Origin of the sequence: Pseudomonas turukhanskensis (assembly GCF_027922365.1) — a bacterium.
GTDB classification, from domain to species: domain Bacteria; phylum Pseudomonadota; class Gammaproteobacteria; order Pseudomonadales; family Pseudomonadaceae; genus Aquipseudomonas; species Aquipseudomonas turukhanskensis.
This window is the reverse complement of record NZ_BSFN01000001.1, coordinates 1-57,671: the sequence shown is the minus strand read 5'-3', so window position 1 is coordinate 57,671 and position 57,671 is coordinate 1. Positions and strand designations below refer to the sequence as shown.

Genomic DNA, 57,671 nt, shown 5'->3' with positions numbered 1-57,671 from the left:
CGGCGCCGGGCGCCGGGTCCCAGGCCACCACGTCCAGGCCGTGGGCCAGCGCCCGTGCTACCCAGCCGCTGCCGATAACGCCGCTGCCCAGGGCGGCGAATGTGTTGATGTCGGTAATAAAACGCATGGCAACTCCTGGCTCAGGCGGGACGTTTGAGGTTCATTTTTGCCCGGCCTTCTGCCGGAGTAAGGATGCGCGCGCCCAGTCGGGTGAGAATTTCACTGACCCGCTCCACCAGTGCGCCGTTGCTGGCCAGCACGCCTTTGTCCAGCCACAGGTTGTCTTCCAGGCCGACCCGCACGTTGCCGCCCAGCAGCACCGCTTGCGCCGCCATTGGCATCTGCATGCGGCCGATGCCAAAACCGGCCCAAGTGCAGCCTGCAGGCAGGTTGTCGACCATGGCTTTCATGGTGGTGGTGTCGGCCGGCGCGCCCCAGGGAATGCCCAAGCACAGTTGAAACAGCGGGTCGTCGAGCAGGCCTTCCTTGATCATCTGCTTGGCGAACCACAGGTGGCCGGTATCGAAGATTTCCAGCTCGGCTTTCACCCCGAGTTCGGTGATGCGCTTGGCGCCGGCGCGCAGTTGGGCCGGGGTGGAGACGTAGATGGTGTCGCCGTCACCGAAGTTGAGGGTGCCGCAGTCCAGGGTGCAGATTTCCGGCAGCAGGGCTTCGACGTGGGCGAGCCGCGCCAGCGGGCCAATCAGGTCGGTGTTGGGGCCGAATTCCATCGGGTGTTCGCCGGCGCCGATCTCCAGGTCGCCGCCCATGCCGGCGGTGAGGTTGACGATGATGTCCACGTCCGCCTCACGGATGCGTTCCATCACTTCGCGGTACAGCGCCACGTCGCGGCTGAACTTGCCGGTGGCCGGGTCGCGAACATGGCAGTGCACCACGGTAGCGCCAGCCTTGGCCGCTTCCACGGCAGCCGCCGCAATCTGTTTCGGGGTGATGGGTACCAGGTGGCTTTTGCCGGTGGTGTCGCCAGCGCCGGTGAGGGCGCAGGTAATGATGACGTCGTGGTTCATACGGCACTTCCTTACAGTCGGGCAGGGCTCACCGCCGCGCAGCCGCAATCAGGGCTGCGCATGGTGCCAGTCGGTGTTTTAAGGGTTGGAGGTCAGTTGCAGGTGTTCATTGGCGGGACGGCCGTCGAGGGTGGTCACGCCTTCAAGCCAGCGCTGCTGGTCTTGCGGGTGGTCCTTGAGCCACTTTTTCGCCGATTCCAGCGGGTCCTGGTGGTCGAGCAGGGGCTGCATCATGCGGCTCTCGTCGGCGGCACTGAAGCTCAGGTTGCTTAGCAGCTTGTCGACGTTCGGGCAGCGGCTGGCGTAGTCCGGCGCGGTGACGGTCCACACCGTGGCGCGGCCTTCGTCCGGGCCGAGGGCGTCCTGGCTGCCGGAGAGGTAGGTCATGTCCTGGTTGACGTTCATCGGGTGCGGCGCCCAGCCGAAGAACACCACCGCTTCCTTGCGTTTCACTGCCCGGCTGACGGCGGCCAGCATGCCGGCCTCACTGGATTCCACCAGTTGGAACTTGCCCAGGCCAAACTGGTTTTTCGCGATCATGTCCTTGATGCCGGTGTTGGCGCCCGAGCCCGGTTCAATGCCGTAGATTTTGCCGCCCAGTTCTTTCTCGAACTTGGCGATATCGGCAAAGGTTTTCAGGCCCTTGTCGGCCAGGTACGTGGGTACCGCCAGGGTGGCGCGGGCGTCTTCCAGGCTCGGTTTTTCCAGCACCCTTACCTGCTTGGCGTCGATAAAGGGGGTGATGGTGCGGGTCATGATCGGGTTCCAGTAACCCAGAAACATATCCAGGCGCTTGTCACGGATACCGGCAAAAATGATTTGCTGCGACGCACTGGTCTGCTTGGTTTCATAGCCCAGGCCGTCGAGCAGCACCTGGGTCATGGCGCTGGTGGCAATCACATCGGTCCAGTTCACCACGCCCAGGCGCACGGTTTTGCACGCGGCCGGGTCGGCGGCGAGGGCGGTCTGGCTGGCGAGCACTAACAAACAGCAACTGAGTAAGGTCTTCATCGGTGTTCCTCATGTGGCTGATTCCTCGGCGGGCCAAGTGCGCGCTCGGGAATGCTTGTTGTCGAGTGTGGCCAGCGGTGCCTTGCCAGCTGTTGGCCAAATTACGCAGCGCAGCGGCGGCAAAATCCCACGGTAGCGACCAGCTTTTGTACGCAAGCGACCTGTTGCATTGCCAAAGCCTGCGCCGTGGCGTAAGCCTCGAACATTACCCTGGCCGAGCCTTGCCATGCCCCGTGAAGACTTCTGGTTTTTGCTGTTGCCCGGTTTTTCCATGCTGGGCTTTCTGTCCGCCGTGGAGCCCTTGCGCGTGGCCAACCGGTTCAGGGGTGAGCTGTATCACTGGCAGGTGATGAGCCTGGATGGCGGGCCGGTGCTGGCCAGCAACGGCATGTCGATCAACGCCGACGGCGCCCTGCAACCGCTGCCGCGCGGCACACGCCTATTGGTGGTGGCCGGTTTCGAACCCTTGCAGGCTTATACCGCCACGCTGGCGCACTGGCTTAAACGGCTGGACAGCGAGGGCGTGACCCTGGGCGGCATCGATACCGGGGCAGTGGTGTTGGCCGAAGCCGGTCTGCTCGACGGCCACACTGTGACCCTGCACTGGGAGGCGCTGGATGCCTTCAAGGAAAGCTACCCGCGCCTGCATGTAACCCAGGAGTTGTTCGAAGTCGACCGTTCGCGCATTACCTGCGCCGGCGGCACTGCTTCGATTGACCTGATGCTTGACCTCATCGCCCAGGCCCACGGTGCCGAGCTGGCGGTGCAGGTGTCGGAGCAGTTTGTGCTCAGCCGTATCCGCCCGCGCCAAGACCACCAGCGCATGGAAATCGCCAGCCGCTATGGCATCAGCAACCGCAAGCTGGTGCAGGTGATCGACGCCATGGAGCGCCATACCGAGCCGCCGCTCAGCACCTTGGTGCTGGCCGAGCGCATTCAGGTCACGCGCCGGCAATTGGAGCGGCTGTTTCGTTTACACCTGAACGACACGCCATCGAACTTCTACCTGGCCCTGCGCCTGGACAAGGCCCGCCAGCTGTTGCGGCAAACCGACATGAGCGTGCTTGAGGTAAGCCTGGCCTGCGGTTTTGAATCGCAGTCGTATTTCTCGCGCTGCTACCGCACCCGGTTTGCCTGCTGCCCGAGGGAGGACCGCCACCCGGCGCGCAAGGCGGCGATAAGCCTGCTTTGACGCTTTCGACAATTCCCCTGTCGTTTTTGCGCGATAGCGGCAAACCCCCAAGGAATATGCTGACCCAAAGCGCCGGCAAACGATTCGGCGTGACTTCTACGAAAAGGGGACAGCCTGATGAGCCCAGCCGAATTGCACGCCGACAGCATCGTTATCGACGGTCTGATCATCGCCAAGTGGAACCGTGAGCTGTTCGAAGACATGCGCAAAGGCGGCCTGACCATGGCCAACTGCACCGTGTCGGTATGGGAAGGCTTCCAGGCCACCGTTAATAGCATCGCTTCCAGCCAGAAACTGATGCGCGAAAACGCCGACCTGGTAATGCCGGTGCGCACCACCGCCGACATCCGCAAAGCCAAGGAGCAGGGCAAGACCGGCATCCTGTTCGGTTTCCAGAATGCCCATGCCTATGAAGACCAGATCGGCTACGTCGAGGTCTTCAAGCAGCTGGGCGTGGGCATTGTGCAGATGTGCTACAACACCCAGAACTTGGTGGGCACCGGTTGCTACGAGCGTGACGGCGGCCTGTCGGGTTTCGGCCGCGAGATCGTCGCGGAAATGAACCGTGTCGGGGTGATGTGCGACCTCTCTCACGTGGGTTCCAAGACGTCCGAAGAAGTCATCCTCGAATCGAAAAAGCCGGTGTGCTACTCGCACTGCCTGCCGTCCGGGCTCAAAGAGCACCCGCGCAACAAGTCCGATGAAGAGCTGAAGTTTATTGCCGACCATGGCGGTTTTGTTGGCGTGACCATGTTCGCGCCGTTCCTGGCCAAGGGCATCGACTCCACCATCGACGACTACGCCGAAGCCATCGAATACGTGATGAATATCGTCGGCGAAGACGCCATCGGTATCGGCACCGACTTCACCCAGGGCCACGGCCAGGAATTCTTCGAATACCTGACCCACGACAAGGGCTACGCCCGTCGCCTCACCAGCTTCGGCAAGATCATCAACCCGCTGGGCATTCGCACCGTGGGCGAGTTCCCGAACCTCACCGAAACCCTGCTCAAGCGCGGCCATAGCGAACGCGTGGTGCGCAAGATCATGGGTGAGAACTGGGTGAATGTACTTGCGGATGTTTGGGGCGAATAACGCCGTTTCCTCTCCCTCACCCCCAGCCCCTCTCCCGCACGCAGGAGAGGGGAGCCAAACCGCGATCAGCTCCCTCTCCCGTCGGCAGAGGGTTGGGGTGAGGGTAAACACTTTTATCGAATTTTCTGGAGCTCCACCCATGGCCAAAATCGCCCCGCAACTGCCTATCGAAGTCGACAGCGAAACCGGTGTCTGGACCAGCGATGCGCTGCCGATGCTGTATGTGCCGCGCCACTTCTTTGTGAACAACCACATGGGCATCGAGGAGGTGCTGGGCGCCGATGCCTACGCCGAAATCCTCTACAAGGCCGGCTACAAATCGGCCTGGCACTGGTGCGAGAAAGAAGCCGAATGCCACGGCATTGAAGGCGTGGCAGTGTTCGAGCACTACATGAAGCGTCTTTCCCAACGCGGCTGGGGCCTGTTCAAGATCCAGGACATCGACCTGGAAAAAGGCACCGCCAGCGTCAAGCTCGAGCACTCCTGCTTTGTGTACGTGTACGGCAAGGTCGGGCGCAAGGTGGATTACATGTTCACCGGCTGGTTTGCCGGCGCCATGGACCAGATTCTGGCCGCCAGCGGCAGCAGCATCCGCACCGTCGCCGAGCAAGTGTATGGCGGTTCGGAAGAAGGGCATGACGATGGGTTGTTCGTGGTCAAGCCGCTCTGATTCATCAATTTCAACGCAGATTGAAAACGTAGCGAGCGAAGGGTAGGCGAGGCGCAGGGCAACGCGAAAAGCGGAGTTTACTTCCAGTAAATGAGCATTTTCGCGTTGCCCTGCAACGACGCATAACCGAGCGCAGTAGTTTTCGGAGGTTGCCGTAATGGCTTTTGAATCGATGTTCCAGCCAATTCAAATTGGCAAACTGACCATCCGCAACCGCGTGCTCAGCACCGCGCACGCCGAGGTGTATGCCACCGACGGCGGCATGACCACCGAGCGCTATATCAAGTACTACGAAGAGAAGGCCAAGGGCGGTATCGGCCTGGCGATCTGTGGTGGTTCTTCGGTGGTGGCGATCGACAGCCCGCAGGAGTGGTGGAGTTCGGTAAACCTCTCCACCGACCGCATCATTCCGCACTTCCAGAATCTGGCCGACGCCATGCACAAGCATGGCGCCAAGATAATGATTCAAATTACCCACATGGGCCGCCGCTCGCGCTGGGACGGTTTCAACTGGCCGACCCTGATGTCGCCGTCGGGCATCCGCGAACCGGTGCACCGCGCCACCTGCAAAACCATTGAAGTGGAAGAAATCTGGCGGGTGATCGGTAACTACGCCCAGGCTGCGCGCCGGGCGATGGAGGGTGGCCTGGACGGTATCGAGCTGTCGGCCGTGCACCAGCATATGGTCGACCAGTTCTGGAGCCCGCGGGTCAACAAACGCACCGATGAATGGGGCGGCGATTTCGAAGGGCGGATGAAATTCGGCCTGGAAGTGCTCAAGGCCATTCGCAAGGAAGTGGGCCCGGACTTCTGCGTGGGCATGCGTATCTGCGGTGACGAGTTTCACCCCGATGGCTTGAGCCACGAAGACATGAAGCAGATCGCCAAGTACTACGACGACACCGGCATGATCGACTTTATCGGTGTGGTGGGCTCGGGGTGCGACACCCACAACACCCTGGCCAACGTGATTCCGAACATGAGCTACCCGCCGGAGCCGTTCCTGCACCTGGCCGCCGGCATCAAGGAAGTGGTGAAGGTACCGGTGCTGCACGCGCAGAACATCAAAGACCCGAACCAGGCCACCCGTATTCTCGATGGCGGCTATGTGGACATGGTCGGCATGACCCGCGCCCATATTGCCGACCCGCACTTTATCGCCAAGATCAAGATGGGCCAGGTCGACCAGATCAAACAGTGCGTGGGTGCCAACTACTGCATCGACCGCCAGTACCAGGGCCTGGACGTGCTGTGCATCCAGAACGCCGCCACCTCCCGTGAATACATGGGCGTGCCGCATATCATCGAAAAAACCACCGGCGTCAAACGCAAGGTGGTGGTCGTCGGTGGTGGCCCGGCCGGCATGGAGGCCGCGCGCGTGGCCGCCGAGCGTGGCCACGACGTGACCTTGTTCGAGAAGAAAGACGCCCTCGGTGGGCAGATCACCACGGCGTCCAAAGCGCCGCAGCGTGACCAGATTGCCGGTATCACCCGCTGGTATCAGCTGGAGCTGGCCCGGCTGAAAATCGATCTGCGCCTGGGCACCGGTGCCGATGTGGCGACCATTCAGGACCTGCGTCCGGACGTGATCGTGCTGGCCAACGGCGGTCACCCGTACCTGGAGCAGAACGAACACTGGGGCTCGGCTGAAGGCCTGGTGGTCAGCAGCTGGGACGTGCTGGACGGCAAAGTGGCGCCGGCCAAAAACGTGTTGGTGTACGACACCATTTGCGAATTCACCGGTATGTCGGTGGCCGACTTTATGGCCGACAAAGGCTCGCAGGTGGAGATCGTCACCGACGACACCAAGCCGGGCGTGGCCATGGGCGGTACGTCGTTCCCCACCTACTACCGCAGCATGTACCCCAAAGAAGTGATCATGACCGGCGACATGATGCTGGAGAAGGTCTACCGCGAGGGCGACAAACTGGTGGCCGTGCTGGAGAACGAATACACCGGCGCCAAGGAAGAACGGGTGGTCGATCAGGTGGTGGTGGAAAACGGCGTACGGCCGGACGAAACCCTGTACTACGCGCTCAAAGAAGGCTCGCGCAACAAAGGCCAGATTGACGTCGAGGCCCTGTTTGCGATCAAGCCGCAGCCGTGCTTGAGCGAAGCGGGTGAGGGTTACCTGTTGTTCCGTATCGGCGACTGCGTGGCCCAGCGCAACACCCACGCGGCGATTTATGACGCGTTGCGGTTGTGTAAGGACTTCTAGTCAGTCTCCCCTCTCCCTCTGGGAGAGGGGCGGGGGTGAGGGGCTCTTTTGGCGGAGATCTACGTCGCCTGCCGCCCTCACCCTAGCCCTCTCCCAGAGGGAGAGGGGATTGAATCGCACTGTTTTCCGGTCCCGCGAAGGAGACCAACGATGTTGAACACCCTTCTGCCCATCCTGCTATTCGCTGCCCTGCTGCTGGCCGTGATCGGTGCGGGCAAGCGCTTTTTCATGTGGCGCCGTGGCCGTGCCGCCCAGGTCGATTGGCTCGGTGGCCTGCTGGCCATGCCCAAGCGCTATATGGTCGATTTGCACCACGTGGTGGCCCGCGACAAATACATCGCCAACACCCACGTCGCCACCGCCGGCGGCTTTGTGCTGGCCGCCGTGCTGGCGATTGTGGTGCATGGCTTTGGCATGCATAACCGCATTCTCGGCGTCGCGCTGCTGGGCGCCTGTGCGCTGATGTTTGTGGGTGCCTTGTTTGTGGCCAAGCGCCGGCTAAAGCCGCCGTCGCGCTTGTCCAAAGGCCCGTGGATGCGCCTGCCCAAAAGCCTGCTGATGTTTTCGGCCAGCTTCTTTATCGCCACCTTGCCGGTGGCCGGCATTCTGCCCGCTGATTTTGGTGGCTGGATATTGGCGCTGGTGCTGGCCATTGGCGTGGCCTGGGGTGTGTCCGAACTGTTCTTCGGCATGACCTGGGGCGGGCCGATGAAACACGCCTTTGCTGGCGCCCTGCACCTGGCCTGGCACCGCCGCGCCGAGCGTTTTGGCGGTGGCCGTTCCACCGGTTTGAAAGCCCTGGACCTGAGCAACCCGAACGCGCCGCTGGGCGTGGAAAAACCCACCGATTTCACCTGGAACCAACTGCTCGGTTTCGACGCCTGTGTGCAGTGCGGCAAATGCGAAGCGGCGTGCCCGGCCTTTGCCGCCGGCCAGCCGTTGAACCCGAAGAAGCTGATTCAGGACATGGTCGTGGGCCTTGCCGGCGGCACCGATGCCAAGTTCGCCGGCAGTCCTTACCCTGGCAAACCCGTAGGCGAACACAGCGGTGGCCCGCACCAACCCATCGTCAACGGCCTGGTCGATGCCGACACCCTGTGGTCGTGCACCACCTGCCGCGCGTGCGTGGAGGAGTGCCCGATGATGATCGAGCACGTCGACGCCATCGTCGATATGCGCCGCCACCTGACCTTGGAAAAAGGCGCCACCCCCAACAAGGGCGCCGAGGTGCTGGATAACCTGATCGCCACCGACAACCCCGGCGGCTTTAACCCCGGTGGCCGGCTGAACTGGGCGGCAGACCTGAACCTCACCCTGCTCAGCGACAAGAAAAACTGCGACGTGCTGTTCTGGGTGGGCGACGGTGCTTTTGATATGCGCAACCAGCGCACCCTGCGCGCCTTCGTCAACGTGCTGAAAGCGGCCAATGTCGACTTCGCCGTACTGGGGCTGGAAGAGCGCGACAGCGGCGACGTGGCTCGTCGTCTAGGCGATGAAGCCACCTTCCAGAGCCTGGCCAAACGCAATATCGCCACGCTCGGAAAATACAGCTTCAAGCGCATCGTCAGCTGCGACCCGCACAGCTTCCATGTGCTGAAAAACGAATACGGCGCCCTTGGTGGCAACTACGAGGTGCTGCACCACAGCACCTTTATTGCCGAGCTGATTGCCGCGGGAAAACTCAACCTGGGCCAGCACAAAGGCGGCTCGGTGACCTACCACGACCCGTGCTACCTGGGCCGCTACAACGGCGAGTACGAAGCGCCGCGCGATGTACTGCGCGCCCTCGGTATCGAGGTTAAAGAGATGCAGCGTTCAGGCTTTCGCTCGCGCTGCTGCGGTGGCGGCGGTGGCGCGCCGATCACCGATATCCCTGGCAAGCAACGGATTCCGGATATGCGCATGGTGGACATCAAGGAAACCGGCGCCGAACTGGTGGCGGTGGGTTGTCCGCAGTGCACGGCAATGCTTGAAGGCGTGGTGGAGCCGCGGCCGCAGATCAAGGACATTGCCGAGTTGGTGGCCGATGTATTGCTGGAGGCGCCGGCTGCGGTGGCTGTGAAGCGTGTGGTGGAGGAGGTGCAATGATGGGCTTGAATGCCACGGCGTCCCGTGTAGGAGCGAGCTTGCTCGCGAAGCGCTTACTTTCTCCTTGCCGACGTTTCGCCAGCAAGCTGGCTCCTACAGTGGTCCGCGCAGGAGCTACTCATGTCTGACATCATCCGCCGCGACCCCCGCGCCGAACGCATTGCCCGCAACCGCCTGCACCCGTTGCACGCCACGGTGCAGCGCAGCGAAACCAGCTGGATGGGCCCCAACGGCATCATTCGCAAGAACCCTCATGCCGTCGGCTTTATCGGCCCCAACGGCACAAAACGCATCGACCGCAGCGGTGCCCAGCAGGGCGGCACGGCCAAGCGCTCCACCCAGGCGGCCGCCGTGCAACTGCCGCTGCATACCGTCGCCGCGCCCAGCTTCTACATCGTGGTGGTGCCCGACCTGGTGGGCGGCCGCCTGACCACCCACGACCGCGACCTGCTCGGCCTGGCTCATAAGCTGGCCGGCCATCAGGGCGCGGTGCTGGCAGTGGTGTTCGGTGAGCATAAAGAAAGCAGCTTCGACACCGCCGGCGTCGACCGCCTGCTGCACCTGGACGGCGCCCTGTACAGCGGTTACGCGCCAGAGCAACAGGTGCAGGCGCTGACCGCCATCGAGCGGCAGTTCCGGCCGCGTCATTGGTTGCTGCCGGATAGCCGCACCGGGGGTGGCGAACTGGGCCGCCGCCTGGCCGCGCAGTTGGGCGAGCGCCCGGCTACCCGCGTCTGGCAAGTGACCGACGAGCACTGCATCGGCCGTGCTGGTGCCGGCCAGCAGGACCTGCAACGGCCATTGGCGCGGGTAATTCTGGCGGCCAGCGAATGCGCCGAGCCGGTCAGCGAAAGCCGCCATGAGGCTCTCGCCGTCAGCCTGGACACCGAAGTCGCCCGCTGCCTGCCGCGTATCGAAGACCTCGGCGCAGTCGCGGTCGACCCGGCCGCCACACCCATGGCCGAAGCGGAATTTATTCTCTCCGGCGGCAACGGCGTCAGAGACTGGGACCTGTTCCACCGCACCGCCGTGGCCCTTGGCGCCACCGAAGGCGCCTCGCGGGTGGCGGTGGACGACGGCCATATGGCGCGTAACCGCCAGGTCGGGGCCACCGGCACCTGGGTGACCGCGCGGGTGTACCTGGCCGTGGGGATTTCCGGCGCCATCCAGCACCTGCAAGGCATCGGTGCCTGCGACAAGGTGGTGGCGGTGAACCTGGATGCCGGCTGCGACATGATCAAACGCGCCGACCTCTCGGTAATTGGCGACTCGGCAGCCATTCTGGCCGCCCTTATCGAACGCATGGCCGCGCACCGCGCCGGAGGCAATCGCGATGCAGCCTAAGCCATTGAACGTGTTGTGCCTGGTGTCCATCGGCGCCCACCCCACCTCCGGCCGCGCCCGCCGCGCCGAGCAGGACGCCCGCGCCGTCGAGCTTGGCCTGCGCCTGGCCGGCGAGCAGGTGCAGGTGCTGCATGCCGGCAACGCCGAAGAAGAAGCCCTGCGCGCTTACCTCGGCATGGGCCTGAGCGAACTTAGCGTATTACAGCAACCCGACGGCGCCGATGCGCTGCCGGTGCTGTTCGACTACCTCAAGGACAGTGGCGCGCAACTGGTGCTCACCGGCAGCCAGGCGGAAACCGGCGAAGGCTCGGGCATGCTCCCTTACCTGCTGGCTGAGCAACTGGGCTGGCCGCTGGTGGTGGGGCTGGCCGAAGTGGAAAAGGTCGAAAACGGCGTGGCGCAGGTGCTGCAGGCGCTGCCTCGTGGCCAGCGTCGCCGCCTGCAAGTGCGTTTGCCGTTTCTGGCCAGCGTCGACAACGCTGCGCCTGTCGCCCGGCAGAGCGCATTCGGCCCGGCGCGGCGCGGAACGCTGTGGACGGATGAAGTGCACGTGCTGGATGACGATCTGCTGAGCAACGCCAGCTTCCAACCGGCGCGGCCACGGCCCAAACGATTGAAAGTGATCAAGGCCAAGACTGGCGCCGAGCGCATGAAAGCGGCCACGGCAAAAGCGGCTGGCGGCGGTGGTCAGGTGCTCAAGGATGTGAGTGCCCAGGAAGGCGCCGAGGCCATCTTCAAGCTGCTGCTTGAAGAAGGGGTGATCCGCTAGGCCCGGCGGGGTTCGAGGCTTACACCTGTCCGCTGGCGCCTGTTGGCGCTGTCAAAGCAGATAATCACGACTATGTTTTCCTTACGGCCGCCGCGCGTGCCGTACGTGAACCCATGGCCTCCCACCTCCCTGCTTCGGGTGTAAAGCCCTCGGCAACCCTGGCTCGCCATCGGTCCTGTGCCGGGCTGGCAGCTGCCGTCCGGCTTACTTGCCTGGAAGACTGTCATGTTGCGAAAGCTCGATATTGCCCCCCGCGCCAGCCTTGGATTTGGCTTGTTAGCCTTAATGGTGCTGTTTCTCGGCGCCTTCGCCCTGCTGAAAATGTCCGCGATGCGTGACGATGCCCTGGAGGTCAGCGACAACTGGTTGCCCAGTATCCTGGCCCTGGATGCTCTGGCGCAGAACACCTTGCGCATGCGCTCCATCAGCCTGCGTCTGGTGGTCAACCGTAGCGACGCAGAGCAAAGCGCCAATATCGAGCGGATAAACAAGCTCAAGCCGGTGTTGGTCGAGGACCAGCGCCGTTATGAGGCGTTGATCTCCAGTCCTGATGAGCGCGCGGCCTACGAGCGCTTTACCGTTGCCATGCAGGGCTATGAGGCCGAGCAGCTCAAGCTGATGCAATTTGCCCAAAACAAGCAATTCGATGAAGCGACGGAGCTGGCCAATACCACGCTTGTGCAGTTCGGCGACGCCATGGCAAAGGAACTGGACACCATGACTGCCATCAACACCCAGGGTGCGCAGGAGGCCAAAGCCCGCTCCAGCGAGGTGTTCTCCAGTGCCCGGGCGAGCATGGTGGTCACCATGCTCCTGGCTGGGGTGGTGACAGTGGTGCTGGCGCTGCTGCTGACCCGCAGCATCGTGGGGCCGCTGCTGCGCGCCCTGGGGATCGCCCAGGTGGTGGCTTCCGGCGATCTGACCGAGCGCATCGAGGTCGATGGTACCGACGAGCCGGCGCGCCTGCTGCAGGCGCTGAAAACCATGCAGCAGAACCTGCGCGGCACTATCCAGAGCATTGCCGATTCGTCCAATCAACTGGCTTCAGCCGCTGAAGAACTGCATGCGGTCACCGAAGACTCCACACGTGGGCTGCATCAACAGAACAGTGAAATCGAGCAGGCGGCGACCGCCGTCAACGAGATGACCACGGCGGTGGAGGAGGTGGCGCGCAACGCGGTGATTACCTCCGAAGCCTCGCGCGACTCCGATCGCACCACCCAACACGGCCGCGAGCAGGTGCGCCAGACCGTCACATCGATCTCCAGCCTGGCCGACGATGTCACCACGTCCTCTAATCAGGTCGAGCAACTGGCGGACAAGGTGCGTGACATCAGCAAGGTACTTGACGTGATTCGCTCCATTGCCGAGCAAACCAATTTGCTGGCGCTCAACGCTGCCATCGAGGCGGCCCGTGCCGGTGAGGCCGGGCGGGGTTTTGCGGTGGTTGCCGATGAGGTGCGGGCGCTGGCGCATCGCACCCAGCAGTCGACCCAGGAGATCGAACAGATGGTCGGCGGTATTCGCCAGGGCACAGACCAGGCGGTGAGCGCCATGCACACCAGCAACCAGCGCGCCCGCGCCACCCTGGATGTGGCCAAGGCCGCCGGCAATGCGTTGGACGAGATCGCCGTGGCCATCTCAGCCATCAACGAACGCAACCTGGTGATCGCCAGCGCCTCGGAAGAACAGGCGCAGGTAGCGCGGGAAGTGGATCGTAACCTGACCAATATCCGCGACCTGTCGCTGCAATCCTCGGCTGGAGCCAATCAGACGGCAGCGGCCAGTCAGGAGCTGTCACGGCTGGCAGTTGGCCTCAACGGCATGGTCGCGCGCTTTAAAGTGTGATTGGGGCATGCTCTTGGTCCGCTACATACCCTGTTACGATTGTATTTACGCCATAAAGCCCTTTTCTCTCAAAGACTTGGGCTTTTTTTGTGGGCACTCACTTCAAGTACAGGCAGTTTGCTGCCGATAGGTGGTTACGCTCCGGTTAGGCCACTGTTCGGCCTTCTGAACGTTTCTCTGTTTTTTACAGGATGGAATCTCGATGAACCTTCGCAGCCTCAACATCGCGCCCCGTGCAGGTCTAGGTTTTGGCTTGGTGGCCTTGCTGGTGTTTTTCCTTGGCGGTTTTGCCCTTGTACAAATGGCCAGCATGCGCGAGGAGTCAGCGGAAATAGACCAATCCTGGATGCCCAGTGTGTTGGCGTTGGGTAGCCTGAGTGAAAGCGCATTGCGCCTTCGCACCATCACCCTGCGGCTGTTGCTAATCCGCGACCCGCAGGCGCAACGGGACAATGAGGCGCGCGCCGAGCAGTTGAAAAGCGATATGCAGACCGCAGAGGCCCGCTACGAAAAAATAGTTGATGAGGGCGAAGAAACCCGCCTGTACCAGGCGTTCAAAACAGCGCAAAACGGCTACTTGCAACAGCAAAGTCGGGTTGTCGAGCTGTCCCGCCAGAACAAGATCGATGAAGCACTGGTTGTGGTCAGCGGCGAAATGAACACCCAGGCCGATGCCATGGCCAAAGCCCTGCGCGCGCTCAGCGAGTACAACAGCAAGGGCGCCACCAACGCGGCCGCGTCTGCCAGTGCGACGTTCTACAACGCCCGCACCTGGGTGATCATCACCATGGTATTGGCCGCCATCGGCACCGTGCTGCTGGCGTGGCTGCTGACCCGTAGCATCGTTACGCCGCTCAACCGCGCCTTGCGCTCCGCCGAAATCGTGGCCTCGGGCGATCTGACCGAACGCATTCAGGTGGATGGTTCGGACGAGCCCGCGCGCTTGCTCGGCGCCTTGCACACCATGCAGCAAAGCCTGCGCACCACCATCCAGAGTATTGCCGACTCCTCCAATCAGCTTGCTTCTGCTTCGGAAGAACTGACTGCGGTCACCGAAGACTCCACCCGTGGCCTGCACCAGCAGAACGACGAGATCGAACAGGCCGCCACCGCAGTCAACGAGATGACCACGGCCGTGGAAGAAGTGGCGCGCAATGCGGTGATCACCTCCGAAGCCTCGCGAGAATCTGACCGCACCACCCAGCGCGGCCGCGAGCAGGTGCAGCAAACGGTGAACTCCATTTCCAGCCTGGCCGATGACGTCACCACCTCAGCCGATCAGGTGCTGCAGCTGGCGGACAAGGTGCGCGATATCAGCCAGGTGCTCGATGTCATCCGCTCCATTGCTGAACAGACCAACCTGCTGGCCTTGAACGCCGCCATCGAAGCGGCCCGTGCCGGCGAAGCCGGGCGTGGGTTTGCGGTTGTGGCTGACGAAGTGCGGGCGCTGGCGCACCGTACCCAGCAGTCGACGCAAGAGATTGAACAGATGGTGGGCGGCATTCGCCAAGGCACCGATCAGGCGGTAAGCGCCATGCAGAACAGCAACCAGCGCGCGCGTTCCACGCTCGATGTGGCCAAGGCAGCGGGTGGTGCGCTGGATGAAATTGCCATCGCCATTTCGGCCATCAACGAACGCAACCTGGTGATCGCCAGCGCCTCCGAAGAGCAGGCGCAGGTGGCTCGCGAAGTGGACCGTAACCTGACCAATATCCGCGACCTGTCGCTGCAATCATCGGCCGGGGCCAATCAGACGGCGGCGGCGAGCCAGGATCTGTCGCGGTTGGCGGTGGAGTTGAATGCGATGGTGGCGCGGTTCAGGGTGTGAATCGGCGGTGAGGCTTGCCCTCACCCCTAGCCCCTCTCCCGCAAGCAGGAGAGGGGAATCCATCGCCTAACTCGCGAATAACTCGGTTAGGCCCCCTCGCCCGCTTGCGGGAGAGGGCGGGGGGTGAGGGCAGAGGCCATTACTGGGTCTTGATCCCATACAAATAAGGCGCCGGTGCCGCCCCCAGATTGCTCAGCAACCGCTCGCTATACCAATCGATAAAATTCACCACGCCAAACTCATAGGTCTTGGAGTACGGCCCCGGCTGGTACGCGGTGGAGTTGATGCCGCGCTGGTTCTCTTCGGCCAGGCGACGATCCTGGTCGTTGGTGGCGTCCCACACTTCACGCATCCGCGCCGGGTCATAGTCCACGCCTTCTACAGCGTCCTTGTGCACGATCCACTTGGTGGTGACCATGGTTTCCTGGGCGCTGATTGGCCACACGGTGAACACAATGATGTGGTCGCCCATGCAGTGGTTCCACGAGTGCGGCAGGTGCAGGATGCGCATGGAGCCCAGGTCCGGGTTTTTGATCCGGCCCATCAATTTCTGGCAGCCCTGTTTACCGTCCAGGGTCATGGACACGGTGCCTTTGAGCAGCGGCATGCGCACGATGCGGTTACGCAGGCCGAAGCTGGCGTGGGCGTATGGAATCTTTTCCGCGTCCCAGGCGGCAGCAGAGGCGGCTACGTGGTCTTTGAAGGCCTGGTCGGCGCGCGGGTCGGTGACGTCGTCCCATTCCAGCAGGGTTTTCAGCAGCTCCGGGTGCGAGCCGTTGCAGTGGTAGCACTCGCGGTTGTTCTCGATCACCAGCTTCCAGTTGGCTTTTTCCATCAAGGTGGTTTGCACCGCCACCTTGGTGTTCTCCATGTCGTAGGGCTCCATGTAATGGGCCAGGGTGGAGAGGAATTCATCGATGGCCGGCGGGTTTTCGGCCAGGGACACGAAGATATAGCCGCCCGCCACTTTCACATGCACAGGCTTTAGGCCGAACTTCTTCATGTCGAAGTCTTCGCCCATTTCGGTGCCGGCATACAGCAGGCGACCATCGAGCTCGTACGTCCACTGGTGGTAAGGGCACACCAGCTTGGCGACCTTGCCTTTCTCGCCAGTGCACAAACGCGAACCGCGGTGGCGGCAGACGTTGTGGAAGGCGTTGATCACGCCGTCGGCACCACGGATCACCACGATGGGATTCTTGCCCAGCTGGAAGGTGAGGTAGTTGCCCTTGGCCGGGATCTCGCAGGTCATGCCGGCGATCAGCCATTCCTTGTGGAAGATCTCCTGCATATCGATATCGAACAGGCGGTCGTCGCAATAAAACGGCTGCGGCAGCGAATAGGTGCGCTCGCGGTTCTGCAGCATATCGGCGGTGGCCTTGCGTGCCGGCTCCAGCGGGTCGCCCAAACTCAGGGTAGTGGTATCCATCTATCTGTCCTCATGGCTGATCGCGGTGTGCGCGCAGCGAAAATGGCGGTTGGTTTTCACGCAAGGCGCTTGTCTAGCGCTCTCTAGATTGAGGTGGAGTGTGGGGTCGGGCGTACAGATGGCCTTATCCATGGGCGACACGGCCAATTCCGTTTCCGACGCGCCAGCCCCTATGGTTGGGGGCTGGTCGCGGTGAGCATGCCGATGTCGCAGATAGGTAAGTGGCCCACTAGGCGCGTGCCCACAATCGGCGCCATAGTCCTAAGCCATTTAGGCATTTGCGCGGGAGCGAACATGTCCAACACCTTCCTCAATCCGGTCAACACCCAGACCTGGGCCAATGGCCGCCACCTGGTGCGTTGCGTCAAGGTGATCCAGGAAACCTGGGATGTGCGCACCTTCTGCTTTATGGCCGACCAGCCGATCATGTTTTTCTTTAAACCGGGGCAATTCGTCACCCTGGAGCTGGAGATCGACGGCCAGCCCATCATGCGCTCGTACACCATCTCCAGCTCGCCATCGGTGCCGTACAGTTTTTCGCTGACCATCAAGCGCGTGCCGGGCGGCAAGGTGTCGAACTGGCTGCACGACAACATGAAAGAAGGCGATGAGCTTCCCGTGCACGGCCCGGTGGGCCTGTTCAACGCCATCGATTTCCCCAACGACAAAGTGCTGTACCTGAGCGGCGGCGTGGGCATTACGCCGGTGATGTCGATGGCGCGCTGGTATTTCGATACCAACGCCAATGTCGACATGGTGTTCGTGCACAGTGCCCGTTCCCCGCGTGACGTGATCTACCGCCGCGAGCTCGACCATATGGCCTCGCGCATCCGTAACTTTGCCCTGCATATCATCTGCGAGAAACACGGCGAAGGTGAGCCGTGGGCTGGTTACCGCGGCTACCTGAACCAGCCGATGCTGGAACTGATTGCCCCGGATTTTCGTGAGCGCGAGATTTTCTGCTGCGGGCCGACGCCCTATATGAGCGCGGTAAAACGCCTGCTGGAAGCCAATGGCTTTGACATGAGCCGTTACCACGAAGAATCCTTTGGCGCGACGCCGGCCGAGGACAAAGCCGAAGCCATCGAGCACGCCGAGCAAGCTGCCGATGCCCCTGTGCCGGACGCTGCCGACCTCAATCAGGTGGAATTCACCGCCACCGGCAAAAGCATTCGCGTGGCCCCGGGCGAGACCGTGCATGCGGCGGCTGCCAAGCTCGGCCTGCATATTCCCAAGGCCTGCGGCATGGGCATTTGCGGCACGTGCAAGGTGATGAAAACCTCGGGTGAAGTGGAGATGGAACACAACGGCGGGATTACCGACGAGGACGTGGATGAGGGGTACATCCTGTCGTGCTGCAGTGTGCCGAAGGGTGATGTCGTCATCGATTATTGAGGGGATGTGGGGCGAGTATCCCCATGGGGATATCTGCCGATACGCAAATCGGTGAATCGGCGGATACCCGCGCGCGGGTATTCGCCCTACGGTTCTTGTTTGGCCAACAACTCCGCCTCTTTCGCCGCCGCCCGCTTGTACGCCGGGCGGCCGGTGACCCGATCGATATACGCCTTGAACGCCGGCAACAACGGCACCACGCCAAAGTGAGTGGTCCAGTTCAACGCCGTACCCCACAGCACATCCGCCGCGCTAAAGCGTTCGCCCAACAGATACGGGCCCTTGGCCAACTGCGCCGCGACAATCGCCAGCACATCGTCATAGCTGCCATAGGGCGAGCGCTGCTTGGGCGCAGGTTCGCGTTGCAGAGAACGGTCGACCACCGCTGGTTCAAAACACGAGCCGTAAAACACCATCCAGCGCAGGTACGGGCCGCGCAGCGGATCGTCGAGGGCGGGCGCCAGGCCGGCGTTGGCAAAAAAATCGGCCAGGTAGATAAAAATCGCGCCCTGCTCGGTAATCAGTGCGCCGTTGTGGACGATGGCCGGCACCTTGCCCATGGGGTTGATGGCCAGGTAAGCCGGTTCGCGTTGTTCGCCCTTGCTCATGTTCATCACGTGCAGCTCAAAAGGTGCGGCGAGTTCTTCGAGCAGCACCAGGGAACCCAGGGAGCGGCTTTGCGGGCAGTAGTGCAGGTTGAGGGTGGCCATGTTGGCGCTCCGGCTGAGGTTCAGGAGCAACAACATAGTTCAGATGAGGGGGGCGGCAAGGTGGTTGGTCGGGCTTTGCGTCGCCTGACATATTCTGGATCCCTGCCTTCGCAGGGATGACGGTGTTCGTGGTAGAAACATCCGTCATCCCTGCGAAGGCAGGGATCCAGAATCGTGCGGCGAACGAAGCGCTTGCAACCGCCACGCGCCCTCTACAACGCATGCCTGCTGCTGCCGATAAAACAGCCGCCAGTCCCCATGCCGTTGCGTAAAGTCGTAAGCCAATCCGGGCGCCGGCGCGGGCTGTTCGAACTGGCTTTCCCGCTCGGGGTTGCCCTGACCGGGCCCGGTAATGGGCACATACCGGTTACGGCCAAGTAGGCGCAGCAGGTGCAGCTGGCCGTGGATAAACCCTTGCAGATGCACGTCGAGCACATCCTCTTGCAACCAATGCAGACTCTCGCTGCGCGGCTCGGCAATCGCCACACGGTGAAGCACGGCCGGTGCGTCGGCGAAGGCGATCAGGGCGATAAACTGGCCGCAGTCTGAAACCCGATGTTCAAGCACCCAATCGCCCGGCACCTGCCATTGGCCGATGCTGCACTGGTAGGCGCGCAGGTCGCCTTTCTTGCTGTTGCGCAATGGCTGCCAGGTCATGCGTTCGCCATTTTTCAGCGGCGCGCTTTGCAGGAGCAGTGGGGCGTCGTTCAGCGGTAACAGCAAATCCACCTCGGGCATGTCGGCATAACCCAGCTGCGGTTTGCCGCGCCGTGTCTGGCCGACTTCCAGCTCCAGTTGGCTGTAGGTGTAGGAGGTCACCGGGCCGTGGTCGCCGTATTCTAGACACGGCTGCGCCCATTCCATGCGCAGGCGCACGTGCTCGGCTTCCAGGGCGATCAGGGCGGGCGTGGTGTTGTGGGGCTCGCGCTCTTTGGCTTCCCAGGCGCCGTCGAGCAAGCGCCAACCGCTGCTGCGTTGCCACAGCCAATAGCCGCTCTGTTCGCCCCGTGAAGCGGCACAGACCAATCCCGAGCCGTCATGGTTGAACACCATTTCCGGTTCCGGCTGGCGCAGCATCAGCCCGGTGGCTTGCTCATCCAGCCACAGCTCTGCGACCGGATAGCGCAGCGGCGCCAGTGGGTCATCCAGTGGTATCAAGGTGTCTGGTAGCCAGGTGTGCAATTGCAGCTGAGGCGCACCGTGGGGGGCCGGCAGGGTGCGGGATTCGTGGTCGCCTTGCAGGCGCTGCCAGAAATCCTCCGGTAGCCACAGGTCGCGCACGGCCACCATGGTGTGCACCCGGGCGTTGGCCAGCAGATCGCTTAGCGACAGGCGATGCGCGGCGTCCGAGGTCAGCGGGCTGACCCGGCCGACCACCTCGGTATCGGTGACCTCATCCAGTTCCCAGAACTGGTCGATGTTGCAGTGATGCAGCAGGCGTTCCTGGCGGTCGTAAATCAGCAACCCCCAGCGCCCGCGGCTGGGCATCGGCGACACGAAGTAACGGCCGTTGGTGGAGAACTGTGCCGAGGGGTTGGCGTTGAAGACCACACTGCCGTCGGGCAGCAGGTAGTCGCAGATCAGCGGGCCGCCCATGGCGATTTCGCTTACGTCCAGCAGGCGCAAGGGTTCGCCTTCGGGTGTAAGCCGTGGCTCGCCGCCACCCCAGGCACTGGCGCCGCGCCATTGGCTAGTGGTCGGGGTGGCTTCTGGTGCTTCGGGCGCTGGCGAGGTTTGTTCTTCCAGCGTCCAGTTCAGGCGTTTGGGCAGTTTGATCAGTAGTACGAGACCGCCAATCATCACGGCTGCGCCTGCGCAGAAGGCCAGCCAGAACACAGGTATAGCGCGGCCGATGCCGATGCCCAGGCCGATCAACCAGAAGAATTGCAGTTGCTGCAGGCGGTAGGGCACCTGGCCGCGCAAGCGGTTGAAGAGCGCGCAGAGAGGGAACAGCGCTAGCCAGAAGAGCGCGCCGAGGCTCAGGGGCAGGAACACCGGTGACAGCAAGGTGAGAGCGATCCAGCCCAGCTCCAGAGGAAGCAGCATCAGCAGTTGAGGGAGGGATTTGCTTGCCAGTCGGTCGTCCATGAATGGCTCGGTAGGTGTGTTCAGTTCGAGATTCTGGGTCCCAGCCTACGCTGGGACGACAGAGGTTTTTGCCAAGACTCCCGTCGTCCCAGCGCAGGCTGGGACCCAGTGGTCCGGCATTCCGGTGCGAGCCTCTTGCAGGCTTACCCCTGCATCACCGAGCGAATATCTGCGGCCAACTCCCGTACCCGCGCTTCTTCGGTATCCCACGAACACATAAACCGCGCGCCACCGGCGCCAATAAAGGTATAGAACCGCCAATCCCGCGCCCGCAGCGCTTCAATCGCCGGTTCCGACAGCTGCAGAAACACGCCATTGGCTTCCACCGGAAACATCAGGCTCACCCCTGGAATATCGCTGACTAACTCCGCCAGCAGCCGCGCGCAGTGGTTGGCGTGGCGGGCGTATTTCATCCAGGCGTCGTTTTCCAGCAAGCCGACCCAAGGTGCCGACAGAAAGCGCATTTTCGAGGCCAGTTGCCCGGCCTGTTTGCAGCGGTAGTCGAAGTCTTCGGCCAGGTCTTTGTTGAAGAACAGAATGGCCTCGCCGACCGCCATGCCGTTTTTGGTGCCGCCAAAGCACAGCACATCGATGCCGGCTTTCCAGGTCAGCTCGGCGGGCGAGCAGCCGAGAAACGCACAGGCATTGGCAAAGCGTGCGCCGTCCATATGCAGGTTAAGGCCCAGCTCGCGGCAGGTGGCGCTGATGGCTTTGAGCTCTTCAGGGCGGTACACGCTGCCGATTTCTGTGGCCTGGGTAAGGGTGACTACCCGCGGCTTGGGGTAGTGGATGTCTTGGCGCTTGAGGGCGATTTCGCGAATGGTGGCGGGCGTCAGCTTGCCGTTTTCAGTGCGTGCGGTGAGCAGCTTGGAGCCGTTGGAGAAAAACTCCGGGGCGCCGCATTCGTCGGTTTCGACGTGGGCGGTCTCCGAACAGATCACGCTGTGGTAGCTCTGGCACAACTGCGACAAGGCCAGGGAGTTGGCCGCAGTACCGTTGAAGGCGAAGTACACCTCGCAGTCGGTTTCAAACAGGCGGCGGAAATGGTCGGAGGCGCGGGCCGTCCATTGGTCTTCGCCGTAGGCGCGCTCATGGCCCTGGTTGGCCTGCGCCATGGCGGCCCAGGCTTCGGGGCAGATGCCGGAGTAGTTGTCGCTCGCGAATTGCTGGGTGTTGTCGGTCATGGCAATGGGGTCTCTTTACGGCGATGGGCAACACTGTAGCGCGGGTCGGTCGTTGTGTCGTAGGGCCAACACAAATCCCCGTAGGGCGAATATCCCCGAGGGGGATATCCGCCGTTGCGCTCACCTCGGTACCACGGCGGGTTGCGCCCGCCTCCTTGCCTTGGTCGGAATGAGCATTTTGACGTCGCAAACAGGCATATGGGTGTGCCGGCTATTTCGCAGAATCGCTAACAACGCAGAACCGCTCCGCACCACGGGGTGGGCGCTCTAACAATGTTGCGGCAGCCGCTGTCGCTGGAGACCGAGATGTTCAGCAAAAACGACCAGATCAAAGGCTATGACGAAGAACTGCTGGCAGCCATGGATGCCGAGGAAGCCCGTCAGGAGCACCACATCGAGCTGATCGCCTCGGAGAACTACACCAGCAAGCGCGTGATGCAGGCACAAGGCAGCGGCCTGACCAACAAGTACGCTGAAGGCTATCCGGGCAAGCGTTACTACGGCGGCTGCGAGCATGTGGATAAAGTCGAGCAGCTGGCCATCGACCGCGCCAAGGAGCTGTTCGGCGCCGATTACGCCAACGTGCAACCGCACTCCGGCAGCCAGGCCAACGCCGCTGTCTACCTGGCGCTGCTGCAAGCTGGCGACACCGTGTTGGGCATGAGCCTGGCCCACGGCGGCCACCTGACCCACGGCGCCAAAGTGAGCTTTTCCGGCAAGCTGTATAACGCGGTGCAGTACGGCATCGACACCACCACCGGCCTGATCGACTACGACGAAGTCGAGCGCCTGGCTGTGGAACACAAGCCAAAAATGATCATTGCCGGTTTCTCGGCCTACTCCAAAACCCTCGATTTCCCACGCTTTCGCGAAATCGCCGACAAGGTGGGCGCGTACTTCTTCGTCGACATGGCCCACGTGGCGGGCCTGGTGGCGGCCGGTCTGTACCCCAACCCGCTGCCCTACGCGGACGTGGTGACCACCACCACCCACAAAACCCTGCGAGGCCCGCGCGGCGGCCTGATTCTGGCCAAGGCCAACCCGGATCTGGAGAAGAAATTCCAGGCCGCCGTATTCCCAGGCGGCCAGGGCGGCCCGCTGATGCACGTGATTGCCGCCAAGGCGGTGTGCTTCAAGGAAGCGCTGGAGCCTGGTTTCAAGGCTTATCAGCAGCAGGTCATCGACAACGCCCAGGCCATGGCTAAGGTATTTATCGAGCGCGGTTACGACGTGGTGTCCGGCGGTACCGACAACCACCTGTTCCTGGTCAGTCTGATTCGCCAGGGCCTGACCGGCAAAGACGCCGATGCCGCTTTGGGCCGTGCCGGCATCACCGTGAACAAGAACGCCGTACCGAATGACCCGCAGTCGCCGTTTGTGACCTCTGGCCTGCGTATCGGTACCCCGGCCATCACCACCCGTGGTTTCAAAGTGGCGCAAAGCGTGGAGCTGGCGGGCTGGATCTGCGACATCCTCGACCACCTGGGCGATGCCGATGTGGAGGCGCAAGTGGCCAAACAAGCAGCGGCCCTGTGCGCGGATTTCCCCGTTTACAAATGATCTCACCGGTTTGATTTCTTACGCCTCGCGCCAGCAGTCGGCGCGAGGACGCAGCGAGGAGCACCTCTGATGCAACGTTACTCCGGCTTCGGCCTCTTCAAGCACTCGCTCAGCCATAACGAAAACTGGCAGCGCATGTGGCGCAACCCCACGCCCAAACCGGTGTACGACGTGATCATCGTCGGCGGTGGCGGCCATGGTCTGGCCACCGCCTACTACCTGGCCAAAGTGCACGGCATCACCAATGTCGCGGTGGTGGAAAAGGGCTGGCTGGGCGGCGGCAACACCGCGCGCAACACCACCATCGTACGTTCCAACTACCTGTGGGATGAATCGGCGCAGCTTTACGAGCACGCGATGAAGCTCTGGGAAGGCCTGTCGCAAGACATCAACTACAACGTGATGTTCTCGCCGCGCGGTGTTTACAACCTGTGCCACACCCTGCAAGACATGCGTGACTCCGAGCGCCGCGTTAGCGCCAACCGCCTCAACGGTATCGACGGCGAACTGCTGGATGCCAAGCAGACCGCGGCAGAAATTCCGTACCTGGACTGCTCGAAAAACACCCGCTATCCGGTGATGGGTGCCACCGTGCAACGTCGCGGCGGCGTGGCCCGTCACGACGCCGTGGCCTGGGGCTATGCCCGTGCCGCCGACGCCCTGGGCGTGGACCTGATTCAGCAAACCGAAGTGATCGGTTTCCGTAAGGAAAACGGCGTGGTCATCGGCGTGGAAACCAGCAAGGGCTTTATCGGCGGCAAGCGCGTGGGCGTGGTCACGGCCGGTAACTCCGGGCATATGGCCAAGCTCGCCGGTTTTCGTCTGCCGCTGGAATCCCATCCGTTGCAGGCGCTGGTGTCCGAGCCGATCAAGCCGATTATCGACAGCGTGATCATGTCCAACGCCGTGCACGGCTATATCAGCCAGTCCGACAAGGGCGATCTGGTGATTGGTGCCGGTATCGACGGCTACGTCGGTTATGGCCAGCGCGGTTCGTACCCGACCATCGAACACACCCTGCAAGCCATCGTCGAGATGTTCCCGGTATTGAGCCGGGTCCGCATGAACCGCCAGTGGGGCGGCATCGTGGACACCTCGCCGGATGCCTGCCCGATCATCAGCAAAACGCCGGTACCGAACCTGTTCTTCAACTGCGGTTGGGGCACCGGTGGCTTCAAGGCCACACCGGGTTCGGGCCATGTGTTTGCCGCCAGCCTGGCCACTGGCGAGATGCACCCGCTGGCCAAACCGTTTGCGATGGACCGTTTCCACAGTGGTGCGTTGATCGACGAGCACGGCGCGGCTGCGGTGGCGCATTAAACATTCGCCAAAGGCGACAGCTGATGCCCCTCTCCCGCGTGCGGGAGAGGGTGCCCGCAGGGCGGGTGAGGGGCTTTAAGACGGCAAGCGCCCAACCCTCACCCCCGGCCCCTTTCCCGCACGCGGGAGAGGGGAGACAAGCGGGACCGCAGTAGCTGAACAATCCCCTCTCCCGCAAGCGCGGAGAGGGGAGACAAGCAACGAATTCTGGAGGTACGGCCATGCTGCAAATTTTCTGCCCTCACTGTGGCGAGTTACGCGCTGAAGAGGAATTCCATGCGGCCGGCCAGGCCCATATTCCTCGCCCGCTCGACCCCAACGCCTGCACCGACCAGGAGTGGGGCGATTACCTGTTCTTCCGTGACAACCCCCGTGGCCTGCACCACGAACTGTGGATTCACGCCGCCGGTTGCCGCCAGTACTTCAACGCAACCCGCGACACCATCAGCTACGAGATTTTCGAAACCTACAAAATTGGCGAGAAGCCCTCGGTGACCGCCAAACCGAAAGCGGCTGCCCCAGGAGAACAGGCATGAGCCAGATCAACCGCCTGAGTAACGGTGGCCGGATCAACCGTAACCAACCGCTGACCTTCACCTTCAATGGCACCACCTACCAGGGTTTTGCCGGTGACACGCTGGCCGCTGCCTTGCTGGCCAATGGTGTAGACATCATCGGGCGCAGCTTCAAATACTCGCGCCCACGGGGCATCGTCGCCGCCGGTGCCGAAGAGCCTAACGCGGTGCTGCAGATCGGTTCCCGTGAAGCCACACAGATCCCTAACGTACGTGCCACTCAGCAGGCGCTATACAGCGGCCTGGTCGCCACCAGCACCAACGGCTGGCCGAGTGTGAACAACGACATCATGGGCATTCTGGGTAAGGTCGGCGGCGACATGATGGCGCCCGGCTTCTACTACAAGACCTTTATGTACCCACAGTCGATGTGGATGACGTACGAGAAATACATCCGTAAAGCCGCCGGCCTTGGCCGCGCGCCAAAAGAAAATGACCCGGACCGCTACGACCACATGAACCAGCACTGCGACGTGCTGGTGGTCGGTGGTGGTGCTGCCGGTCTGGCCGCCGCATTGGCTGCCGGCCGCGCCGGTGCCCGGGTGATTCTGGCGGACGAGCAGGAAGAGTTCGGTGGCCAGTTGCTGGACAGCCGCGAAAGCCTCGACGGTCGCCCGGCGGCTGATTGGGTGGCCAAAGCCGTGGCCGAACTGAAAGCCATGCCGGAGGTGCTGCTGTTGCCGCGCGCTACCGTCAACGGCTACCACGACCACAACTTCCTCACCATTCACGAGCGCCGTTTCGATCATCTTGGCGAGGTCGCGCCGATGGGCGAGGCGCGCCAACGCATGCACCGTGTACGCGCCAAGCGTGTGGTGCTGGCCACCGGCGCCCACGAACGTCCGCTGGTGTACGGCAACAACGATGTGCCGGGCAACATGCTTGCCGGCGCCGTCTCTACCTACATCCGCCGTTATGGCGTGGCGCCCGGCAAACAGCTGGTGCTGTCGACCACCAACGACTTCGCCTACCGCGTGGCGCTGGACTGGCTGGAAGCCGGCCTGAAAGTCGTGGCCATTGCCGACGCCCGCGGCAACCCCCGTGGCGCCTGGGTGGAAGAAGCCCGCGCCAAGGGCATCCGTCTTCTCACCGGCAGCGCCGTCATCGAAACCCGTGGCAGCAAACGGGTAAGTGCCGCACGCATCGCCGCCATCGATCCGGTCGGCCATAAAGTTACCAGCCCCGGCGAGTGGCTGGAGTGCGACACCGTCGCCACCTCCGGCGGCTACAGCCCCGTCGTGCACCTGGCCTCGCACCTGGGCGGCAAGCCGACCTGGCGTGAAGACCTGTTGGCCTTTGTGCCCGGCGAAGGGTTCCAGCAACGCGTGTGTGCCGGTGCCGTCAACGGCGTGTTCCAACTGGGCGACGTATTGGCCGATGGCTTTGAAGCCGGCGTTAAAGCCGCTGGCGAAGTCGGCTTTGCGCCGGTCAGCGGCGAAGTGCCAAGCGTTGCGGCGCGCAGCGAAGACGCCAGCATTGCGCTGTTCCAGGTACCCCATGAGAAGTCCACCGCCCGTGGTCCGAAGCAATTCGTAGACCTGCAAAACGACGTCACCAGCGCCGGTATCGAGCTGGCCACCCGTGAAGGGTTCGAGTCGGTCGAGCACGTCAAGCGTTACACCGCGCTCGGCTTCGGCACCGACCAGGGCAAGCTCGGCAATATCAATGGCCTGGCAATTGCCGCGCGTTCGCTGGGTATCAGCATTACGCAGATGGGCACCACCATGTTCCGCCCCAACTACACCCCGGTGACGTTCGGGTCGGTAGCCGGGCGCAACTGCGGGGCGCTGTTCGACCCGGTGCGCTACACCGCGCTGCACGCCTGGCACCTGGCGCAAGGCGCCGAGTTTGAAGACGTGGGCCAGTGGAAACGTCCGTGGTACTTCCCGAAAAACGGTGAAGACCTGCACGCCGCTGTAGCCCGCGAATGCAAAGCGGTGCGCGACAGCGTCGGCCTGCTCGATGCCTCCACCCTCGGCAAGATCGACATTCAGGGCCCGGATGCCCGCGAGTTCCTCAACCGGGTGTACACCAACGCCTGGACCAAGCTGGACGTGGGCAAAGCCCGTTACGGCCTGATGTGCAAAGAAGACGGTATGGTCTTCGATGACGGGGTAACGGCGTGCCTGGCCGACAACCACTTCCTGATGACCACCACCACCGGCGGCGCCGCCCGCGTGATGCAGTGGCTGGAGATTTACCACCAGACCGAGTGGCCAGACCTCAAGGTGTACTTCACGTCCGTGACCGACCACTGGGCCACCATGACCCTGTCCGGCCCCAACAGCCGCAAGCTGCTGGCCGAGGTCACCGACATTGATCTGGACCGTGACGGCTTCCCGTTCATGACCTGGAAAGAAGGCCTGGTAGGCGGCGTGCCGGCGCGGGTGTTCCGTATCTCCTTTACCGGTGAGCTGTCCTACGAAATCAACGTGCAGGCCGACTACGCCATGGGCGTGCTGGAAAAAATCGTCGCCGCCGGCAAGGCATACAACCTGACCCCGTACGGCACCGAAACCATGCACGTACTGCGGGCCGAGAAAGGCTTCATCATTGTCGGCCAGGACACCGACGGTTCGGTGACCCCGGACGACCTGAACATGGGCTGGTGTGTCGGCCGTACCAAGCCGTTCTCGTGGATCGGCTGGCGTGGCATGAACCGCGAAGACTGCGTGCGCGAAAACCGCAAGCAGCTGGTTGGCCTCAAACCGGTGGACCCGAACGTCGTGTTGCCCGAAGGCGCGCAGCTGGTGTTCGACACCAAACAGCAGATTCCGATGGCCATGGTGGGCCACGTGACCTCCAGCTACTACAGCGCGAGCCTGGGTTACAGCTTTGCCCTGGCGATGGTCAAGGGCGGTTTGAAACGCATGGGCGAGAAGGTGTTTGCACCGTTGGCCGATGGCCGTTTCGTGGAAGCGGAAATCTGTAGCTCGGTGTTCTTTGATCCGAAAGGGGAGCAGCAGAATGTGTGATCACCCCTCTCTCCACATCTTGCCAGTGAGGTTCGTATGACCGCTATCAACGTTTATCAGCAGCGTCCCGAGGGCGGTAAGGCCGAGTCTCCGCTGTTCCACGCCGGGCTGGCCGATGCCGCTGGCAAGGGAAAAGCCACTGCCGGCATCCAGCTGCGCGAGCGCAAATTGCTGGGCCACCTGACCATCCGTGGCGACGGCCATGACGCCGCTTTCGCCGGCGCCGTTCACAAAGCCACCGGGCTGGAGTTGCCGGGGGCGCTAACCCTGGTCAGTTCAGGCGAAAGCTCGCTGCAATGGATGGGGCCGGATGAGTGGCTGCTGGTAGTGCCCGGCGGCACCGAATTCGAAGCCGAGAAAAAGCTGCGTGAGGCGTTGGACGGTCAGCACATTCAAGTGGTGAACGTCAGCGGCGGCCAGACCATCTTGGAACTTACCGGCAGCAAGGTGCGTGAGCTGCTGATGAAGTCCACCAGCTACGACGTGCACCCGAAAAATTTCCCGGTGGGCAAGGCCGTGGGCACCGTGTTCGCCAAGTCGCAGTTGGTGATTCGCCACACGGCTGAAGACACCTGGGAACTGCTGATTCGTCGCAGCTTCTCCGACTACTTCTGGCTGTGGCTGCAAGATGCCAGTCAGGAATATGGCTTGGCGGTAAAAGCCTGACGCGCGCCTATCTTCTGTAGGAGCCAGCTTGCTGGCGAAGCTCTTTGGATCGCCAAGCGCTTCGCCAGCAAGCTGGCTCCTACGGGAATCTCGATTCTCTCCCGGAGAACAGCATGAGCCGCACCCCCGATACCTGGATTCTCACCGCCTCCTGCCCGAGCATTCTCGGCACCGTGGATGCGGTGACGCGTTATCTGTTCGAACAGGGCTGCTATGTCACCGAGCACCACAGCTTCGATGATCGGCTGTCGGCGCGGTTCTTTATCCGCATAGAATTCCGCCAACCGGAAACCTTCGCCGAGCTGGATTTTCGCGACGGCCTGGCCGCCCGCGTGGCGAGCTTCGGCATGGACTTCGAGCTGACGCCGCCAAACTACCGCAGCAAGGTGGTGATCATGGTCTCCAAGGCCGACCACTGCCTGAACGACCTGCTCTACCGTCAGCGCATCGGCCAGTTGCCGATGGACGTGGTCGCCGTGGTGTCCAACCACCCCGACCTGGAGCCGCTGGCCCGCTGGCACGACATTCCCTATCACCACTTCCCTCTGGACCCGGCCGACAAGCCGGCGCAGGAGCGCAAGGTGATGCAGGTGATCGCCGACACTGGCGCCGAGCTGGTGATTCTCGCCCGCTATATGCAGGTGCTGTCGCCGGAGCTGTGCCGCAAGCTCGATGGCTGGGCGATCAATATTCACCACTCCCTGCTGCCCGGTTTCAAAGGTGCCAAGCCCTATCACCAGGCCTACGAGAAAGGCGTGAAGCTGGTCGGCGCCACCGCCCACTACATCAACAACGACCTCGACGAAGGCCCGATCATTGCCCAGGGCGTGGAGCCGGTGGACCACAGCCACTACCCCGAAGACCTGATTGCCAAAGGTCGCGACATCGAATGCCTGACCCTGGCCAAGGCGGTGGGGTACCACATTGAGCGGCGCGTGTTTCTCAACGCCAGCCGTACCGTCGTTCTTTAACGTTTTCGTAAGGCGAATAAGCGCAGGTTATCCGCCATCGGTGTATCGGCGGATATCGCCGGTGGCGATATTCGCCCTACGGACTGTTTCACCCGAAGAGGGCATTCCGTGCTGCCTTTGCGGCCTCTTCCGTTTCAGACAACAACCTCCAGTGCAGAACCGCGCGGTGCTTTCTGGCCGCGCTTTTGTAATCACAACAACAACGGAGAATCACCTATGTCTGGTAATCGTGGCGTCGTTTATCTCGGCGCGGGCAAAGTCGAAGTGCAGAAGATCGACTATCCGAAAATGCAGGACCCGCGCGGGCGCAAGATCGAGCACGGGGTCATCCTCAAAGTGGTATCCACCAATATCTGCGGCTCCGACCAGCATATGGTCCGTGGCCGTACCACCGCGCAGGTCGGCTTGGTGCTGGGCCATGAAATCACCGGTGAAGTCATCGAGAAAGGCAGTGACGTCGAGCACCTGAAAATCGGTGACCTGGTGTCGGTGCCCTTCAACGTGGCGTGCGGGCGTTGCCGCTCGTGCAAGGAACAGCACACCGGTGTGTGCCTGACCGTAAACCCGGCACGTGCCGGGGGCGCGTATGGCTATGTGGACATGGGTGATTGGGTGGGTGGCCAGGCCGAATACGTGCTGGTGCCCTATGCCGACTTCAACCTGCTGAAGCTGCCGGACCGCGACAAGGCCATGGAGAAGATTCGTGACCTGACGTGCCTGTCCGACATTCTGCCCACCGGTTACCACGGTGCCGTGACGGCCGGCGTGGGCCCGGGCAGCACGGTGTATGTGGCCGGTGCCGGGCCGGTGGGTCTGGCGGCGGCCGCTTCGGCGCGTTTGCTCGGTGCGGCGGTGGTGATCATTGGTGATGTGAACCCGGTGCGCTTGGCCCATGCCAAGGCGCAGGGGTTCGAGGTCGCCGATCTCTCCACCGATACGCCGCTGCATGAGCAGATTGCGGCGCTGCTCGGCGAGCCGGAAGTGGACTGTGCGGTAGATGCGGTGGGCTTTGAAGCCCGTGGCCATGGGCATGCCGGGGCGCAGCATGAGGCGCCGGCTACGGTACTGAACTCATTGATGGGTGTGGTGCGGGTGGCGGGCAAGATCGGCATTCCCGGTTTGTATGTGACCGAGGATCCGGGTGCTGTGGATGCGGCGGCGAAGATGGGCAGCCTGAGTATTCGCTTTGGCTTGGGTTGGGCGAAGTCGCACAGTTTCCATACCGGGCAGACGCCGACCATGAAGTACAACCGCCAGTTGATGCAGGCGATTATGTGGGACCGGATCAATATTGCCGAGGTGGTGGGGGTGCAGGTGATTAGCCTGGATGATGCGCCGCGTGGGTATGGGGAGTTTGATGCGGGGGTGCCGAAGAAGTTTGTGATTGATCCGCATAAGACGTTCAGTGCGGCGTGAATTAGGAGGCAGCCTACGGGCTGCCTTTTTTTTGGGCGGTGTTTCGGGTGGCGCCGCTGGTGTTCGCTTCCCCCCGGATCGGCTCCCTCTGCCCGCTTGCGGGAGAGGGTTGGGGTGAGGGCTTTTTTCCTACGGGACCGCATGCGCTGAGCGTTTGGTTTCGCGCCTTACGCGCGAGTTTCTTTTTCCAGTCGCCGAAAAAGAAACCAAAAAGGCTTGCCCCCACCTTGGGTTTTCACTGCGTGAAAACTTCCCTCCCTCCTTCGTCGCTCCAAGGGCCGGGCTGAAGGGCCATCCATGGCCCTCATCCCTCTTCGCGGCTCCCGGCCGCTACGACCCCTTACGCAACGACTCCACTCGGCCTGCGCTCAAGGGGCGGGTAGATCACAAGCCAGATCAACGTCCACGGCGCGGCGCGGTGCGCCTTGTAGGAGAGGCTTCAGCCTCGAGCTTTTGAGGGCATAATTCGCCCCTCGGGAACATCACCTGTTCCCTCCAGTCCAACCGCTCTCTATTCCCCGCCGAGGTTTTAACGATGTCCGCTTCCCGCCGTCTGGTTTTGCTTGCTGCGTTGTCTGTGCTGAGTTGCCAGGCGTTTGCGTTCAATCTGAATGATGCTGCCAGCCTCTATTCGGCGAGCCAGGGTGGTAACGGGGGCGACAAGTCGGCGGCGTTGTTGAGCAATCCGCAGAATCTGCAGTTGCTGGCTGCGCTCAAGCAGTTGAAGGTCACTCCGCAACAGGCGGTGGGCGGCACCGGCGCTATGTTGGGGCTGGCGAAGAATCAGTTGCCGAACAATGAGTACAGCCAGCTGACGCAAACCGTGCCGGGGCTCTCGAAATTTGAAGGGGCCAACGGCCTGGCGCAGTTGGGTTCGTTGAGTGGTTTGCTGGGCAAGTCGGCGGGCAAACCGGTGAGCCCGGAGGCGACGGCTGCGGTGGCCAATGTGAACAACCCGCAGGATTTGAGCGCGGCCTTCGGCGCCCTGGGGATGGACAGCGGCATGATCGGCCAGTTTGCGCCGCTGCTGTTGCAGTACCTGGGTCAGCAGGGCGTCGGCAATTCGCTGCTCGGTAACCTCGGCAGCCTGTGGACGCCGGCTAGCTAAACCGACGCTTCGTTTTTAAGGGTGCTCAACAGGGCATCCTTTTTTGCCCAGCGCTCGGATATCCAGGTCTGCATATACACGCGAAATTGCGGGTCGTTCTGGTAGTCGCCTTGCCACAGCGCCGGGTCCATCGGCAGCGTCTGGATATCCACCACCACCTTGGGCACGCGCCCGCACAGCAGGTCCCAGAAGCCAGGAATGCGTTCACCGGGGTAGAACACGGTGATGTCCAGAATGGCGTCCAGCTGTTCGCCCAGACTTGCCAGCACAAAGGCCACGCCACCCGCTTTGGGTTTTAGCAGGTGTTTGTACGGCGACTGCTGCTCGGCTTGCTTGGCGGGGGTGCAGCGGGTGCCTTCGAGATAATTCACTACGCTGACGGGCAGGTTGCGGAATTTTTCGCAGGCTTGCTGGGTGATCAGCAGGTCTTTGCCGGCCATTTCCGGGTGTTTGGCCAGGTAGGCCTTGGAGTAGCGCTTCATAAAGGGGTAGTCCAGCGCCCACCAGGCCAGGCCCAGCAGTGGCACCCAGAGCAGTTCTTTTTTCAGAAAGAATTTGAAGAACGGCGCCTTGCGGTTGAAGGCCTGCATCAGCGCGGGAATATCCACCCAGGACTGGTGGTTGCTGATCATGAGGTAGGAGCGGTCCATGCGCAGTTCGGTGTCGCCGCGGATTTCCCAGACGGTGGGCAGGCACAGGGCGAAGATGAATTTGTCGATATCCGACCAGGTTTCGGCAATCCAGACCACGCCAGCCGAGCAGGCGGCTTTGAGCCGGCCAGGCAATACCAGCTTGAGCACAGCCAGGATCATCAACGGACCGATCAACACCAACGTGTTGAGTAAAAGCAGCAAGGCGACGGTCATACCGGTGAGCAAACGGCGCATGTAGGCTCCTAACTAAGCGCAGGGGGCCAATGATAATCAGGCCTGGCACGCCTTCCAAGTCGCTGGCTGGAAGTTGGGCCGCCACACTGTTGTTCGCCATTGGCTACATTTTCTTCACCTGATTTCCTGTATGAAGGGGGCACATTGAGCCCCATAACGTCTGGAGTGAGCTGATCCGTGAAATCTTTTCTTGCCGTGTTGGCGCTTGTCGCGCTACCCGTTCTGGCCGCCGAGCCAACCGTTTATGGCCGCTACGAGTACATCAAGCTGCCGGAGCTGGACCAAACCTTCAAAGCCAAGATGGACACCGGCGCCCTGACCGCCTCGCTGTCGGCCAAGGACATCGAACTGTTCAAAAAAGATGGTGATGACTGGGTGCGTTTCCGCCTGGCCACCAAAGATGCCAGCGACAAGGTGTACGAGCACAAGGTGGCGCGGGTGAGCAAAATCAAGAGCCGTTCCGACGAGGAAGACGGCGAAGAAGGCGCAGCCATCGCCAAACGCCCGGTGGTGGCCATGCGCATGTGCATGGACGGCGTGAGCCGCATCATCGAGGTGAACCTCACCGACCGCAGCAGCTTCAACTACCCGCTGCTGATTGGTGCCAAGGCGTTGCGTGAGTTCGATGCGGCGGTGAACCCGGCGCGGCGGTTTACGGCTGGGCAGCCCAAGTGCTGAAGTAAACTCGCTTTAACCGACATTCTGAATTCCCGCCTGCGCGGGAATGACGGTGGTTTAAGCATTTACTCCGTCATCCCAGCGCAGGCTGGGATCCAGAATATCCGTCGTTACGTCAACCGCCCGGTGGTAAATTGAGCGCCTTGCCCTTCATGCTGCAGGACGCACATGCCAACCATTCTGCTGGTCGAGGATGAAGCCTCGATCGCCGACACCCTGATCTATGCCCTGCAAAGCGAGGGCTACACCACCCACTGGCTGACCCTGGCCGGTGAGGCGCTGGCCTATCAGCAAAGCACCCCGGCCGATCTGCTCATTCTGGACGTCGGCCTGCCGGACATGACCGGCTTCGAGGCCTGCAAACAGCTGCGGCGTTTTTCCGAGGTGCCGGTGATTTTCCTCACCGCGCGCAACGCCGAAATTGACCGCGTGGTGGGTTTGGAAATCGGCGCCGATGATTACGTCACCAAGCCCTTCAGCCCCCGTGAAGTGGCGGCGCGGGTCAAGGCCATTCTCAAGCGCGTGCAACCGCGTGCCGTTTCTGCGCCAGCCCCCGCCGGTGTGTTTGCCGTGGATGCCGAACGGTTTCAAATTCATTACCACGGCCGCCTGCTCGGCCTCACCCGCCACGAATTCCGTTTGTTGCACACCTTGCTGGCGCAGCCGCTACGGGTGTTCAGCCGCGAGCAGTTGCTTGACGGCGCCGGGGTGCCGGCCGAGGCGGGGTATGAGCGCAATATCGACAGCCATATCAAAAGCCTGCGCGCCAAGCTGCGTCAGGTGGCAGCCGATGCCGAGCCGATCCAGACCCATCGCGGCCTGGGCTACAGCATCAAGGTGGACTGATGCCGCTCGGGATCCGGATCTTCCTCGTCTACTTTGTGTTCGTCGGCCTCTCCGGTTGGTTTGTGCTGAGCACGGTGATGGACGAAGTCCGCCCCGGCGTGCGCCAGACCACTGAAGAAACCCTGGTGGACACCGCCAACCTGCTAGCCGAACTGCTGCGCGATGACTTGCGCAGCGGCCGTTTGGACCAGGCCCATTGGCAGGAGCGCTTTCAGGCCTATGGCCAGCGCCAGCCGGCGGCGCAGATCTGGGGCATGACCAAAAGCGAAGTCAGCCACCGCATTTACGTGACCGACGCCCAGGGCAAGGTGTTGGTGGACTCCAGCGGTGAAGCGGTGGGCCAGGATTATTCCCGTTGGAACGATGTGTACCTGACCCTGCGCGGCCAGTACGGCGCACGCTCCACCCGCGAAGTGCCGGACGACCCGGAAACCTCGGTGATGTATGTGGCCGCGCCGATCAAGGACCAGGGCAAGATCATCGGGGTTATTTCGGTGAGCAAACCGAGCCGTACCTTGCAGCCGTATATCGAACGCTCACAGATGCGGCTGGCCTGGTTTGGCGCCGGGCTGATCTTTCTCGGCCTGCTGGCGGGCGGCTTGCTGTCCTGGTGGTTAAGCGCGTCGTTGCGGCGCCTTACCGATTACGCCCAGGCAGTATCGGCGGGCGAGCGCAGCCCGCTGCCGGCCTTGCAGGGCGGCGAGCTCAAGCAACTGGCCGAGGCGCTGGAGCATATGCGCAGCGAGCTGGAAGGCAAGGCCTACGTCGAGCGGTATGTGCACACCCTGACCCATGAATTGAAAAGCCCGCTGGCGGCGATTCGTGGCGCGGCGGAGTTGCTGGAAGGCGACATGGCCCCGGCGCAGCGCCAGCGCTTTGTCGGCAATATCCAGACCGAAAGCGCACGCCTGCAGCAGTTGATCGAGCGGCTGCTCAATCTGGCCTTGGTGGAACAACGCCAGGGCCTGGACGAGCGTGTGCCCTTACCCTTGCGTGCCCTGGTGGACGAGCAGCTTCACGCACAGGCCGCGCGCACCCTGAGCTTGCAGGTGAGCAATCAGGTGCCGGCCGAGGTGCAGGTGCTGGGCGAGCGGTTTCTGTTGCAACAGGCGCTGGCCAATCTGTTGGACAACGCCCTGGACTTCACCCCGGCGGGCGGCCAGGTGCGCTTTAGTGTTGAGCCGCAAGAAGGCGTGGTAACCCTGGTGGTGTTCAACCAGTGCGCGCCGATTCCGGACTACGCGCTGTCGCGCCTTACCGAACGTTTCTATTCCCTGCCGCGCCCCGTCAGTGGTCGCAAGAGCACTGGCCTTGGCCTCAACTTTGTGCAGGAAGTGGCCAGCCTGCATGGCGGTGCTATAACAATTGGCAACGTTGCGGGTGGTGTCGAGGTGCGGTTGAGCCTGCCGCTGGTGCGATGAAAGCTGCTGCGCTCGGTGAGGCGGCGTTAAAAACAGGTTCAAATGCTCATTGGCTACAGCCAACTTTTTGCCTTGCCTGACCGTAGCTCGCTACGCTTTCAAACAGTCAGGGGCCGTTTTTAGCGCTGTAACCGCTGCGCAAAGCCTGTTCAATAGTGTTGCAACCGGCGCGCGGGCCGACGGGCCCGCGAAGTTGGCACTAAACGTGATAGCTAACTCGGGCAGCAACAACAAAAAAAGCCACAGGAGTCAGGGTATGAAAACCGTTGCGGAAATCCTCAAAGCGAAAACCCGGAACAGCATTTTCACTGTCAGCCCGGAAACCTCGGTGCTCGAGGCGGTCAAGCTGATGGGTGAGCTGGGCATCGGTGCCTTGCTGGTGACCGACGGCGGCGAGCTGGTGGGCATCGTCAGTGAGCGTGACTACGTGCGCAAAATCGCCATGCTCGAACGCGCCTCGTCGGCCAAGGTCAGTGAAATCATGACGGCCAAGGTGATTACCGTGAGCCCCAAGGAGGGCAACCGTCACTGCATGCAACTGATGACCGACGGCCACCTGCGGCACTTGCCGGTGATGGAAGACGGCAAGCTGATTGGCCTGTTGTCCATTGGCGACCTGGTGAAAGACATCATCTCCGAGCAGGAGAGTTTGATTAATCATCTGGAGCAATACATACGCGGCGAATAAGCGCCGCGTATGTGCGTAGGAGCTAGCTTGCTAGCGAAGCTTTTGATCTAGATCTTGGTCTTGCGCCAAGCGCTTCGCCAGCAAGCTGGCTCCTACAAGTTGGATGCACTCTTCATCGAATCTCCACCGTCTCTCCATATTCGCCCCCTAAAACCCCCACGCCACCTCCCCACACTCTCTCCATCCCAACCACATGGAGAGCACCGCGATGAATCGCAGCCTGGGCATCAAACTCGGGGCCATCGGCCTTCTGATTATCTTGTTGTTAATTCCCCTGTTCATGATCGACGGCCTGATCAGCGAGCGAAAAGCGACGCGCAATGGCGTGCTCACCAACATCGCCCAGAGTTCCAGTTACCGCCAGCAGATCACCGGACCGATTCTGGTGGTGCCGTACCGGCAGAAAACCCGCGAATGGAAAGTCGCCGAAAAAACCGGCGTGCGCTATCAGGAGGAGCACATCGTTACCAGCCGCCTGTACGTGCTGCCGGAGAGCTTCAACCTCAACGGCGAAATCAACACCGAGCTGCGTGCCCGTGGCATCTACCAGGCGCGTTTGTTCAAGAGCGATAACCAGATCAGCGGCCACTTCGAAGTGCCGGCCAACTACGGCATTACCGAAGACTTGGCGGACTACCAGTTCGACGAGCCTTTCCTGGCCGTTGGCATCAGCGATATCCGTGGCATCAGCAACGCCCTCAAGCTTGAGCTCAACGGCCAGAAACTGGATTTCGAGCCGGGCTTTGGCGATGACATGCTGGCCAACGGCGTGCATGCGCCGCTGGGCAAGGTGGACAGCAGCAGAACCCAACAGCTCACGTTCGCTTTCAACCTGAAACTGCAGGGCACCTCCAGCTACAGCGTGGTGCCGATCGGGCGCGACACACAGGTGCAACTGCACTCCGACTGGCCGCACCCGAGCTTTTTCGGGCAGTTGCTGCCCAGCGAGCGCGAGATAACCGCCCAGGGGTTCAACGCCAACTGGCAGACCAGTTTCTTCGCCACCAACATGGAGCAGGTACTGCGCGAATGTGTGAATGACACCGGCTGCAAACGATTCGATGCCCGCTCCTTTGGCGTGAGCTTTGTCGACCCGGTGGACCAGTACCTCAAGACCGACCGCGCAATCAAATACGCCTTGCTGTTTATCGGCCTGACCTTCGCCGGTTTCTTCCTGATGGAAGTGCTCAAACGCCTGGCGGTGCACCCGGTGCAATACGGGTTGGTGGGCTTGGCGCTGGCGTTGTTCTACCTGTTGCTGCTGTCGCTGTCCGAGCACCTGGAGTTCGACCTGGCGTATGGCATTTCAGCCGGTGCCTGTGTGGCGCTGGTGGGCTTTTATGTGTGCCATGTGCTGCACAGCTGGCTACGCGGCGCCGGCTTCACCCTGGGCCTGGGCGGCTTGTACGGCGTGCTCTACGTGTTGCTCAGCGCCGAGGACTACGCGCTGTTGATGGGCTCGCTGCTGGTGTTCGGCCTGCTGGCCTGCGTCATGTTGCTAACCCGCAAACTGGACTGGTATGGCGTGGGCAAGACGCCCGCTGTTGAGCCGCACCTGACCCTTGAACCCGGTTTGCTGGGGGAGTGATGGCCATGCGTATGGTTCTGCAATTGGGCGCCTGCCTGGCGCTGGGGATGTTCGTGGCCTTGCTGATTCTGGTGGGCCTGATGTTTGCCCAGCAGTTCGACGTGATCAAACTGATAACCGTGACCGGCAAACCGGTCGCCCACCTTGCGCTGGTGGTGTTGCCGGAAAGCTTCTGGGTCAGCCTCACCGGCGCCCCGGACGCGGTGGATAACCCCTCGGTGCACTCGTTCCTGCAACTGTGCACCGCCCTTGGCCAGGTGGCGCTACTGGTGGGCGCCGGGCTGTTTCGCGTGAGCCTGGCCAAATGAGCGGGCATGTGGGGTTGCGCGAAGATGCGCGTATCGGCCATCAGTTGGCGCAGCAGATTGCCTTGCTCTTCGTAGGGCGAATATCCCCTCGGGGGATATCCGCCGATACGCGCAATCGACGCCGGATCACGCCGGCGGCTGCGTCGCCAACATGGATGGGCGCTGGCTGACATCGGCATACCAGGCCGCCAGTTTCGGCGCGGATTTGCGCCAGCTCAGCTCGGGCTGGCGAAAATCCAGATAACCCAGGGCACAGGCAATACCAATCGAGGCCACGTCAAAGCGGCTGGGCAATTCGGCGCCAGCCGCTTCTTCGAACTCCGCCAACGCGCGAACAATCTTCGCCTGCTGGCCGGCCAGCCACTCATCCCAGTGTTTTTCCTGCGGGCGGGTGGCGGTTTCGTAGCGAATCAGCACAGCGGCATCCATCACCGCATCGGCCAGGGAGGCCAGGGTCAGCCGCCGCCAGCGGCTGGCACCGTCACGCGGAATCAGCGGTTCGCCGACGTGCTGGTGGTCGAGGTAGTCGACGATCACCCGGCTGTCGTGCAAGAGCGTGCCATCGTCCAGACGCAACGCGGGAATCTTGCCCGCCGGGTTATGGGCGTTGACCGCCGCGCTCGGGCTGGTGGGGCTGAGCAGGACGGTTTCCAGCTCCACGCGCTCACGCTGCCCGGTCTCAAGGAGAACCAGCAGTACCTTGCGCACAAAGGGCGAGGCGGGGTTGTAGAAAAGCTTCATGGTGGCGGTGGACATAGGCGGCTCCTGGGTGGAGTGGGCGATGGGTGTAACCGTACAGGGCTCTGCGGCGGTTGTCTTTTTCCCCCGCTCAAAAGCATCGAGGCTTCAGCTCGATGCTCTAAACAACAAAGCCGCCTCAAGGGCGGCTTTGTTGTGAAGCGGGCGGCTTAGAACTTGTAGTCCACGCTGGCCACTACGCTGCGGCGTTCGCCGTAGTAGCAGTAGGTGCCATCGCAGGTCGACATGTATTCCTTGTCGAACAGGTTCTTCGCGTTCAGGGCCACGCTGGCGCCGTTCAACGAGCTGGCGATGGTGCCCAGGTCGTAATGAATGGCAGCGTCATACACGGTGTAGGAACGGGTGTCGCCGTCCGACTTGCTGCCTACGTACGGCAGGTTGCCGACCGGAATGTTGTGGGTTTCGCCGACATAGCGCACGCCAAAACCGGTTCCAAAGCCTTCCAGGAAACCGTTGTGCCAGGTGTAGTCCGCCCAGGCCGAGGCCTGGTTTTCCGGGGTCAGCGGCAGCGGACGGTTCTTGTCGTCCGGGTCGCCGACTTTGGTCATCTTGCTGTTGGCGTAGGTGTAGGCGGCGGTCAGCTTGAGGTTCTCGTTGACGTTGCCGGTGGCTTCCAGCTCGAAGCCCTTCACGTTCACTTCACCCACCGGGCGGGTTACGCCGAGCGAGTCAGACATCACGATGTTTTTCCGGGTCAGGTCATACACGGCCGCGGTGAACAGCATGTCGCTGCCCGGAGGCTGGTACTTGAGGCCCAGTTCGTATTGCTTGCCGGTGCTTGGCTCGAAGGCCACGCTGCCGTTACCGCCGGCTTCAGCCTGGAACGATTCGGCGTAGGACACGTACGGGGTGAAGCCCGAGTCGAATACGTAGCTCAGCGCCGCGTTGCCGCTGAAGGCGTTGTCGCTACGGTTGTCACTGTTGCCGGTGGTGTAGAAGGTGCTGTCGGTGTTCAGCCAGTCTTGACGGCCGCCCAGGGTCAGGCGCCAGTTATCCAGGGCCATCTGGTCCTGCACGTACAGCCCTTCGCTCTGGCGCTTCTGGTTGTAGTCCTGATAGGCGAAGTAGGCGACCGAGCTGAAGTCCTGGCCGTAAATCGGGTGGATGATGTTGCTGGTCGGCGCTTCACCGTACAGCCACTGGTAGTTGGTGTTGACGCGCTGGTAGTCCAGGCCGATCAGCACAGTGTGGTTGACCACGCCGGTGGCGAAGTCAGCCTGGAAGTTGTTGTCCAGGGCGAACTGGCTGATGTCTTCGTTCACTACGTTGGCGCCACGGCGCACGGTGCCGTCAGGAGAAACAGCCAGGTCCGGAGTGTTCGGCCAGTAGAAACCACCGGCGGTGATGCCTTGGAATTCCAGGTCACTCTTGGTGTAGCGCGCGTTCTGCCGGAACTGCCAGACATCGTTCAAGCGGTGTTCAAACGCGTAACCCAGTGCGTAGTAGGTCTTGTCGTAGAACTCCCACTCGGGGTCGCCCAGGTTCTTGTGGTACTTGATCTCGCCGGCCGGGCTGGTGAGCTTGGTGCCTTGCAGCGGCAGGAACTGGCTGGTGATGCCGGTATCGTCGCGGTTGAACTGGGACAGGAAGGTCAGCTTGGTGTCTTCGTCCATCTTCCAGGTCAGGCTGGGGGCGATGTTGTAGCGCTTGTCGTCGACGTGTTCGATGGTGGTGCCGCTGTCGCGCACCACGCCGCTGACGCGGTACAGCAGGTTGCCCTGCTCATCGAGCGGGCCGGTGCTGTCAAAGCTGATCTGCTTGTGCTGGTAGCTGCCGACTTGCAACTGCACTTCGTTGCTCTGGGTTTCTTCGGGGCGGCGGCTGACCATGTCCACCAGGCCACCCGGCGGGGTTTGGCCATACACGGAGGAGGCCGGGCCGCGCAGAACGGCTACGCGCTCCAGGTCCCAGGTTTCCAGTTTCGGCATGGCGTAGGTGCCTTTGGGCAGCGGCAGGCCATCGAGGAACTGGGTGGGTTCAAAACCACGGATTTTCAGCCATTCGGCACGGCTGTCGCTGCCGTAGCTGCTGGCGACTACGCCCGGCATATAGCGCACGGCATCGTCGATGTTCTGCACGGCGCGGTCTTGCATCTGCTCGCGGGTGGCCACCGAGATGGAACGCGGTGCTTCGTTCAGCGCGGTGTCGGTTTTGGTGCCAGAGGCGGTGCGCTTGGCGGCGTAACCCACGGACGGGCCCCAGGCCGTTTCGGCACTGCCGGTGCCGTCGATGTTGGCTGCTGGCAGCGCCACGCCGTTTTCCGAAGGCAGCGCCTGCACGCTGTAGGTGCCGGCGCTATTGGCCACCAGGGTCAGCCCGGTGCCACGCAGCGCTTGCTGCAGGGCGGTCTGTGCATCGTATTGGCCTTGCACCGGCTGCGCGGTCTTACCGGCAGTCAGGCTGGGGTCGATGCTCAACACCACGCCGGCTTGGCTCGCGATCTGGTTGAGGGTGCTGGCCAGTGGCGCGGCCGGCAGCTGGTAGCTGCGTACGGCGGCGGTGTCGGCGGCAAGCGCGGGCACCGTGGCCAATGCCATGGCGGCGGCCAATAACGTGGGGCGGAACAGGTTGATGGTCTTCGGCATTGCGAGCGGCTCCCAGAAAGGAATTAATCTCAATGCCCCTATGCCGAAGCAAAATCGAAAAGTGATAGGGCTGCGTGAAATTATTTTTCAGCAGCCGCTTTCTCAGGGTTTTTCGGCGACTGGAGCGGGCACTACGCGCGTCCACCAGCCCGCACGGTGCTGGATTTGCACCGGCAGGCTGGGTGGTAAGGCGGCCAGGGCCAGGTCGGTATTTTGCAGCGGGAAGCTGCCGCTGATGCGCAGATCGGCCACCGCCGGGTCGGCGTTGAGAAAGCCCTGGCGGTAGTCGCTCAGTTGGTCGAGCAGGTCGGCCAGGCGCATGTTTTCCACCACCAGCATGCCGTGGGCCCAGGCGTCCGCCGTGGCCGGCGCGGCGCGCACATCGCTCAAGGCGTTGGCGGCCATAAACACCTGCTGGCCTTCGCTGATGATGCGCTCGCCTTCGGCTTGCGCCGGGTGGGCGGCAACGGCGGACTGCAACACGATCAGGCGCGTGCCGGCGTCTTCGTGGCGCACCAGGAAGCGCGTGCCCAGGGCACGCAGCTCGCCGTCGGCGGTGGCAACGATAAAGGGCCTGGCGTCGCCGTGGGCGGTTTCCACCAGAATCTCGCCGCTGCGCAGAAAAATGCGCCGCTGCTGGGTGTTGAAGTCGATATCCAGGGCGCTGCGGCTGTTAAGGCGCACCTTGGTGTGGTCGGGCAATTCCAGGTCGCGCTGCTCGCCGGGCGCGGTGCGCTCGTCTGCCAGCCAGTCGCCCAGCGGTCGGTGCTGGTGCGCCAGGCTCAGGCCCAGTACGCCGGCCAGTAACAGGCCCAGCAGGCCGCCACTGCGCAGCCGGCTTTTGCCGTTGTCGGCGGCACGCACCAGGGCGCGGCGCGCCGGTTGGCTGCTGACCTTGGCCAAATGCTGGTCCAGGCCATTGAGTTGGCCCCAGGCGCGCGCGTGCTCGGCGCTGGCGGCATGCCAGATTTGGAATTCGGCTTTTTCCAGATCGGATGCGCAGCCCGAGCCCAGGCACACCTGCCAACTGATGGCTTCGTCGAGCACCTTGGCGGTGACGCTGCTGCGGTTCATGTCGGCTCGCCGTACAGGGCGATGTAGCACTGGCGCAAGCCCTGGGCCAGGTACTGGCGCACGCGCGGCACGGACACACCCAAACGCTCGGCGATTTCGGCGTGGCCCATGTTGTCGATGCGGTTATACAGGAAGGCGGCGCGGGCATTGCTGGACAAGGTGCTGAGCATGCGGTCGATGGTGCGCAGCGATTCCAGCACCAAAGCCTGTTCTTCAATATCGGGGTGGACGTTTTCCGGCAGCGCCGACAGCTCGTCGAGGTAGGTGCGCTCCAAGGCGCTGCGGCGGAAGTAGTCGATCAGCAGACCTTTGGCGATGGTGGTCAACAGGGCGCGCGGCTCGCGCATTTGCACGGCGTCGGTCTTGCCCAGAATGCGCACGAAGGTGTCTTGGCTCAAGTCTTCAGCGCGGTGCGGGCAGCTCAGGCTTTTGCGCAGCCAGCCGAGCAGCCAATCGCGATGATCGCGATACAGGATGCCCGCCAATTCGTGGTTTGTGCCCGACACAACACTCTCCGCCAAAGAAGAAACAACGCGAAATCGAGAATTATTCGCATATGATTGCAGAGAGTGGCATATCGCCGCAATTGCAGGCGGTCGGTTTATTTTGTGGCCTGCTTTGCAGGTTGGTTACAGAGAAGGCCGCTGCTGGCGCCGTTGCCAGCGCGACAGGGCGTCAGCCAGCGCTGCCGGGCTGTCCAGCCCTTGTTTGCGCGCGCGACTGAACAGAATCAGGGCCAGTTCGGCGGTCACCAGGGCATCGGCGCTGGCGTGGTGGCGCTGGTGCACCTGCAGGCCGAATTGCGCGGTCCAGTCGTCCAGGCCGGCTTGGCGCAAGGTGATTTCCGGGCAGAGCAGCGGCGCCAGGTCGGCCACATCCCAAAAAGGGTGTTCCAGGCTATAGCCCAAGTCGGCCTTCAAGGCTTTGCTTAGCATGTGCTGGTCAAACGGCGCGTGAAAGGCCAGCAACGGTCTGTCGCCGACAAACTGCATAAACGCCAGCAACGCTTCGCCCGGCGCAATGCCGGCGGCTGACGCGCTGGGGGCGATGCCGTGAATCAACACGCTGGCGCTAAGCTTTTGCCCGCTGCGTTGCAGGGTGCACTCGAATTGCTGGGCCAGATCGATGGCGCCGTCTTCGATCACCACCGCACCGATGGACAGCAACTGGTCGCGCTGCATATTCAAACCGCTGGTTTCGAGGTCCAGCACCACAAACCGCTGCTCGCGCAGCGTGGTCTCGCGCCAGGGGCCAGGTTTGGGCAACTGCGTGCAGGCATCTGTCAGTTGCTGATCAACCAGCGGTGCGCTGCGGCGGCGCAGCCAATCGAATGCACTCAAAGCTGATACCTGAGCGCCAGGCTGCTTTGCAGGCGCTGCGCCTGGCGGAACGATTCCCGCAGGATGCGCCGGTCCAGGTGGTTGAGGCTGTCCGGGTCCAGGCGATTTGAATAGCGTTGTTGCTGGCGGGCTTGCTGCTGGTGCTGTTGCATGCGGGTCTGCTGAATAAAGTGATAGGCCTCTTCATAGGCCGCACCATCGAGCGGGTCGATCACCTCTTTGGCAATCAGCTCGCGCAAGCGCTGCAAGGTGTTGCCGGCGCTGATGCCATGGGCCAAAGCGAGCAACCGCGCGCCATCGACAAAGGGCGTCAGGCCCTGCACTTTCAAATCCAGGGTGTGTTTTTCGCTGCCGCTCCTGGCCACCACAAAGTCGCGGAAGCGCCCCACCGGTGGGCGGTTGCGCAGGGCGTTGGCGGCCATCAGGCGCTGGAAAATCTGGTTGTCCGCCACCTCCACCAGAATCTGCTGGCGCAGCACTTCGCAGCCATCCACGGGGCCCCACACCGCGCGCAGGTCGAAATAGATGCTTGAGGCCAGCAGGTTCTCCGGATTGCCATCGCGAATAAAACTGCTGAAGCGTCGCGACCACTCCAGGTGTGACAGACACAGCTGCGGGTTGCTGGCCATGATGCCGCCCTTGCACAGGCTGAAACCGCATTTGTCCAGGCTGTGGTTGATGCGCTCGGCCAGTGGCAGCAGCTTGCCGCGCTTGATCGCGGCGTCTGCCGCGTCGCTGGCTTCGAACAGCATGCCGTTGTCCTGGTCGGTGTGCAGGGTTTGCTCGCGCCGCCCTTCGCTGCCAAAACACAGCCAGGTAAACGGCACGCCCGGATCGCCCACCTGTTCGATACTGAGCTCGATCACCCGGCACACGGTGTGGTCGTTGAGCAGGGTGATGATCTGGGTGATCTGCGTGGACGACGCGCCGTGGGCCAGCATGCGTTCCACCAGTTGATGAATATCGCTGCGCAGCGCTACCAACGTTTCCAGTTTGCTGGCGTGGCTGATAGTGCGCGCCAGGTGCACCAGGTCGACGCGCTGCAACGAAAACAGATCGCGCTCGGACACCACGCCGCGCAGCCGACCCTCTTCAACCAGGCAGACATGGGCAATATGCCGCTCGGTCATGGCGATGGCGGCATCGAAGGCGCTGGCCGTGGCCGGCAGGTGAAAGGGGTTGGCGATCATCACGCTGGCAATCGGCCCGCTGAGGTTTTCACTGCCTTCAGCCACCACCGAACGCAGGTCGCGCAGGGTGAAAATGCCGGTGGGGCGCAGGCCCTCGTCGACAATCACGATGCTGCCCACCTGCTGTTCGTGCATCAGGCGCACGGCGGCGCTGATCGGGGTGTCGGCGCTGCAGGTCACCGGTTGGCGCATGGCCAGTTCCCGCAGCGGCGTGTCCAGTGAATATTGCGCGCCGAGGGTAGCCACTGCCTGGCGCTGAACCTGCTGGTTCACTTGGTCGAGCAGGCTGCTGACGCCACGCAAGGCAAAGTCGCGGAAGGGCGCGGAGAGGGCGAACACCTTGATAAAGGCATCTTTGCCCAGCAACAGGCAGAAGGTGTCTTCGCCGGCCAGGTGTTCCGTGCGGGTGGCGCGTTCGCCGAGCAGCGCCGCGAGCGGGAAACACTCGCCAGTGGTGATCTCGAAGGTGGTTTCAGTGCCGCGCCGCGCGGTGTGCGGACGTTCACCAACCACCAGGCCCTGTTTGACGATATAGAAATGCTGCACCGGCCCGCCGCTGGGCTTGAGAATGCTCTCGCCGGCGCTATAAAAGCGCAGCTGGCAGTGCTCCAGCAGGTAGCCCAGGTGGGCGCTTTCCATTTGATTGAACGGTGGAAATTTCTGCAGGAACTCCATCAAGCCATGGATGTTCTGCTGCACCGCCACCTTGCCCGCCTGGGCGAATTCGTTGGCCTTGCTCATTGCGCGCGTCCGGACCTGGATCGAAAGCCCATAGTCCGGGGAATCGGCGGCAGGGCACATACGACCTAAGTGTAGGTTGGGTTGAGCAAAGCGAAGCCCAACAGGCCGTCCGCAGGAGGGCGCTTGTCGGTCGCGAAAGGGCCGCATTGAGTCGCGTTGGGCTTCGCTGCGCTCAACCCAACCTACGAGATCAAGGGCAAAATGTTCGAATCAGGAATAAAGCCCCGCCAACCCTTGCGCCATCACGTCCCTGGCCTGCTCCAGCACCTGAATTTTCCAGTCATCGGCATCCACGTAAAACGCATCGCGAATCTGCTGTTTGATCTGCTGGTGCTGGGCCAGTGGCGCTTCGGGGTGGTTATACAGCCACTGCTCGGCGCGCAGGGCCGACAGCACCTGTTTGCCCGGCAGGGTGCCGTATTCGAGGGTCACGCCGGTGTATTGCGCTTGTGGGCATTCGGCCATGACGCCGAGGTCGATGGTGCCGTTAAGGTCGGCGGAGGCGGAGTTGCCTTCGGCGGCGTTGGTCACCTGATCACCAAACCAGCGCCGGCAGCGGGCGATGTCCTCGGCGTTCTGCAGGCCTTTGTAGATGCGCTCGCCATGGCCGCGCGGGCCCAGACCCGTGTGCACATCCACCCAGGCCAGGCGCTGGCAACGCTGCCCGTAGGTGCGCAGGATTTCGCGCAGGCGCTGGTTGCTCCAGGTCGGCGCGGTGCCGGCAAAGAACAGGCCCTTGGGGTCGCTGTGCTGCCCGCGGGAGATGCCGGCCTGCAGGCCCATGCGCCCGTAGCGCAGGGCAAAGCTCATCAGCTGGAGGGCGTTGAGTGCGCCCACCGGCCATTTTTTCGGCAGCAGCACGGGGGCCAGGGCGCGGTATTCGGCGTTGTCCGGCAGCGGCTGGCTGAAGTCGATGAAGTTGCGGTTTAGGTCGACGTTCTCGTTGGTCACCCGCCGCAGGTGGGAAAAACCGTAGGGGTTCAGCGCATGGATATAGAGCACCGCCAGGTCGTCGCGCTGGGTCGCGGCAAACCAGGCGTCGTCGTTCAGGCGGTCCACTTGCACACCCGAACCGCAGAAGCCTTCCACGCCGTGGCAGCCGCTGCTCAGCACCAGCAGGTTGGCGGCGTCCGGTTTGCCGTGGAAGGCCACGTCGATAGCCAGTTGTTCGCCATCGCGGCCAGGCAACGGGTGGATATGGGATTCAACGGCCAGACCGCGCCGGGCGCAGCTGTTGAGAAATTGCTGGCGTGCCTGGGTGTAGCTCTGCGAGAAGCAGGAAGGGTTCATCGAGCGTTCCATCCGTAAACAGAAAAGGGCGCGCTGGGCCGCAGCGCGGGCTTGTGGCCCACGCTGAGAATCTGGTTAACCGGCGCTGTCAGGGAGAAGTCGAGCGACCGGGTCAGTGGCTCAACGGTGGCGCTGCGGGCATGGCGTTGGCCTGGCCCTCGCGCCGGGCAAGCAAACGCTTGCGGGTGGTTTCCGGGGTTAGCAGCAGCAAGCCGAGCAGGGCGCAAACCAGCGTGGCGATGCCGAAGCCGTTCACCGACAGCTCGAAGCCACGGGCGATATCGCCACCCAGCCAGGTGATCATCTTGCCCACCGCCCAGGGCGCGAACATGCCGGCAGCGGTCATGCTGCCGACGTGAATGGCGAGCATGGCGCCGCGTTGTTCGTTGGGGGAAATGTGCGCGGTGATGGTCATGCCAAAGGCGAACACCGCGTTGAGCAATACGCAGCCCAGGCTGAAGGCCAACAGCTTGCCGGCCAGGCTGGCGGCGAGGGTGCCCATGGCAATAAAGCCCAGCGCACCGACAATGCAGCACACCATCGGCGGCCAGACCATGCTGCGCTGCAGGTCGGCGCCGTTTTTCAGCGCGCGCTGCGAGAGGCTCGACACCAGCAGGTTGAGGACGATGATGCTCAGCGTGGCGGCGAACATCACATAGCCCGCCTGCATGGCGGTCAGGCCCAGACCCTTTTGCATATACACCGCCGACCAGCTGAACGACAGCGCGTTGGGCAGGTAAGCAAGAAAGCACATCAGCGATATCCACACGAAGGTGCGGTTCAGCAGCAGGTAACGGTACTTGATGAATAGGCCGTCATTGCCCGGTGCGCTGCTGTCGGCGCTGGCCTGCGTGCCTTCGGCGCCGAACGCCAGCCAGCACAACAACCACAGGAAGCTCAGCCCGGCCAGGGTGAGGTAGGCCATGCGCCAACCGAAGTGGCTGATGCAAAACGGCAGGGCGATGGCCCCGAGCAAGCCGCCCAGCATGATCGACACCTGAATCAACGAGGCCGGCAACACCCGCTCGGTGGGGCCGAACCATTTGAAACAGGCGTGCTGCGTAACCGCGGTGCCCGGGCCAGTACCGGCGCCCAGCATCAGGCGGCTGGCGATCAGCGCGTTGAGGCTGCTGGTGAGCGTCACCAGCAGTTGCGAGAGGGTCCAGACCGTGGCCATACCCACCAGAATCCAGCGGCTGGGAAAACGGTTGGCGAGAAAGCCGACCAGGATGCCCGACAGCGAATACAAAAAGAAAAATGCACTGCCGACAAAGCCGAATTGCTCGGGGGTGAGTTTGAGCTCTTCGATGATGTGCACGCCGGCGAAGGCGAAGATGGTCTTGTCCAGCACGCTGATGACCATCACCGCCATCAGCAGGGCGACCACGATCAGGCGTTTGGTTTTGGGGGTGTCAGTGGGCATGGGGCGTCTCTGCTATTCCAGTAGCACTCAGCATGCCGCAGGGCCGCGTGACTGAATAATCACCGATGGGTATGACTATGGTGGTTGGTTATCGCACGGTCAGAAGAGGCTGTTGTAGGGTGTGCTCCGCACACCAGGCGATATCCGAGTAAACGCCGTGGTGCGCATAGCACACCCTACGAAAAGCAGAGCGGCGCGCTATTCGGTCTTCGCGTGCGGGCTTTTGTAGACGTAGATCAGCTCATCGGCCAACGCCTTGGCCTCACGCGTCATCAACTCTGAGTCCCGGCACACCAGGGAAATGTTCATGGGCGGAATGGCTTCGGCAAGGTTCAAAACGGTCAAGGTCTGCATGATGAATTGGGTGCGTTCGAGCACCCGCATCGACCAATAACTCACCGCGTCGCTGCTGGCGGCCAGTTCCGAATAAAGCACCACCGAGGCGCACTCGATTACCCGCTCGGGCAGGGCAACGCCGTGCTCGGCAAACAAGCTGCCGACGCTGGATTGTTCGAGGGAATCCTGCAGCAACCACTCCTGCTCGCTGAGCTCGGCCAGGGAGGTTGAGCCCTCCAGCGGATGACCTTTGCGCACCGCCAATACGGTAGGTTGCTGGTACAGCTCGGTCCAGTGAAACCCATCGGCATTGCGCGCCTGCGGCAGCGAGGTGAGCACCATATCCAGCAGCCCTTCACGCAAGCCCTCCATCAATTTCGACGGGCGCAGCTCGTGGATGTGCACCTGCACTTTGGGGTAGCGCTTGCGGTAGCGGTTCAGGCTGCTGACGAACTGCTGGCTGGGGGTTACCGGCGACACGCCAATGGACAGCTTGCCGTCCATCACGCCTTTGAGGGTGTCGATTTCTTCGCGGGCGCGGCGCACTTCTTCGAGGATCAGCCGCGCGCGTTTGACCAGCCGCTCTCCGTATTCGGTCACCGTAATGCCGCGGTTGGAGCGCACCAGCAGCGGCACGCCAAGCTCGGCTTCCAGCTCTTTGATGCCCTTGGACAACGCCGGTTGAGAGATATGCAGCAGGCGCGAGGCCTCCTGAATACTGCCGCTTTCGCAAATGGCCACAATGGCGCGCAGTTGGTGCAGCTTCATAAGAACATCACTGGTTATCGAGTGGTAAATGTCTGAATTTAAAGCAAAATACGGGCCTTGTGAGTGAGCTTTTGTAGGGTGTGCTCTGCGCACCGTTGCGATTGCTGAAGCATCGCCTGGTGCGCAGAGCACACCCTACAGAAACGGCGGCCATGAAGGCCGCCACGTGTGAAGCGCTGTGTTAGCGAATCCCGGTCGCGCGCAACGCCGACGGGGTGAACTCCTTGCGGCTGAACGGCACGTTGAATTCGTAGGCGTTCTTCTCCTCGTTGCGCAGCGAGTTCACCGAGTAGCGCCCGGACAGCACGTCATAGTGGGTTTCGGCGGCGAAGCTCGGCACTTTGTAGTCGTAGAAGAACATCGCGTGGCCTTCGGACACGCGCCACAGTTGCCCACGGCCGTCGTAGGCATCGGCCTCGGCGGCTTGCCAGCTGTCTTCGTCGATGTAGATATCGCGCTTGGAGTAGATATGCCGTTGGCCCGGCTTCAGGGTCGCCTCCAGGTGCCAGACGCGGTGCAGCTCATAGCGCGCGTAGTCCTGATTGATATGGCCGGGCTTGATGATGTCGGTGTATTTGAGCGCCGGGGATTCCAACTGGTAGCTGTTGTAGGGGATGTACATCTCCTTCTTGCCCACCAGTTTCCAGTCGAAGCGATCAGGCGCGCCGTTGAACAGGTCGAAGTCGTCCAGGGTGCGCATGCCTTCGGCTGCCGGGCTGTCGTAGGCAATTTGCGGGGCGCGGCGCACGCGGCGCTGGCCGGCGTTGTATTGCCAGGCCATGCGCGGTTCCTTCACCTGATTGATGGTTTCATGCACCAGCAGCACGCCACCGGCCAGCCGCGCCGGCTCAAGGAATTCCTCGCGGTAGTAGTTGAGGATATTGGCCATCTCTTGCGGCTGGTAATCGCTCAAACCCTGGGGGAACGCCATCTGCTGCTTGACCACGCTGGGGGTGAAGCTGCCGTTGGTTTGCGGCGAGGCCTGCACCACGATGCGTTTCAGCGTCTCGCCCCGGTAGCGGCCGATATGGTTCCAGATCACTTCCAGACCACTTTGCGGAATCGGGAAGGGCACGGCGCCCGGCTGGTAATTCTCCAGGCCGTTGCCGCCTTCGACCAAGGCCGTGTGGGTGGCATTGACCTTGGCGGATGCCAGGCTCTTGTCCGGCAGAGTCACCGAGCGGTGGGTGGTGTACACCGGAATCTTGTAGGTGTCCGGGTAGCGCTTGAACATCGCCAGTTGCCCGGCGCTGAGTTTGCTGTGGTACTGCGACACGTTCTGCGCGGTGATTACGAACAGCGGTTTTTCATCGGCATAGGGATTGGGCAGAAAGCCGTCGCCATCGACCTTGCCGGTGCTGCTCGGCAAACCGCCGGTGTAGGCCGGAATGCTGCCATCGGCATTGCCGGCGGTTTCGGCGCCCACGGCGGTCAGCGCGCCGCCCAATTGTGCGGCTTGTTCGGTGCTGACAGCGGCCATTACCTGGCCGGCGATCAGGCTCAGGCAGAAGCTGCCGGCCAGAAGAAGGTGTTTATGTGTCATGGAAAAACCTCTTGGGCGAAGCCCTTGAAAACGTGTGGCCTTAAAAACTCACGCCGACGCTGACGGCGAGAAAGTCACGATCGGTGTTGGTGTTGAAGTCGCCGCCGAAGTAGTCGGTGTAACTGACGCTGGCGGTGTACTGGGACATGAAGTCGGCATCCAGGCCCACGCTCACCGACTTGTTGCCTTCGGTGAAGGTCGGGCCGTAGCCCTCTACGTCGTGGGAGAAGGCGACGTTGGGGCGCAGGTTGATGCCGGCAAAGGCGTCGTTGTAGTCCACGCTGGCGCGCAGGCGATAACCCCAGGAGTTGGCGGTGTAAAAGCCCTTGTCGGTGCACTGGTCCGGGTTGGCGGTGTTCAGCACCTTGGTGCACAGCTCGTTGCCGCTCACCAGGCCGATGCCGGGAATGCCCACGGTGCCGGCGCCGCTCAGCTCGCCCATGCCGTACACGCTGCTGCGGCCAAAGCGCAGGTCGGAGCCGTCGCTGGAGCCCAGGTTGCCGATATGGCTGTAACCCACCTCGCCCACCAGCGTGAGGCGGTCGCCGCCCAGCACCTGGTCGAAGGTATGCACGCCACTGATTTGCGCCTGGCTGAACGGCATGCGCTTGTAACCCTGTACCAGGCTGCCGCGCTCGGTGTCGGCCCAATCGTTATCGAACAGCGCCAAGCCTTTGATGTTCAGCAAGGTGGCCAGTGCGCCAACGCCGGCGGTGGTAGACACGTCGGTGCCGTTGAGGCTCATCGGCATATTCGGCCGGTGGCTGATTTCACCCGACAGCGCCGTGCCGTCGGGCGTGGTGGTGGCAAAGCTGATGCCGTACAGGCGCACGTCTTCGGGGTAGGTCAGGTAGTAGCGCGAGGTGGCCTGCCCAGGCGCGCCGCTCAAGCCGGCGAGGCTGGCCTGGCCGACGGTCCACATGCTTTCCGGGGTGCGGCTGTGGATATTCATGGTGTAGAAGCCGAACTCGGTGTCGTTCAGCTCCGGCACCATCCAGCGCACGGCCGCGCCGAACTGGCCGCCATCGCGGGCGTCTTCATCGTCCAGGCGCGGCACGTAACCGTAGGCGCCAGCCACGTCGCGGTCGAAGTCGCTGCCGTAGGTGGTCATGCCGGTATTGCAGCCTTGCGCGGCGGTATCGGCGCCGAAGTAGGTGCCGCAGTTGTCGAGTACGGTCTTTTCCCACTCCAGTTGGTAGAAGGCTTCCACCGACAGGTTGTCGGTCACGCCCTGGGTGACATACAGCATGTTCACCGGAATCAGGCCTTCCTTGATTTCCGCGCCCGGGCGGCGGAAGGCGGCGACGTCGGTGGGGTTGATGCTGTTGATGGAGTTACCGATAAAGGTGCTCTCGCCCCAGCTCACCACCTGCTTGCCGACCCGCACGCTGCCCGGCAGATCGGCGATGTCGTAGTTGTGATAGAGGAAGGCGTCGAGCAACTGCGCGCCGGAAGATTTGGCGGCTGCATCGCGGCCGCTGTCGTCGATGTCATACAGCAGCCGGTGTTCGTCCTTGAGCTCGAAGTCGTACCAGTACTTGCCGCGCAGAAACACGCCGGTATCGCCGTATTTGAGTTCGAGGTCGTGAATGCCCTTGAAGATTTTCGAGAACGTTTCGCCCTTCTTGAAGTTCAGGCGGCCGTCGTCCGAGGTGCGGGTGGACGCGGTGCCGCCGTTGGCCACGCCGATAAATTGCTTGTCCGCGTCGCGCATGCCCCAGCTGGCGCCGATGGACAGGGTGGAATCGAAACGCCCCTCAATTTCCCCGATCTTGAATGTTTCTGCCTGTGCCGGCAGCGCCGCGGCGAGCGCGACTGCCAGTGCCAAAGCGTGGGGATACATAGTCCCTTTGGTTGTTGTGTTCTTCATCCTGCTCTCCGCCAGAACCAGTCAAAGAAGCTGGCGGTTGGCCCGGCCAGCGCAGCCTGAAGGTCAGGTGCCGGGGCATGGTAGGGAGCGGGGGCGGTTCTGCATTCTGAGAAAAACCGATGCCTATAACCAAAGGTGAACTGTTGGTTGGCGAGGCTTCGGAAGGGGGCGTGGGGTGCACCAGAACGAAGCAGTCGTGGCGTGTGGAGGGTGGTGTTCTGCTGTGAGAATCCGGATTCCAGCGTTCGCTGGAATGACGGTGACCTGTCCGAACACCCTCCGTCATTCCAGCGCAGGCTGGAATCCAGAATCTGGAGTGGACGTCCATTTCCCGCAGCCCCCATGAACGGGGCGTATCAGCGTTTTTTCAAAGCCAAAATAAACTTCGTCAATCAAGCGAATCTAGCGGCCAATTTTCAGCAATTAAATGCCCATTTGCTGTGATCGTGTTTTGTCCATTTTTGCCTTCGCCGGTCATTTCCGGTAAGGTGCCCCGCTGCCTGACCCTTGTTTGACCCCAAATTCTGCTTTTGGGGCGCGCCCTCTTTTGCGCCCTTTTCCTGGCGTGGCCCTGCCCACGCTGCTGCGAGTCGCCCTCGGTGACTCATCTTGTGGAGCCTGCTTGGCTCTTGATGTATGGAGACTGACGATGAAGTCCATCACCACCCTGGCGGGTGTCGTGAGCCTTGGCTTATGCACCTTGTCACTACCGGCACTGGCCGCGCCAAAATGCGAGCTGGATAGACCGGTAAAGTTTGGCGGGATGAATTGGGAAACCAACCTGATCATCACCGAGATCGAACGTTTCATCATGAAAGAAGGCTACGGCTGCAAAACCGAAGTCGAGTCTGGCGAAACCCTGACGATGCTGGCTGCCATGCAGCGCGGCGATGTCGATGTAAATAGCGAAATCTGGGCCACCACCATCGGTGTGCCGTGGGAAAAAGCCGTTGCTAGCGGCAAGGTCAAAGCCCTGGGTACCGTGTTCGAAGGCACCGAGGGCTGGTATATCCCGCGCTATGTCGCCGAACGGTTTCCCGACCTGAAGAGCGCCGCCGACCTGCCGAAGTTCAAAGACGAATTCAGCGACCCGGAAGAACCGGAAAAGGGCCGTTTCTACAATTGCCCGGCCGGCTGGAGCTGCGGTGTAAGCACCGCCAACCTGTTCAAGGCGTTGAAGCTTACCGAGAGCTTCACCCTGTTCGGCCCCGGCACCGGCGCCGCGCAAAAAGCCGCGATCACCTCGGCTTACAAGCGCAAACGTAATATCGTTTTCTACTACTGGCAACCGACCACCGTGGTCGGCCAACTGGACCTGGTCAAACTCGACCTGCCGCCGGTTGATGCCGATGCAGCCGCGTGCAACACGCTGCCGACCTGCGCCAATCCCAAGCCCAGCGGCTATCCGCCGACCCCGGTGCTCACCGGCGTGAATACCCGATTCAGCGAGCAAGCACCGCAGTTGGCGACCTTTCTGGGCAAGGTCGCCATCCACCCGGACCAACTCAACAGCCTGCTGTCCTGGTACGAGGAAGAAGGCGCCGAGCCGGAAGAAGCCGCCCAGCGCTTCCTCAGCCAGCACCCGGACGTGTGGAGCCAATGGGTGCCGCCGGCCGTGGCCGAGCAGGTCAAGCAAGCGTTGTAGTCGTTGAGCCCGCCCGGCCACGGCGACGTGGCTGGGCTGCGTAGAGAGTGTATTTTTATGTTCCCCGAGTTATTCCCCGCGCGCGATTTGCGCCATGCCATCGACGCCTTTGTTGAGCAGTTGGTGGTGCGTTATGCCGATGTATTGGAAGCCATGTCCCAACCGGTGTTGCAGGCCCTGGTCTGGCTGGAACACCTGCTGCGCGTAGCACCCTGGTGGTCGATTGTGCTGGCGGTTTTTCTGCTGAGCCTGGCGGTCAGCAGGCGCTTGCTGCTGAGTGTCGGCATGGCCGCGCTGCTGTGTGTCATCGGCCTGGTAGGCCTGTGGGATCGCGGTATGCAAACCCTGGCGCTGATGATCATGGCCACCGGCCTGTCGGTGCTGATCGGCATTCCGATGGGCATCTTTATGGGCCGGGTGAATTGGGCGCGGCGGGTGTTTACGCCGGTGCTGGATGTGATGCAGACCATGCCCAGTTTCGTGTACCTGATTCCGGTGGTGATGCTGTTCGGCCTGGGCAAGATTCCAGCCATCATCGCCACGGTGATCTACGCCGTGCCGCCGGTAATTCGCCTGACCGAACTGGGCATCCGCCTGGTAGATGAAGACGTGCTTGAAGCCTCCCGCGCCTTTGGCGCCAACCCGCGTCAGCAACTGTTGGGCGTGCAACTGCCGCTGGCGCTGCCGAACATCATGGCCGGTATCAACCAGACCACCATGATGGCGCTGTCGATGGTGGTGGTTGCCTCCATGATCGGCGCCCGGGGACTGGGCCAGGAAGTGCTGCTGGGCATCAACCGTCTCGAAGTGGGTCGCGGCCTGTTGGCGGGCCTGGCCATCGTTGCCCTGGCCATCATGTTCGACCGCATCACCCAGGCTTACGGCCAGCGTCAGCAAGGAGTGTCGCAATGAGCAAGATTGAAATCCGTGGTATCTACAAAATTTTCGGCCGCCATGAACAGGCCTGTCTGCAGGCCGTGCAAGGCGGCATGAGCAAGGCTGAGTTGCTGGGCAAGAACGGCCATACGGTTGGGCTGCGCGATATCAGCCTGAGCATCGAGGCGGGCAGCATCTACGTAATCATGGGGTTGTCCGGCTCGGGCAAGTCCACGTTGATTCGCCACTTCAATCGGCTGATCGAACCCACGGCGGGGCAGATCCTGGTCGACGGCCAGGATGTGATGGCCCTCGGTCCGCGTGAGCTTGAGCAGTTCCGCCAGCGCACCATGAGCATGGTGTTCCAACGCTTTGGTTTGTTCCCGCACCGCAATGTGCTGGAGAACGCCGCCTATGGGTTGCAGGTGCAAGGCATGCCCAAGAGCGAGCGCGAAGCCAAGGCGCGGCATTGGCTGGAACAGGTTGGGCTCAAGGGATTTGAAAAGCAGTTCCCCCGGCAGTTGTCCGGCGGTATGCAGCAACGTGTTGGCCTGGCCCGCGCGCTGGCGACCGACGCCGATATTCTGTTGATGGACGAAGCCTTCTCGGCCCTCGACCCGTTGATTCGCCGCGAAATGCAGGACCAGTTGCTGGCGCTGCAAGCCAAGTTGAACAAGACCATCGTGTTTATCACCCACGACCTGGACGAAGCCCTGCGCCTGGGCAACCGCATCGCCATTCTCAAAGATGGCGAGCTGGTGCAGGAAGGCGCGCCGGAAGACATTCTGCTTAACCCGGCCAACGAGTACGTGCAGGCGTTCTTGCAAGACGTGAATCGCGGCAAGGTGCTCACCGCCTCCCATGCGTTGAGCGAGCGCAAGGCGTTGACGTTGACCACCCGTACGGCACCGGCCCGCGCGCTGGAGCGGCTGCAGGAGCGGGCGTTCGATTACGCGCCAGTGCTCGATGGCCGCAACTTGCGCGGCGTGCTCACCCAGAGCGCGGCACAGCGGGCGCTGGAAGCGGGCGCGCGGGATATTGCCGGCTACCTGGATGACGTGGCGTCGGTGCCGGCGAGTACTGGGCTGGACGAGGTGCTGGGGCAGTTGTTGCGTGAGCCGCAGCCGTTGGCCGTGACGGGGGATGATGGCGAGTTTGTCGGCTGGCTGTCGCGCAAGAAGGTTGTGCAACTGGTAAGCCCGGCGCTCGATTCCGCCGCGTAGGGCTTTGGTAGATACCGTCTTGCCCATCAGTGGGCAAGCGCCTTTTGCACATCGAAGGGTTGTCCCGATTTGAGTACACCATAGGCGATGTGCAGCAGCTTGCG

General features: G+C 62.3%; 46 protein-coding genes (1 of these 46 running past the window's edge). 27 read left to right on the top strand and 19 right to left on the bottom strand.

The features are described from left to right. The 3 genes from PKE98_RS00230 to choX form a co-directional block, all read right to left on the bottom strand. Positions 1–127 carry the beginning of an L-carnitine dehydrogenase gene (locus PKE98_RS00230; RefSeq protein ID WP_271193221.1) on the bottom strand. Its footprint begins 839 nt before the window's first position, so the window shows 127 of its 966 coding nt (coding positions 1–127); it begins with the start codon at positions 125–127; the stop codon falls past the left edge of the window. A 13-nt stretch (positions 128–140) separates the two neighbouring features. Continuing rightward, a complete protein-coding gene (cdhC, locus tag PKE98_RS00225) occupies positions 141–1,028 on the bottom strand; it encodes a 3-dehydrocarnitine:acetyl-CoA trimethylamine transferase CdhC (RefSeq protein WP_271193220.1) in 888 nt (295 codons plus the stop codon). A 78-nt stretch (positions 1,029–1,106) separates the two neighbouring features. Continuing rightward, positions 1,107–2,039: a choline ABC transporter substrate-binding protein gene (gene choX / locus PKE98_RS00220; protein ID WP_271193219.1), complete on the bottom strand. Its 933-nt coding sequence runs from the start codon at positions 2,037–2,039 to the stop codon at positions 1,107–1,109. Positions 2,040–2,265: 226 nt separating this feature from the next. Here choX and PKE98_RS00215 point away from each other — a divergent pair, with 226 nt between their 5' ends. The 9 genes from PKE98_RS00215 to PKE98_RS00175 all read left to right on the top strand — a co-directional run bounded on the left by PKE98_RS00215 (position 2,266) and on the right by PKE98_RS00175 (position 15,091). After that, positions 2,266–3,231: a GlxA family transcriptional regulator gene (locus PKE98_RS00215; protein WP_271193218.1), complete on the top strand. Its 966-nt coding sequence runs from the start codon at positions 2,266–2,268 to the stop codon at positions 3,229–3,231. Between the two features lie 117 nt (positions 3,232–3,348). Continuing rightward, positions 3,349–4,326: a dipeptidase gene (locus PKE98_RS00210; RefSeq protein ID WP_271193217.1), complete on the top strand. Its 978-nt coding sequence runs from the start codon at positions 3,349–3,351 to the stop codon at positions 4,324–4,326. Positions 4,327–4,465: 139 nt separating this feature from the next. Next, positions 4,466–4,996: a DUF5943 domain-containing protein gene (locus tag PKE98_RS00205; RefSeq protein WP_004880220.1), complete on the top strand. Its 531-nt coding sequence runs from the start codon at positions 4,466–4,468 to the stop codon at positions 4,994–4,996. A 157-nt stretch (positions 4,997–5,153) separates the two neighbouring features. Continuing rightward, complete coding sequence (gene dgcA / locus PKE98_RS00200) at positions 5,154–7,214, top strand: dimethylglycine demethylation protein DgcA (protein WP_271193216.1); 2,061 nt, start codon at positions 5,154–5,156, stop codon at positions 7,212–7,214. A 150-nt stretch (positions 7,215–7,364) separates the two neighbouring features. Next, the gene (gene dgcB, locus PKE98_RS00195) at positions 7,365–9,302 is read left to right on the top strand and encodes a dimethylglycine demethylation protein DgcB (protein ID WP_271193215.1); all 1,938 of its coding nucleotides are present in this window, start codon (positions 7,365–7,367) and stop codon (positions 9,300–9,302) included. A 120-nt stretch (positions 9,303–9,422) separates the two neighbouring features. Further along, positions 9,423–10,646, top strand: coding sequence for an electron transfer flavoprotein subunit alpha (gene etfA, locus PKE98_RS00190; protein WP_271193214.1), 1,224 nt, complete (start codon positions 9,423–9,425; stop codon positions 10,644–10,646). Further along, positions 10,636–11,415, top strand: a complete 780-nt coding sequence (gene etfB, locus PKE98_RS00185; RefSeq protein WP_271193213.1) for an electron transfer flavoprotein subunit beta — start codon at positions 10,636–10,638, stop codon at positions 11,413–11,415. Before etfA ends, etfB begins: the two co-directional genes overlap by 11 nt. A gap of 225 nt (positions 11,416–11,640) precedes the next feature. Then, the gene (locus PKE98_RS00180; protein WP_271193212.1) at positions 11,641–13,263 is read left to right on the top strand and encodes a methyl-accepting chemotaxis protein; all 1,623 of its coding nucleotides are present in this window, start codon (positions 11,641–11,643) and stop codon (positions 13,261–13,263) included. A 202-nt stretch (positions 13,264–13,465) separates the two neighbouring features. Then, entirely contained in the window at positions 13,466–15,091 is a 1,626-nt protein-coding gene (locus tag PKE98_RS00175; RefSeq protein WP_271193211.1) for a methyl-accepting chemotaxis protein, read from the top strand. Between the two features lie 139 nt (positions 15,092–15,230). Here PKE98_RS00175 and gbca read toward each other — a convergent pair whose 3' ends face one another. Continuing rightward, complete coding sequence (gene gbca / locus PKE98_RS00170; RefSeq protein ID WP_271193210.1) at positions 15,231–16,520, bottom strand: glycine betaine monooxygenase oxygenase subunit; 1,290 nt, start codon at positions 16,518–16,520, stop codon at positions 15,231–15,233. 294 nt (positions 16,521–16,814) lie between these two features. Here gbca and gbcB point away from each other — a divergent pair, with 294 nt between their 5' ends. Beyond that, positions 16,815–17,915 carry a glycine betaine monooxygenase reductase subunit gene (gene gbcB / locus PKE98_RS00165; protein ID WP_271193209.1) on the top strand — a complete coding sequence of 367 codons (1,101 nt, stop codon included), beginning with the start codon at positions 16,815–16,817 and terminating at the stop codon, positions 17,913–17,915. A gap of 86 nt (positions 17,916–18,001) precedes the next feature. Here gbcB and PKE98_RS00160 read toward each other — a convergent pair whose 3' ends face one another. From PKE98_RS00160 to PKE98_RS00150, 3 genes are all read right to left on the bottom strand, one after another. Continuing rightward, entirely contained in the window at positions 18,002–18,625 is a 624-nt protein-coding gene (locus PKE98_RS00160; protein ID WP_271193208.1) for a glutathione S-transferase family protein, read from the bottom strand. A gap of 144 nt (positions 18,626–18,769) precedes the next feature. Beyond that, entirely contained in the window at positions 18,770–20,713 is a 1,944-nt protein-coding gene (locus tag PKE98_RS00155) for a ferredoxin (RefSeq protein ID WP_271193207.1), read from the bottom strand. Positions 20,714–20,856: 143 nt separating this feature from the next. Continuing rightward, complete coding sequence (locus PKE98_RS00150) at positions 20,857–21,897, bottom strand: threonine aldolase family protein (protein WP_271193206.1); 1,041 nt, start codon at positions 21,895–21,897, stop codon at positions 20,857–20,859. A gap of 306 nt (positions 21,898–22,203) precedes the next feature. Between PKE98_RS00150 and glyA the strand changes: the two genes are divergently transcribed. From glyA to PKE98_RS00110, 8 genes are all read left to right on the top strand, one after another. Next, positions 22,204–23,457, top strand: coding sequence for a serine hydroxymethyltransferase (gene glyA, locus PKE98_RS00145; protein WP_271193205.1), 1,254 nt, complete (start codon positions 22,204–22,206; stop codon positions 23,455–23,457). A 69-nt stretch (positions 23,458–23,526) separates the two neighbouring features. Then, on the top strand, positions 23,527–24,777 hold the full coding sequence (locus tag PKE98_RS00140) for a sarcosine oxidase subunit beta family protein (protein ID WP_271193204.1): 1,251 nt from the start codon (positions 23,527–23,529) through the stop codon (positions 24,775–24,777). Positions 24,778–24,998: 221 nt separating this feature from the next. Continuing rightward, a complete protein-coding gene (locus PKE98_RS00135) occupies positions 24,999–25,313 on the top strand; it encodes a sarcosine oxidase subunit delta (RefSeq protein ID WP_271193203.1) in 315 nt (104 codons plus the stop codon). Then, positions 25,310–28,327, top strand: coding sequence for a sarcosine oxidase subunit alpha (locus PKE98_RS00130; protein ID WP_271193202.1), 3,018 nt, complete (start codon positions 25,310–25,312; stop codon positions 28,325–28,327). Before PKE98_RS00135 ends, PKE98_RS00130 begins: the two co-directional genes overlap by 4 nt. A gap of 36 nt (positions 28,328–28,363) precedes the next feature. After that, a complete protein-coding gene (locus PKE98_RS00125; RefSeq protein ID WP_271193201.1) occupies positions 28,364–28,993 on the top strand; it encodes a sarcosine oxidase subunit gamma in 630 nt (209 codons plus the stop codon). 113 nt (positions 28,994–29,106) lie between these two features. After that, complete coding sequence (gene purU, locus PKE98_RS00120; protein WP_271193200.1) at positions 29,107–29,964, top strand: formyltetrahydrofolate deformylase; 858 nt, start codon at positions 29,107–29,109, stop codon at positions 29,962–29,964. 216 nt (positions 29,965–30,180) lie between these two features. Beyond that, the gene (gene fdhA / locus PKE98_RS00115; protein WP_271193199.1) at positions 30,181–31,380 is read left to right on the top strand and encodes a formaldehyde dehydrogenase, glutathione-independent; all 1,200 of its coding nucleotides are present in this window, start codon (positions 30,181–30,183) and stop codon (positions 31,378–31,380) included. 535 nt (positions 31,381–31,915) lie between these two features. Next, complete coding sequence (locus PKE98_RS00110; protein ID WP_271193198.1) at positions 31,916–32,488, top strand: DUF2780 domain-containing protein; 573 nt, start codon at positions 31,916–31,918, stop codon at positions 32,486–32,488. Here the strand turns inward: PKE98_RS00110 and yihG are convergent. Then, positions 32,485–33,375: a 1-acylglycerol-3-phosphate O-acyltransferase, YihG family gene (yihG, locus tag PKE98_RS00105; RefSeq protein ID WP_271193197.1), complete on the bottom strand. Its 891-nt coding sequence runs from the start codon at positions 33,373–33,375 to the stop codon at positions 32,485–32,487. The genes PKE98_RS00110 and yihG overlap by 4 nt on opposite strands. Positions 33,376–33,552: 177 nt before the next feature. On the opposite strand from yihG, the gene rloA2 reads away from it, so the two are divergent. From rloA2 to PKE98_RS00075, 6 genes are all read left to right on the top strand, one after another. Beyond that, positions 33,553–34,053, top strand: coding sequence for a retropepsin-like aspartic peptidase RloA2 (gene rloA2, locus PKE98_RS00100; protein ID WP_271193196.1), 501 nt, complete (start codon positions 33,553–33,555; stop codon positions 34,051–34,053). Positions 34,054–34,221: 168 nt separating this feature from the next. Beyond that, positions 34,222–34,899 (top strand): two-component system response regulator CreB, encoded by a 678-nt coding sequence (gene creB / locus PKE98_RS00095; protein ID WP_271193195.1) that lies wholly within the window; start codon positions 34,222–34,224, stop codon positions 34,897–34,899. Further along, positions 34,899–36,320, top strand: a complete 1,422-nt coding sequence (gene creC, locus PKE98_RS00090) for a two-component system sensor histidine kinase CreC (protein WP_271193194.1) — start codon at positions 34,899–34,901, stop codon at positions 36,318–36,320. Before creB ends, creC begins: the two co-directional genes overlap by 1 nt. 256 nt (positions 36,321–36,576) lie before the next feature. Next, the gene (locus PKE98_RS00085; RefSeq protein WP_271193193.1) at positions 36,577–37,008 is read left to right on the top strand and encodes a CBS domain-containing protein; all 432 of its coding nucleotides are present in this window, start codon (positions 36,577–36,579) and stop codon (positions 37,006–37,008) included. A 208-nt stretch (positions 37,009–37,216) separates the two neighbouring features. Then, on the top strand, positions 37,217–38,596 hold the full coding sequence (gene creD / locus PKE98_RS00080; protein ID WP_271193192.1) for a cell envelope integrity protein CreD: 1,380 nt from the start codon (positions 37,217–37,219) through the stop codon (positions 38,594–38,596). Positions 38,597–38,601: 5 nt separating this feature from the next. Then, positions 38,602–38,904 (top strand): hypothetical protein, encoded by a 303-nt coding sequence (locus PKE98_RS00075; protein WP_271193191.1) that lies wholly within the window; start codon positions 38,602–38,604, stop codon positions 38,902–38,904. A 126-nt stretch (positions 38,905–39,030) separates the two neighbouring features. Here the strand turns inward: PKE98_RS00075 and PKE98_RS00070 are convergent, their stop codons facing one another. From PKE98_RS00070 to PKE98_RS00020, 11 genes are all read right to left on the bottom strand, one after another. Beyond that, on the bottom strand, positions 39,031–39,660 hold the full coding sequence (locus PKE98_RS00070; RefSeq protein ID WP_271193190.1) for a glutathione S-transferase: 630 nt from the start codon (positions 39,658–39,660) through the stop codon (positions 39,031–39,033). Between the two features lie 152 nt (positions 39,661–39,812). Next, on the bottom strand, positions 39,813–42,248 hold the full coding sequence (locus tag PKE98_RS00065) for a TonB-dependent siderophore receptor (protein WP_271193189.1): 2,436 nt from the start codon (positions 42,246–42,248) through the stop codon (positions 39,813–39,815). A gap of 102 nt (positions 42,249–42,350) precedes the next feature. Then, positions 42,351–43,322 carry a FecR domain-containing protein gene (locus tag PKE98_RS00060; protein WP_271193188.1) on the bottom strand — a complete coding sequence of 324 codons (972 nt, stop codon included), beginning with the start codon at positions 43,320–43,322 and terminating at the stop codon, positions 42,351–42,353. After that, complete coding sequence (locus PKE98_RS00055) at positions 43,319–43,828, bottom strand: RNA polymerase sigma factor (RefSeq protein WP_271193187.1); 510 nt, start codon at positions 43,826–43,828, stop codon at positions 43,319–43,321. The genes PKE98_RS00060 and PKE98_RS00055 overlap by 4 nt, the downstream gene beginning before the upstream one ends. A 123-nt stretch (positions 43,829–43,951) precedes the next feature. Next, complete coding sequence (locus tag PKE98_RS00050; protein WP_271193927.1) at positions 43,952–44,608, bottom strand: 3'-5' exonuclease; 657 nt, start codon at positions 44,606–44,608, stop codon at positions 43,952–43,954. A 50-nt stretch (positions 44,609–44,658) separates the two neighbouring features. Next, on the bottom strand, positions 44,659–46,593 hold the full coding sequence (locus tag PKE98_RS00045) for a putative nucleotidyltransferase substrate binding domain-containing protein (RefSeq protein WP_271193186.1): 1,935 nt from the start codon (positions 46,591–46,593) through the stop codon (positions 44,659–44,661). 210 nt (positions 46,594–46,803) lie between these two features. Beyond that, on the bottom strand, positions 46,804–47,883 hold the full coding sequence (locus tag PKE98_RS00040) for a M14 family metallopeptidase (protein ID WP_271193185.1): 1,080 nt from the start codon (positions 47,881–47,883) through the stop codon (positions 46,804–46,806). 112 nt (positions 47,884–47,995) lie between these two features. Further along, a complete protein-coding gene (locus PKE98_RS00035) occupies positions 47,996–49,306 on the bottom strand; it encodes an MFS transporter (protein ID WP_271193184.1) in 1,311 nt (436 codons plus the stop codon). A 198-nt stretch (positions 49,307–49,504) separates the two neighbouring features. Continuing rightward, complete coding sequence (locus tag PKE98_RS00030) at positions 49,505–50,410, bottom strand: LysR family transcriptional regulator (protein ID WP_271193183.1); 906 nt, start codon at positions 50,408–50,410, stop codon at positions 49,505–49,507. 181 nt (positions 50,411–50,591) lie between these two features. After that, a complete protein-coding gene (locus tag PKE98_RS00025) occupies positions 50,592–51,953 on the bottom strand; it encodes a DUF1329 domain-containing protein (RefSeq protein WP_271193182.1) in 1,362 nt (453 codons plus the stop codon). 40 nt (positions 51,954–51,993) lie between these two features. After that, a complete protein-coding gene (locus PKE98_RS00020) occupies positions 51,994–53,823 on the bottom strand; it encodes a DUF1302 domain-containing protein (RefSeq protein WP_271193181.1) in 1,830 nt (609 codons plus the stop codon). Between the two features lie 649 nt (positions 53,824–54,472). Here PKE98_RS00020 and PKE98_RS00015 point away from each other — a divergent pair. The 3 genes from PKE98_RS00015 to PKE98_RS00005 are packed head-to-tail and all read left to right on the top strand — an operon-like array spanning position 54,473 to position 57,567. Further along, positions 54,473–55,468, top strand: coding sequence for an ABC transporter substrate-binding protein (locus PKE98_RS00015; RefSeq protein ID WP_271193180.1), 996 nt, complete (start codon positions 54,473–54,475; stop codon positions 55,466–55,468). Positions 55,469–55,525: 57 nt separating this feature from the next. Beyond that, entirely contained in the window at positions 55,526–56,380 is an 855-nt protein-coding gene (locus tag PKE98_RS00010) for an ABC transporter permease (protein ID WP_271193179.1), read from the top strand. After that, positions 56,377–57,567 (top strand): quaternary amine ABC transporter ATP-binding protein, encoded by a 1,191-nt coding sequence (locus PKE98_RS00005; RefSeq protein WP_271193178.1) that lies wholly within the window; start codon positions 56,377–56,379, stop codon positions 57,565–57,567. The genes PKE98_RS00010 and PKE98_RS00005 overlap by 4 nt, the downstream gene beginning before the upstream one ends. Positions 57,568–57,671 lie beyond the last annotated feature (104 nt).

What these genes read in the sequence shown, in the direction of transcription:
- gbcB (WP_271193209.1), top strand. Translation starts at nt 16,815, where the DNA reads ATGTCCAACACCTTCCTCAATCCGGTCAACACCCAGACCTGGGCCAAT.
- creD (WP_271193192.1), top strand. Translation starts at nt 37,217, where the DNA reads ATGAATCGCAGCCTGGGCATCAAACTCGGGGCCATCGGCCTTCTGATT.
- gbca (WP_271193210.1), bottom strand. Translation starts at nt 16,520, where the DNA reads ATGGATACCACTACCCTGAGTTTGGGCGACCCGCTGGAGCCGGCACGC.
- PKE98_RS00140 (WP_271193204.1), top strand. Translation starts at nt 23,527, where the DNA reads ATGCAACGTTACTCCGGCTTCGGCCTCTTCAAGCACTCGCTCAGCCAT.
- PKE98_RS00005 (WP_271193178.1), top strand. Translation starts at nt 56,377, where the DNA reads ATGAGCAAGATTGAAATCCGTGGTATCTACAAAATTTTCGGCCGCCAT.
- PKE98_RS00045 (WP_271193186.1), bottom strand. Translation starts at nt 46,593, where the DNA reads ATGAGCAAGGCCAACGAATTCGCCCAGGCGGGCAAGGTGGCGGTGCAG.
- PKE98_RS00155 (WP_271193207.1), bottom strand. Translation starts at nt 20,713, where the DNA reads ATGGACGACCGACTGGCAAGCAAATCCCTCCCTCAACTGCTGATGCTG.
- fdhA (WP_271193199.1), top strand. Translation starts at nt 30,181, where the DNA reads ATGTCTGGTAATCGTGGCGTCGTTTATCTCGGCGCGGGCAAAGTCGAA.
- PKE98_RS00020 (WP_271193181.1), bottom strand. Translation starts at nt 53,823, where the DNA reads ATGAAGAACACAACAACCAAAGGGACTATGTATCCCCACGCTTTGGCA.
- cdhC (WP_271193220.1), bottom strand. Translation starts at nt 1,028, where the DNA reads ATGAACCACGACGTCATCATTACCTGCGCCCTCACCGGCGCTGGCGAC.
- purU (WP_271193200.1), top strand. Translation starts at nt 29,107, where the DNA reads ATGAGCCGCACCCCCGATACCTGGATTCTCACCGCCTCCTGCCCGAGC.
- choX (WP_271193219.1), bottom strand. Translation starts at nt 2,039, where the DNA reads ATGAAGACCTTACTCAGTTGCTGTTTGTTAGTGCTCGCCAGCCAGACC.
- PKE98_RS00175 (WP_271193211.1), top strand. Translation starts at nt 13,466, where the DNA reads ATGAACCTTCGCAGCCTCAACATCGCGCCCCGTGCAGGTCTAGGTTTT.
- PKE98_RS00025 (WP_271193182.1), bottom strand. Translation starts at nt 51,953, where the DNA reads ATGACACATAAACACCTTCTTCTGGCCGGCAGCTTCTGCCTGAGCCTG.
- PKE98_RS00015 (WP_271193180.1), top strand. Translation starts at nt 54,473, where the DNA reads ATGAAGTCCATCACCACCCTGGCGGGTGTCGTGAGCCTTGGCTTATGC.
- PKE98_RS00135 (WP_271193203.1), top strand. Translation starts at nt 24,999, where the DNA reads ATGCTGCAAATTTTCTGCCCTCACTGTGGCGAGTTACGCGCTGAAGAG.
- PKE98_RS00205 (WP_004880220.1), top strand. Translation starts at nt 4,466, where the DNA reads ATGGCCAAAATCGCCCCGCAACTGCCTATCGAAGTCGACAGCGAAACC.
- etfB (WP_271193213.1), top strand. Translation starts at nt 10,636, where the DNA reads ATGCAGCCTAAGCCATTGAACGTGTTGTGCCTGGTGTCCATCGGCGCC.
- creC (WP_271193194.1), top strand. Translation starts at nt 34,899, where the DNA reads ATGCCGCTCGGGATCCGGATCTTCCTCGTCTACTTTGTGTTCGTCGGC.
- PKE98_RS00065 (WP_271193189.1), bottom strand. Translation starts at nt 42,248, where the DNA reads ATGCCGAAGACCATCAACCTGTTCCGCCCCACGTTATTGGCCGCCGCC.
- PKE98_RS00040 (WP_271193185.1), bottom strand. Translation starts at nt 47,883, where the DNA reads ATGAACCCTTCCTGCTTCTCGCAGAGCTACACCCAGGCACGCCAGCAA.
- dgcA (WP_271193216.1), top strand. Translation starts at nt 5,154, where the DNA reads ATGGCTTTTGAATCGATGTTCCAGCCAATTCAAATTGGCAAACTGACC.
- glyA (WP_271193205.1), top strand. Translation starts at nt 22,204, where the DNA reads ATGTTCAGCAAAAACGACCAGATCAAAGGCTATGACGAAGAACTGCTG.
- creB (WP_271193195.1), top strand. Translation starts at nt 34,222, where the DNA reads ATGCCAACCATTCTGCTGGTCGAGGATGAAGCCTCGATCGCCGACACC.
- yihG (WP_271193197.1), bottom strand. Translation starts at nt 33,375, where the DNA reads ATGCGCCGTTTGCTCACCGGTATGACCGTCGCCTTGCTGCTTTTACTC.
- PKE98_RS00060 (WP_271193188.1), bottom strand. Translation starts at nt 43,322, where the DNA reads ATGAACCGCAGCAGCGTCACCGCCAAGGTGCTCGACGAAGCCATCAGT.
- PKE98_RS00210 (WP_271193217.1), top strand. Translation starts at nt 3,349, where the DNA reads ATGAGCCCAGCCGAATTGCACGCCGACAGCATCGTTATCGACGGTCTG.
- PKE98_RS00160 (WP_271193208.1), bottom strand. Translation starts at nt 18,625, where the DNA reads ATGGCCACCCTCAACCTGCACTACTGCCCGCAAAGCCGCTCCCTGGGT.
- PKE98_RS00075 (WP_271193191.1), top strand. Translation starts at nt 38,602, where the DNA reads ATGCGTATGGTTCTGCAATTGGGCGCCTGCCTGGCGCTGGGGATGTTC.
- PKE98_RS00010 (WP_271193179.1), top strand. Translation starts at nt 55,526, where the DNA reads ATGTTCCCCGAGTTATTCCCCGCGCGCGATTTGCGCCATGCCATCGAC.
- PKE98_RS00180 (WP_271193212.1), top strand. Translation starts at nt 11,641, where the DNA reads ATGTTGCGAAAGCTCGATATTGCCCCCCGCGCCAGCCTTGGATTTGGC.
- PKE98_RS00215 (WP_271193218.1), top strand. Translation starts at nt 2,266, where the DNA reads ATGCCCCGTGAAGACTTCTGGTTTTTGCTGTTGCCCGGTTTTTCCATG.
- PKE98_RS00125 (WP_271193201.1), top strand. Translation starts at nt 28,364, where the DNA reads ATGACCGCTATCAACGTTTATCAGCAGCGTCCCGAGGGCGGTAAGGCC.
- dgcB (WP_271193215.1), top strand. Translation starts at nt 7,365, where the DNA reads ATGTTGAACACCCTTCTGCCCATCCTGCTATTCGCTGCCCTGCTGCTG.
- PKE98_RS00030 (WP_271193183.1), bottom strand. Translation starts at nt 50,410, where the DNA reads ATGAAGCTGCACCAACTGCGCGCCATTGTGGCCATTTGCGAAAGCGGC.
- PKE98_RS00035 (WP_271193184.1), bottom strand. Translation starts at nt 49,306, where the DNA reads ATGCCCACTGACACCCCCAAAACCAAACGCCTGATCGTGGTCGCCCTG.
- PKE98_RS00110 (WP_271193198.1), top strand. Translation starts at nt 31,916, where the DNA reads ATGTCCGCTTCCCGCCGTCTGGTTTTGCTTGCTGCGTTGTCTGTGCTG.
- etfA (WP_271193214.1), top strand. Translation starts at nt 9,423, where the DNA reads ATGTCTGACATCATCCGCCGCGACCCCCGCGCCGAACGCATTGCCCGC.
- PKE98_RS00150 (WP_271193206.1), bottom strand. Translation starts at nt 21,897, where the DNA reads ATGACCGACAACACCCAGCAATTCGCGAGCGACAACTACTCCGGCATC.
- PKE98_RS00085 (WP_271193193.1), top strand. Translation starts at nt 36,577, where the DNA reads ATGAAAACCGTTGCGGAAATCCTCAAAGCGAAAACCCGGAACAGCATT.
- PKE98_RS00070 (WP_271193190.1), bottom strand. Translation starts at nt 39,660, where the DNA reads ATGTCCACCGCCACCATGAAGCTTTTCTACAACCCCGCCTCGCCCTTT.
- PKE98_RS00130 (WP_271193202.1), top strand. Translation starts at nt 25,310, where the DNA reads ATGAGCCAGATCAACCGCCTGAGTAACGGTGGCCGGATCAACCGTAAC.